Consider the following 52,080-nt stretch of genomic DNA (forward strand, 5'->3'; position numbering starts at 1 on the left):
AGCTCAACCAAATCAGCGATGAAGAAGCCAAAATCACCCAAATCGGCTACGACCAATACGGACGCCAAAACAGCCTCACCGACGGCGCCGCCAACAGCATCACCAGCTATTTCGGCGAAGCCGACAGAAGCAATAAAGGACAGCCATGTTATAGAAATTACCAAAACCGGGGTTAGAGTGACCCCGGTTTCCTTTCTTGGAAAAAGGGATGTTGGTTTTGTCTATAATATTACATTAATATGGGTGTCCTCTAATTTCCTGGGAAGCGGTAAGGCGTCAAGTGCTCGGGTGGGGCGTCATAGTCCTGTTATCCAGTATCGGTTATGCAATGTATGATCATCTTGTTAATGCCGTCGCCATCGTGTCAAAGACCAAATAGTCTATAGTAGGAGTATCAACCCTACTGAGGCGCGGTCATGTTAAAATTCATTTTCGGATTCATACCGGTTCCCGTTTTTATAGTTCACTCCCTCAAACACGATTGGCAAGCCGGAGTAAGCTACGGCCTGTTTGTTCTGATTCGCCAAGGCTACGAGCACGACGAGGGATTGATTGAGCACGAGCTGGTCCACTGCAAACAATTCTATTTTGTGTCGTTCTTTTTCTTGGCGCTCATGGTCGGCTTAGGCGCACCGGTTGAGTCGTTACCGCTGTGTATGTTGGCACATCCGGTATTAACAAGGGTTCCTATTTATCGGTATTGGATTGAGGTTTTTGCATATCGGAAGCAATCAAAATTTACCGAGAATCCGTTTATGTCCAGCATGAAATACGCGGAACGAATCAAAAAGCTTTACGGGCTGCCGGAGAGTGTAACCAAGAATGTTGTTGAGGATATATTGTGAACCTCACTCTTGAACGCTACGGATCACTCCCGGGTATCGGCACCTTTGGCGAATTACATGTTGCCGGCAGACGGTTTAAAACGGCAGAGCGCGAGTGGTGTGACAATATGCCGTTTGTATCATGTATCCCGGTGGGCGGCTATATCCTGCAGCCGTATAACTCGCCTAAGTATGGCCGCACCCTGGCAATGGTCAATCCCGAGCATGATGTTTATATGTTTGAACGAGACCGCAAGGAATCCACGGACCGCTTTGCCTGTTTGATTCACGCGGCAAACTATCCCGATCAGGTGCAGGGGTGTATTGCTATCGGTCGGGAGTTGACTTACATCAACGGTAAGTTAGGGGTGACCAGCTCCAAGGCGTCCATGGAGACGTTTCGGAGCTTGGTTGTCGATGGTGGTGAGCATGTATTGCAGATACGGTGGAGGTGTTAGATGGACTGGAGTGCAGTAGGTAAAACGGTAGCTGGGTTTGCGCCTTTACTGGGTAGCGCGCTTGGTCCTGCAGGCACGGCCTTAGGCGGATTAATAGCCTCTGCTTTCGGTGTCGACAACAACCCGGACGCCATTCAAAAGGCCATCCAGGCAGACCCGCAAGCCGCTCTGAAATTGCGCGAGATCGAAAGCAACAACGCTACCGAGCTGCAGCGTATAGTGCTGGCAAATGAATCCAAGCAGTTGGAAACCGTCAACGCAACAATGCGAGCAGAGGCGGCCAGCGCCGATAAATTCACCCGGCGATGGCGTCCGACGTTTGGCTATGTCATGGCGTTTACGTGGACCATGCAAACCCTGTTAATTGTTGTCGGTGTGCTGTATGCCATCATTGCGCGGCCTGAGAACTCCGGTGACATTATCACGGCCCTGGGCACCATGATCGGTGCGCTGTCAACTCAATGGGCGGTAGGGCTTAGCGTGGTGGGTGTGACGGCTTACAAGCGATCCCACGACAAGCAAGTATTAGCAGGACAAAAGCCGGAATCAGCATTAGGGCAAATCCTTGGGAGCTTTAGGAAATGACCGGCCTACTCCTAGAATCCATAATCCCGTCGTTCGTTTTCGGTGCCATCCTCGGCGCAATAGTCGCGCTGCATTTGAGTAAGTCATGCAACTCATCGGACTCTTAACGATTGCGATAGGGTGCCTTATTCTTTGGTTTCAGATTGAGGTAATTTTGACTGAAAGGGCGGCGGGTGGGATTACGGTTTTGGATAGCCGGTTGTGGTTTGTCATCAAGGTGTGGCGACTCCAACAAACCTACCGGCTCCAGTCCTGGTTCGCCAAATACCATCCTCTGGACGCACTTTTTGAGGGCGTCTTTGATAACCCATTCTTGGTGGTCAGGCGGTAGGGCTTCGATCTTTCTGGCCAGCTCTAGGGATATTGGGATTTTCACAAATGCATCAACTCATCCGCTACCCCGTCCCTATAACGTTTTATCCAGTGCTCAAACTCAATTGACGCCCAAAGTAGCTGAGTTGCATGCTTGCCGGTTATCAATTTCCCGTCATCGAAAAACCAAACCGCCTGTTCTTCCGAATTAAACACAGCCGAATATTTTGGATCGACAGCGTTGATGGTTTGATTGTCGGGGTGGTCGGGGTTGTACGTGCATGGTGGGACTAAGTGCATCACAATCTCCTATTCACTGCACACAGCGGCAAGCTGGGCAGCACTCCTGGTTGTCGACAAATGGCCCGTAATAGTCGCAACGAATACACCGATGAAACTCTTTATCAAGCCTTATGTATTGCTCACTTCGCCCGTTATGCGACTTCACTGCAGCCGCCTCAAGTCCAACGTTGTTAGCTACGAGCTTAAAAAACGCGGCAGATGCTATTTCCGAATCGTCAGTAACCGTTTTGTCACTGACCCGTTGCTCTTGATGTCGTATGTAGATTCTATATGTCATTCTGCTGGCCTATTCTGCCTATTCGGCAGTTAAATAGATTAACAATAGTTAATATTCCTTAACTGCCTTGCGGCAGGTATTTAAAGTAGTTACCGAAAAACTCTTTAGCGTCAAGATCCGTTTTAATTACCAGAGGATCTGTGTTGTAAAACTCTCTGTCTGTTGTCAGTGACAGTATCGTGTTGTAAGTTTCTTTTGATACCTCCCTTGACCCATACGATTCACCCATCATCCGCTGCTCAATCCAGTATCGACTGTCTTGACTTATTAGCCCGTACTCGCAAACACAATCCGGGAAATGAATATCAATTAAAATACGCCCCTCGATTTGATTCGCTATTTGAGTCTCTGTGTGCATGATTCCTCCAAAGCCCCGCGTGTGCGGGGCTGATATAATTTAGTTGAGCAATTGAAAAATTTCGTCGTGAGATAATCCAGAGTTTATCAAGTCTCTATATGCAACCTTGTTTTGTGCGTCTCGCTGCTCTTCCGGAGTGGATGCTCTGCCGGTTAATTCGCTTCGTTCGTGTGAGTAACTGTAAACAACGCCGGGAAAAGCGGCTTTCAAATCGTCGACAGCCCACTCGACAATAGTTCTATACAAATCTTCTGTTTCTTCGCTATCGTCGCCTTGCTCGAGTGATGCCAAGATTAAGTCAACGCTACTAGCCGGCATGTCTGTTGTGTAGTTTTTGCCATTGAATTCAAACTGTAAAGCGTAATCATCATCGTCAAGTACGATCGAAATGGGGTGTTCTGCGGATTTATAAATGATGTTCATGATGTCTCCTTTTGAGCCGGGAATCCCCCCGGAGGGTTACAGTTTATTTACTGTATGTGTTAATATTAGTCGCAATTAGTGCGACTGTCAACCACTTCAATAACTTTCTTTTTAGAAAAAACTCCCCAATTATCAATCACATATTTATTTTTATCTTTGGACCAGGAAATTTTAACAGAAAATTGCTCGTCAGCTTTGCGAATCTGGCGGAATAGTGTGCTGCGGTCCCAGCCCATGGCCTCGGCGATAGAGTCGGGGGAGCCGGTGGTTTTGGTGAGGGTGTGTAGGAGGGTTAGGGTTGGGTGCATGGCTCTATTATCTCTTAGTTTTGGGGGTTGGGCTACTGGGTGGCTGGAATATAGGGCGGAACAATAACCGCCCTATATTTATCTATTATCAATCGGGTAATAGGCATTGGGGCGGATCACGATTCCCCGGACAAAAGGCGGGAGTAAAGGCCACCGGGTACACGTAGCGAAACACGGTGGGGTGATTGATTTCGGGCGGGGGCTTTGCTGGCTTGGCTGGGGTTGCTGGTATATCGACATAAATTCGTCGAAGCGCGTCGAAGGGTGGGGCGGTTGCTGTGCTGGTGACATCCATTCGCTGCTCATAGCAAGTCGTTGAAACTGTCCCGCCGCACTCCCAGATCGCAACCACTACTCACCGGCCTTGGGTGGGGTGGCTCTCATCACTTCGCCCCGGCGAGTAGTCCAGGTCTTTAGTCGCTTATTATATCGTGGTTGACACTCGAACCAATGCCAGGTACCGTCGCCGTCCTGAGCCCTCCAGCGCGCCCAGCTGGGCATATCCTTACGTCTCGGCTTGGTCATATCACACCCGCCCCCGTGTCCATGGTGTGTGATTCACAAATAATTCACACCGTAATGGCCGTGTCCATAATCTGGCCAAAACATAGGGTAAATTGGGGGATATGTGAGGGGTATTCAACCAATTGTAGGACGTAACTGGTTGATTTATATAGGTGAATTGGTGGAGGCGGCGGGAATCGAACCCGCGTCCGCAAATCCTCCGCCGTTGGCTCTACATGCTTATTCAGTCTATTAGTTTAACCGTAAATTACCCGACTGGCAGGGAAAACTTACGACGATTCCGGAAAGAGTTTAACGAATCCACCCCGGACGTGCTTCATCGCGATCTTGTGTAGGTCGACCCCAGTGATCTGAGCGCACAAGCACACATCAGGCTGAGGGCACTAAAGCTGGTTATTAAGCAGCTAGTGCGTAGTTGTCGTCGTTGGCAACTATAAGGTTTGCAGCTGGATTAACGAGGTCCTCTGCGCCTCGGCATGCACCTCAGGTTTCATGACCCACGTCGAAGCCAGGTCGCCCCCAGGTAGTAAAAGCTTGAGTTACGAAGTTGGACAGTCTACGGCAATAAAAAGTTCGATACCAGAGTTAATTGGGGTCAGAGCACAGATTTTCCTAATATTAGAAAAATCTGTGCTCTGACCCCAATATCAATATCGACCCCAAAGCTAGCCAGACTTGAGAATACGTTGCCTTTGGCGTTGCCAGTCACGGTCTTTCTCCGTAGCGCGCTTGTCGTGCATCTGTTTACCCTTGGCCAGGCCGATTTCCAATTTCGCGCGACCGTTTTTCCAATACATGGCGAGGGGCACCAGGGTGTAACCTTTACGTTCCACAGCACCCACTAAGCGATTAATTTCTTGCTTATGTAACAATAACTTACGAATACGATTTTGCTGTGGACTAATGTGCGTGGATGCGGTAGGCAGAGGGGTGATGAGGGTATTGGAGACCCAGGCTTCCCCGTTTTTGATGAAAACATGAGCATCACGCAGCTGCACCCGGCCTTCGCGAGCGCTTTTCACTTCCCAGCCTTCCAGTGCCATTCCGGCTTCCATTTTTTCTTCGATGAAAAAGTCGTGGCGGGCTTTTTTATTCAGGGCGATGGTGTTATCGCTGACTTTGGGTTTTTTCTTGGCCATGGGATTGGATGCTTGTCCTTAAAATATTTTGCAGCACTATTATACAACTGTTGAAAATAGGAATAACAGTTAAGCGCTGTAATTTGCCAAGTCTTTTGCACTATTTAGTGGTCCCATACGGTAAATAAGGTAAATTCAGAGGCTCCACTGACTTGCAAAGAACGTTTGTGTTGCGGCTGAATGTTACCTTATTTACCGAATGGACCACTGGCCAGGTTTAATCCCGGGATCCGGTTGTATGCAAGGTAAATTTGGTTAACAATGCGCACTAAATAATGCGCACTAAATGAAGATTTGAGGGATCTCTATGTCTGAACAAAAAAAATCAATGCATGGCGAATGGTCGAATCGATGGATTTTTATTTTGGCAGCAACGGGTTCGGCGGTTGGACTGGGCAATATTTGGAAGTTCCCCTATATCACCGGTGAGAATGGCGGTGGCGCTTTTGTATTAGTGTATCTTATCTGTATAGCCGCCATCGGCATACCCATTATGATGGCCGAAGTCTTGTTAGGTCGCCGTGGCCGCCAAAGCCCCATTAACACTATGAAAGCGCTGGCGCAGGAGGAAGGGCGCAGTGGGATGTGGTCTTTGCTGGGGTGGAGTGGTGTCGTCGCCGGTTTTCTGATTTTATCTTATTACAGTGTTATTGCCGGTTGGGCTTTGTCCTATGTATTGGAAACCGGCTCAGGTACTTTTAAAGGCCAGTCGGCTGAAGCCGTCGGTAAAATGTTTGGTGGATTGGTCTCCGACCCCTGGCGCTTGTTGTTTTGGCATACCTTGTTTATGTTTATGACTATGGCCGTAGTGGCCCGAGGGGTTCAACGAGGTTTGGAGCAGGCGGTGCGGCTGCTTATGCCTGCCTTATTTGTGTTGCTGATTATCATGGTGGGTTACGCCATGAACACCGGCGAATTCAGTACCGGACTGCAGTTTTTGTTTCAACCGGATTTTGGCAAACTCACCTGGGGGTCAGTGCTTACGGCCATGGGTCATGCGTTCTTTACTCTGAGCCTGGGTATGGGTGCCATAATGATCTACGGGTCTTATATGCCGCATAATGCGTCTATTGCGCAGACTTCCTTTTTTGTGGCGCTGGCAGATACCTTGGTGGCCTTACTGGCGGGTATGGCCATATTTCCCATTGTCTTTGCCAACAACCTGGAACCGGGTGCCGGGCCGGGGCTGATTTTTGCCACCTTACCCATCGCTTTTGGACAAATGCCGGGCGGTACGTTTTTCGGCACCGTGTTTTTTGTGCTGCTGGTTTTCGCGGCTTGGTCTTCGTCCATTTCTCTTATCGAGCCCGCCGTGGCCTGGTTGGTGGAGAATAAGGGCATGAGCCGCCTGAAATCCGCCACTATTGCCGGAGTGGCCACTTGGTCTTTGGGATTGATCACGGTGTTTTCCTTTAACATCTGGGCTTTTGAGTTTAGTTTCGCCGGGGCCAAGAAAACCGAAGGGTTGTTCGATATGCTGGACATACTCACCTCCAGCATCATGTTGCCCTTGGGCGGTTTGTTTATTGCCCTGTTTGCAGCCTGGGTTATGAAACGGGGATCCACCATGAACGAACTGGGCATGGGTGACGGTCCAATGTTTAAGTTGTGGCTGTTTCTGGTACGTTTTGTAACGCCGGTAGCGGTGATCATTGTGTTTTTAAGCACGTTTATTTAGACCTTGTTTATTAACAAAGAGAGCAAGCGGTAGATGCCATCCATCAGTAAAAGTGCGCTGGTGCCGTATACGGCAGAGCAGATGTTTGAGATTGTTGACGATGTTGAGGCTTATGCAGAATTTCTGCCCTGGTGCGGTGGTTCTCAGGTGCTCAGTCGTGACGAGGACGAAGTCAAAGCCAGTGTGGAAATTGCCCACAGCGGCATCCATAAGACCTTTACCACCTTGAATCGACGCCAATGCGGTAAGATGATCGAAATGCAGTTGATCGACGGACCGTTTAAACATTTGCACGGTTACTGGCGCTTCAGTTCGCTGGGGGAGCAGGGCTGTAAGGTCTCATTGGATTTGGAATACGAGTTTTCCAACAAATTGTTGGGCTTGGCCGTGGGCAAAGTATTCAGTCAGATTGCCAATACCCTGGTGGATAGTTTTTGCAAACGTGCCGATGCACTGCATGGAGCTTCTTGATGTCAATTTCCAATACCCCGGATGGTCAAAATAACATTGACGCTGATGTGAAAGTTCAAGACACAGACGATGACGTTGCCTTGATTACGGTGGAAGTGGCCTATGCCAAACCGGAAGTGCAAGTGATCAAGACCCTGGCGGTTAATCAGGGTACCACCGTACAAGAAGCGCTGGAGCTGTCCGGCATTTTAGTGGACTTTCCGGAAATTGACGTTGATTCAGCCAAAGTCGGTATTTTCAGCAAAATTACCAAAAAAGATCAGGTGCTGCGGGACAAGGACCGGGTAGAGATCTACCGGCCCCTGATTGCTGATCCTAAAGAGGTGCGCAAGCAGCGTGCAGCGGCGGGTAAGAAAATGCGCAAAGGCGGCGGTTAAGTTACTTAGACGCTTAAATACATCAAACTCTAATGATTAGAAAACAAAGAACGGGTTCCCAATCCGGGTGTTTTCAGGTCTTTCTCAGCCAGGGGTTCTTGGTGGACTTTGATTTCACTCAGTTTGGCGTCACTAAAAAACAGTGTTACATAGCTGTACTGGACTTCTTGAGTCTCACCGTGTTTCATGCGATAGACGAAGTCCCAACGATTTTTGCGAAAGGGATCCGTAATCAAGGGGGTTCCCAGCAGGGCTTTGATCTGGCGTTCGCTCATACCAATTTTGACCTTGTCCATGGTTTCTTTGGTCAGGACATTGCCTTGTTGGACGTCCACACGGTGGGCGGTACAGGCACTGAAAATGGTAACAATTAGCAAAGATAATACGGTTTTAAACATGCATCTGCCTTGGATCGAGAATTTCTGAAAACAAAATTATAAAAACAAAAGTATGAACAAAAGTTAGAGCGAAACGCTAACAATAACTGTCTTCACAATAACCGGACAAAATTAGCGGTGGTTATGGACGGCAATTTTAACCGATAATAAGTTGCTTTGACATGACTTTCGACATGACTAGAGGGACACATTTTTGGCCAGTAAAGAACTGCGTGATGCGGGTTTAAAGGCAACCACCCCCAGGATCAAGATTCTGGAAATTCTGGAGGCGGCAGAAAACCCTCATATGAGCGCCGAGGATGTCTACAAGCAGTTGTTGGAATCCGGAGACGATGTGGGTGTTGCTACGGTATACCGGGTGTTAACCCAGTTTGAATCAGCAGGCTTGGTGAATCGGCATCATTTTGAGGGTGGAAATTCGGTCTATGAACTGAATCAGGGTAACCACCACGACCATATCCTGTGTGTGAAATGTGGTCGTGTGGACGAATTTGTGGATCAATTAATTGAAGAGCGACAAAAAGTCATCGCCGCGGAAGCGGGATACACCATTACCGATCACACATTGTGTATCTATGGCATTTGTAAGGATTGCCAATAGACGTTTTGCAGTGCGTTTTACTTTTTCTTGCCTTTATCTAAACACTAAAGTGGTTTTTCCAGTCTGGGTGTGGACTGACCGCTTTGAATCATTTCCTGTGCGTGTTTCAGCGTTTGTTGTGTGATTTCCAGGCCGCCCAACATACGGGCGATTTCATTAATCCGCTGCTCGCCTTCCAGATTGGTGACGGTGGAGTTGGTGCTGTTTTTACTGCTGGCTTTACTCACAAACAAATGTTGTTGTCCCAATGCCGCCACTTGCGGTTGATGCGTAATACACAAGACCTGACGAGTTTCGCTCAATCGCCGCAGTAAACGCCCCACTATTTCAGCTATTCCGCCACCGATACCTACATCCACTTCGTCAAATATCAAAGTGGGGATACGCCCTTTGTCCGCAATAATGACCTGTAGTGCCAGGCTGATGCGGGATAATTCTCCTCCGGAGGCGACTTTGGTCATGGGTTTGAAAACCTGTCCGGGGTTGGTATTCACCAGAAATTCGACACGCTCCATACCCCCGGCGCTAAAATCGTCCAAAGCTTGCAGGTCCACCTGAAAACGACCGTGTTTCATGCCCAATAACTGCATATTTTCCGTGACCCGTTTTTGTAATTGGGCGGCAAATTTTGCGCGGTTGGCAGAGAGTTTTTTTGCGTATTCGGCGTAGGTTCGTGCCGATTGGTCGATTTGCGCGTCCAGATTATTGGTTTGCTGCTGCACTTGTTGCAGTTCATCCAATTCATCTTTCATTCGCTCGGTGAAGTCGGGCAGCTCTTCGGGTTTGATTCGGTGTTTGCGCGATAAGTCGTGGATCAGCCCCAGGCGTTCGTCCAATTGCTCCAATCGTTGCGGGTCCAGGGTCAGGCTGTTGGCGTAGTGGCTCAACTCATTGACCGCCTCGGACAGTTGTATGGCGGCATCCGTGAGCATTTTGACGCTCTCTTCCAGCACCGGATCGTAGCTTTGCAAGTGTTCCAGGGAGTTAACACAGCGGTTCAATTCGCTGGATAAAGCTCCCTGGTCGGCATCTTTCAACTCATACAGCGTTTTTTCCACGCCTTCGCGAATCTGGTTGAGATTGGCCAGGCGTGAGTGTTCCAGTTCCAGGTTTTCCAGCTCGCCTTCCTGCAAATTGAGCTGTTCCAGCTCTTCTGTTTGATAGGTGAGTAAATCGATGCGGGCATTGCGTTCTTCCCGACTTTTTTCCAATTCTTCCTGTTGTTGGGTCAGGGAACGCCACTGTTTGTAGAGTCTCTCTACCTCTTGCACCAGCGCATTGTGGCCGGCGAAGTCATCCAGCGTCTGGCGTTGGTTGTCCTTTTTCATTAATGACTGGTGCGCATGCTGACCGTGTATATCCACCAGCATATCGCCCAACTGTTTTAAGGTTTGCATGGGCACGGGGTAACCGTTGATATACCCCTTAGAGCGACCGTCCGAGCTGATGGTGCGGCGGATTACGCAGTCTGTGCCGTCATCCAGTTCGTTTTCCTGCAGCCATGTTTCTAAGTCTTTGAGACTGGCGACTTCGATGCTTAGGAATATTTCCGCGCGTTCGGCGCCGTTGCGTATCATGCCGGTGTCGGCGCGACCACCCAGGGCCAGGTTCAATGCATCCAGTAACAGGGATTTACCGGCGCCCGTTTCTCCGGTTAATACCGTCATGCCATGGCATAGGTCCAGTTCCAACTGATCCACCAGAGTGAAGTTGCGTATAAGGATATGGCTGAGCATAATTTCTATTATTTATATCGTAAGTCTGTCGTATGTCGTGTTGTATCTTTTGAATGTATTGTACGTATTCCAGTTAACTGAATGTTAGTTGGTTTGCTGCTTATAAGCGTTTGGCCCAATGCAACTTGGCACGCAGAATAGAATAATAATCGTAACTTTTGGGATGAATAAGACGGATTAAATGTTTGTGCTTGGAAATCACAATGCGGTCTTCCGCTTGCAAACCCAAATTTATTTGCCCATCACAGGTTACCTGTGCCTCCGCTTGATTGCAATCCTTGACAATGATTTCGATTTCACTATCGGCGTATACCACTATGGGTCGGTAAGTCATGGTGTGGGGGCAAATCGGTACCAATAATATGGCGTGCAAACAAGGGTGTAAAATGGGGCCGCCGCCGGAGAGGGCATAGCCGGTGGATCCGGTGGGCGTGGAGACAATTAAGCCATCGGAACGGGTCGAGTTGATAAACTGGCCGTCGATGAAGGTCTCGTATTCCAGCATGCGGGCGCCATTCCATTTGTGCACCACCACATCGTTAAAAGCGCAACTTTGGTTGATCAGTTCGCCATGACGGTAAATGCAGGTATGCAGCAAACCGCGAGGTTCCTCGATAAATTCTCCGGAAAAGACCGCAGTCATTTCCGCTTGCATATCGTCAGGGGAAATATCGGTTAGAAAACCCAGGCGACCCAAATTGAAGCCCAAGAGGGGGACGTCATAATTCACTAAACTGCGGGCCGCATTGAGCAGAGTGCCGTCACCGCCCACGACAATACACAAATCGACACTTTCGCCCAGTTCCCGCCGTGTCAGTGACTGGTACCGGCTCAGTTCGGCGATATTCTCGGAGGTGATATTGTCCACAACAATCTGGCGGTCCCTGGATTCCAGGAATTCGCACAGACTTTGCAACTCAGCAGATACACGGGGATCACCGTATTTACCGATGATGCCGACTTTTTTAAAAATGTCTTCCATGCAATTGTTCTCTTTATATTTTCTGTTTTCCGGCGTGAGTTGCTTGAAACAGGTGTAAGATGCCCATATGGTCTATATTACCGCCTAAGGATTATGGAAGGTAGTAGCTTTATGGTAATTTCCCTATTATCATATTTGAAAGTAAACAATTTGTATCTTATTTTTGTTCGGTAGACGGTGTGTCAGAAAATATAAGTGACAGAGAACAGCTTTTACTGAAGAAGCTCATCGAACATTACATCCGCCAGGGTCAGCCGGTGGGTTCCACCACATTGGCGCGGGAATCCAATCTGGATCTGAGTGCTGCGACTATTCGCAACGTCATTGCTGACCTGGAAAAGCTGGGGCTGGTGCATTCGCCGCATACGTCGGCAGGGCGGGTACCCACGGCTCGAGGCTATCGGCTGTTTATTGATGAGCTGCTCACAATTCGACCGCCCAGTGAGCAGGATATTCAGCAGCTGCGCGAGCGCTTTTCCGAGCAGGCGGATACCAAAACCTTATTATCCTCAACCTCCCAACTGCTTTCCGGTATTACCAAAATGGCCGGTGTGGTCATGCTGCCCAATCAGGAACGCAGCATTTTGCAGCAAATTGAATTTTTACGCTTGGGTGAAAAGCGAATTTTGGCCATCCTGGTATTTGGCAAAAACGAAGTGGAGAACCGCATCCTCAATACCTCTAAGGACTATAAACCTGAGGAATTGCAGCGAATTGCCAATTGCCTTAACCAAGAGTTCTTAGGTAAAGACATTGCTCGGGTACGCCACGAATTGTTGCTGCAAATGCAAAATGCCAAAGATGATGCAGACCGAATTATGATTCAGGCCATCGAAATCGCCAATCGGGTGTTTCAAAGCGATGCCAAACCCAAGGATTACGTTTTGGCCGGCGAGGCCAATTTGCTGGGTTACGAGGATATGGCCGATGTAGGACGTCTGAAGCAGTTATTTGACATTTTTAATGAAAAACAAGCCATACTGCATTTGTTCGATCTTTCCCTGCACGCCCCTGGAGTGCAAATATTTATCGGGCAGGAATCGGGCCTTGATGCCTTGGAGGGCTGCAGCGTGGTTACTGCAACCTATGCCAACAAAGATCAAGTCCTCGGCGCTTTGGGCGTTATTGGCCCAACCCGCATGGAATACGACCGGGTCATCCCCTTAGTGGATGCCACAGCCAAGTTGCTCGGCAATATGCTCAGCTAGCTGAAGATTTCATCCTAAACAGTTTAAAAAGCTTGAAAGGGATAAAAACGTCCCTATATCAGCCTAGACTTGTTATAATTAGAAGCCTTTTAATTTATAACTTTTTGAATTAAAAAAGAATTGACTTGAGAGCCGGTAGAGTAGACCGGTAATCGGGTTACACATGCACAAACATCGGTGGAGATTGGTATGGCCAATGATGATACTGCAGTAGAAAAACAAGAAAAAGACACTGACAGCCAAGAAGACAAAGTAGAGACCTCGGAAGAATCCAAGGAAAGTGCGGCAGCAGAAGCAAAAGACGAAACCGTTGCTAAACTGGAAGCCGAAATTGAGGAACTGAAGAAAAAAGCCGACGAGAACTGGAATCAGTTCCTGTTGGAAAAAGCCGAGAACGAGAATGTTCGGCGCCGTGCCCAAAACGACATCGAAAAGGCAAAAAACTTTGCTATTGAACGTTTTGTGCAGGAGTTGATACCGGTAAAAGACAGTTTGGAGATGGGGCTGGCCGCAAGCAAGGAAGAAGGTGCAGATGTGGCAAAACTCCGGGAAGGAACGGAATTGACGCTGAAAATGTTTGCCGATGTCACGGCAAAATTCGGAATCGAGACCGTAGACCCCTTAAACGAATCTTTTAACCCTGAATTTCATCAGGCCATGACCCTGCAGGAAAGCGACAAAAAGCCCAATACGGTGCTGGCTGTGATGCAAAAGGGATATTTATTGAATGGGCGCTTGATCCGGCCCGCCATGGTGGTTGTGTCCAAAACTATGTCCAAGGAGTCCAAAAAAGATAAAAAAGACAAGGACAAGGGCAAAGACAAGGATTCTAAAGATCAGGATCCGAAAAATGGTACAAATATTGATGAAAAAGCTTGAATTAGCCTGAACCGGCCTTACTTTAAGCTCAGAACCAAAACCTTTAGTAATATAAGTTTTTAACGGAGACCAGGTGCAATGGGAAAAATTATAGGAATCGACTTGGGTACCACGAATTCCTGCGTAGCGGTGATGGAAGGCGGTAAGCCCCGTGTCATCGAGAATGCGGAAGGTGATCGTACCACCCCGTCGGTTGTTGCGTTCACTAGCGATGAGGAAATCGTAGGTGCATCCGCGAAACGTCAGGCGGTAACTAACCCTCAAAATACCTTATATGCGGTAAAACGCCTTATAGGTCGGCGCTTCAAAGATGCGGAAGTTCAAAAGGATATTGACTTGGTTCCGTACAAAATTGTCGAAGCCGACAACGGCGATGCTTGGGTTGAAGCCAACGGCGTCAAAATGGCTGCCCCCGAAATCTCTGCCCGGGTTCTCATGAAAATGAAAAAAACGGCGGAAGACTACCTGGGTGAGCCGGTGACCGAAGCGGTTATTACCGTTCCTGCGTATTTCAACGACTCGCAACGTCAGGCCACCAAAGACGCAGGTAAAATCGCCGGTTTGGAAGTGAAGCGAATTATCAACGAGCCCACCGCCGCGGCCCTGGCGTTCGGCCTGGATAAAAACGAAGGCGACCGCAAAATTGCCGTTTACGATTTAGGTGGCGGTACTTTTGATATTTCTATCATCGAAATCGCCGACATCGACGGCGAACACCAGATTGAAGTGTTGTCCACCAACGGTGACACTTTCCTGGGTGGTGAAGATTTCGACCAACGTTTGATTGATTATCTGGTTGACGAGTTCAAAAAAGACCAGGGTATGAACCTGCGCAACGACCCACTGGCTTTGCAGCGTTTAAAAGAAGCGGCTGAAAAAGCCAAAATCGAGTTGTCCAGCACTCAGCAAACCGACGTGAATTTACCCTATATTACAGCGGATGCCTCCGGCCCCAAACATTTAAATCTGAAACTGACCCGTGCCAAATTGGAGTCGCTGGTTGACGATTTGATCGCGCGGTCATTGGATCCGTGCAGAACAGCTCTAAACGATGCCGGTTTAAGCGCCTCGGAAATCAGCGACGTCATTCTGGTGGGCGGTCAGACCCGTATGCCCAAAGTACAAGAAGCGGTCAAAGGCTTCTTCGGCAAAGAACCCCGCAAAGACGTAAATCCCGACGAAGCGGTAGCGGTCGGTGCTGCCATCCAAGGCGGTGTGTTGGGCGGTGAAGTGAAAGATGTCTTGTTATTGGATGTTACCCCCTTGTCTCTGGGTATTGAGACCATGGGTGGTGTCATGACCAAATTGATCGACAAGAACACCACGATTCCTACCAAGGCTAACCAGGTGTTTTCCACTGCGGACGACAATCAGACCGCGGTAACCGTACACGTATTACAGGGCGAGCGCGAAATGGCATCGGCGAATAAATCCCTGGGTCGATTTGATCTGGCGGATATTCCACCGGCACCGCGCGGCATTCCTCAAATCGAAGTGACCTTCGACATTGATGCCAACGGTATCTTGCACGTATCCGCGAAGGATAAGGCCACTAACCGTGAGCAATCCATTGTCATCAAAGCGTCCAGCGGCTTGTCGGATGAAGAAATCAACCGCATGGTACAAGATGCCGAAGTTCACGCGGCGGAAGATAAGAAGTTCCACGAACTGGTCACCGCACGCAACCAGGCGGATCAATTGATTCACGCCACCAAGAAATCCATGGAGGATTTGGGCGATGAGGTGAAACCGGATGAGAAAACCGCTATTGAAGCGGCAGTGAAAGATCTGGAAGAAGTGAAAAAAGGCGACGATCTGGCAGCCATTGAAGAGAAAACCAAAGTGCTGGTGGAAGCTTCCGGCAAAGTTGCGGAAAGAGCCTATTCCAAAGCCCAGAAAGGCGGTGAACAACCGAAACAGGGTGCTCCGGGCGGCGATGAAGCCGCTGCTGCAGATGATGTAGTGGATGCGGAATTTGAAGAAGTTAAAGACGACAAATAACGCATAAAGTTATAAAAGTGGGAGGGAGACCGAGAATAACCGGTCTCCCTTCGGTGTGTTTAATTCACAAGAATTTTTAAGCCATGTCTAAACGCGATTATTATGAAATTCTCGGAGTAGCTAAGAACGCCAGCGAAGCGGAAATCAAAAAGGCGTTTAAACGTATGGCTATGAAACTGCATCCGGACCGCAACCCGGACAACAAGGATGCTGAAGAGCAGTTTAAAGAGGGTAAGGAAGCCTATGATGTGTTGTCCGATGCACAAAAACGTGCCGCCTACGATCAGTTTGGACACGCCGGGGTCGACCCCAGCATGGGTGGTGCCGGAGCGCGAGGCGCCAGTTTCAGCGATATTTTTGGTGACGTGTTTGGCGATATATTTGGTGGTGGTGGAGGCGGTGGCGGCCGCGCTCGCCGCGGCTCCGATCTACGCTACAATTTGGAATTGAGCCTGGAAGAAGCCGTTAAAGGCACCAGCGTAAAAATTCGCGTACCCACCGCTGTTCCGTGTAAACCCTGTAGCGGCACCGGCGCGAAGAAAGGCACCAAACCCACCACTTGCACCACTTGTAACGGCATCGGTCAGGTGCGTATGCAGCAGGGCTTTTTCTCCCTGCAGCAAACCTGCCCCAAATGCGGCGGTATGGGTCAGTTTATCAGTGATCCTTGCCCCAGCTGTCACGGTCAAGGCCGAGTCCAGGAAAACAAAACCCTGTCCGTCAAAGTTCCCGCCGGTGTCGATACCGGTGACCGCATTCGTCTTAGCGGGGAGGGTGAAGCGGGGGAGAAAGGCGCGCCTCCAGGCGACTTGTACGTACAAGTGGAAGTCAAAGAACACCCCATATTCACTCGGGAAGAAAACAACCTGTTTTGCGACGTCCCCATCAGTTTTGTTACCGCATCCCTAGGCGGCGAACTGGAGGTCCCCACATTGGAAGGACGCGTTAAACTTAAAATTCCCGCCGAAACCCAAACCGGTAAAATGTTTCGTCTCCGCGGCAAAGGTGTTAAGTCCGTACGCGGCAGCATGGTTGGCGACCTGCTCTGTCGGGTGGTGGTGGAAACACCGGTAAAACTCAGTTCCAAACAAAAAGATCTGTTAAAGGAGTTTGCTAAAACCCTGGAAGGGGATAAGCACCGGCCCAAAGAAAGTTCTTGGCTGGATGGGGTAAAGCGGTTTTTCGATGAGTTGCATCTGTAATATGCTTCGTTGAAAAACTTGGAAATATTCCCGATATTCCCTGCGTTTTTCGCCTCGCACTTACCAATTTATTCCCCATCTCTGCTCATCAAGGAATTAATCAGAGGTTCCCTAGTATCGAAAAAGACGTAAGTTTTTACTCGCGTTTTTTTGTGGGTGGGTTTCCTGCTTCTTACAGGGTTTTCCGATCAATGTGCGACTTTTGGGGGAGGCAAAATACCCATTTTCGTAGTAGATTGTTTTATATAAGAATAGTTAACCACGCCATTCTCTGGCTTACTTATTCCGTTAGAAATAAAAATTTCCCTCTCAAACAAATGAAATAAAATTAGAGATGTTGAATATGTACTTCTACATTCTTAACTTGATCGTCAAATGAATAATTGCAACAATTGCAACGACCTTAGAATACATCATACAAAATTGACCAATATACATGACCCAAGACAATTTTATCCATTTCATAGGAACATGGAGATATAATCCACCGTGGGATGATTCAGATGACTGTCGATCGGAGTATGAAATTAGTGGTACAGCTGAACAACCAATCATTAGAGCAAAAGACTTTTATGACAATGAAGAGTTTTTAATTTCAGGCATTAAATGGGACGGGAACGTATTGGAATTTCAGTCACTCATGAAGTCTACGGGAAGAAAAGGAATAAATAAGTTTACATTAGACAAGGAAGGTATAATCAATAATGAGTTTACCTTCACGGAGTCAGATAAATTAACAAAAATAAGATAAAAAGGCGTCCCAATTCGGACGCCAAAACAGCTGCGTGGTTTTTGTTGCCTTCGGTCTACCTAATTATGCAGCAATAGATTAAGGAGGGAGTAAATGAAATCTTTTAGTACAACAATAAAAATTACCGCACCAACAGAAAAGGTTTGGGGTATTCTTACTAATATTACTGAGTGGAGTCATTGGAATACTACCATCGAAAATATTGAAGGGTCAGTTTCAAACGGAAGTAAAGTGACCGTTCGCGCAAAGGCAATTCCCGAAAGAGCGTTCTCGCTCACGGTTTCCGATTTTATTCCAAATGAATCGATGGTCTGGAGCGGAGGAATACCATTGGGCCTATTCACGGGGAAACGTACATATACGATTGCACGGGACGATAACAATGCCACCATTTTTTCTATGACTGAAACCTTTACTGGTTTATTGGCTCCTTTAATAACTCGTTCCATACCGGATTTGCAGCCAACATTCGATGAGTTTTCTAATTGTCTAAAACAGCGTGCAGAGTCCGCAGATGTGTGATTTGTGCACCATACACGTGACATATAATATGGTAGAAGCGGAGGAGTTTAAGATTTCAATTGTTCCTAATATTAGCGAAAGCTGTGGGAGCTAGGGTGTTTAAAACACGATAGAGCAGGATATGTCGAATTTTCCTGGGAAGAGAAACCATCAGCGGAATGAACCCAAACTGTTCCCGGGTTCTGAATGCGCGGCGGCGCTTAGTCCCCGTCTTCATTCTCCTGCGCCAAAAGATACTTGAGTGTATAGGTATCGTAGTCGAATTCAGTGCTGTCCGAGACGGCGGCTAGAATCTTAGGTGCAATGCTCTCACGCTCCTCTTTGATCTCAAAGCTAGAGAAGTTGACCGCGGCTGCTTCAGCGAACATTTTCTCCATCAGCCTTTTTGCCCGCGCTTGGTGGCTCTCGATATCGGTATTGGCGCCTGGAGGGATGTTTTCCTCAATCCAGGTTTCAGCCCATCTAAGGAAACGCTTACTCATGGCTATCCATCTCCTGCATGGTAATTTGGTAGAGCCACTGTGACCCATTTGATAATTCGTCCCAGGTAAAAAAGATTACTACAGTTCATTTAATGCTTCAATAGTCAAAAAACCGGAACAAAATCAGGGTTAGCACGCAGCTTTTTGATAATATTGGGAGCATTTAAGAGCTAACCCGGATGCTCAAACAACATCACGCCTAATCCACGAGCAGCGAGCCAAATGTAATTTTTATAATTATTTTTTACTACTGGTGATTGTAATGTTGACGTGTAGAACTCCAATAGTCGCTGAAAAGTATACAAGTTGATAACCGCTCTTCCGGATACATTTAAAGTGGTCAGTCAGTGATCCAGTACCGTTATTGACACGTTTTATTAGATGGGTGGCTGCTCTGCGACAGCAAAGCTCACAAAATCTTGCATTTTTATGTCATTGCAAATGACTATGTAAAGTCGACATTTATCTATATAGGTAAGACGATAAGGAATACGGCAAGCTTGTGACGCGATCTAATGACGTACTAGCGCGGCAGAACCAATGTGGCTTCCAATCCGCCTTCGCTGTGATTGCGTAATGTAAGATCACCACCATGGGCCTGTGCGATACCTCTAGCGATTGTCAAACCTAACCCAACCCCGCCTGTCTCCCGGCTGCGAGAGGATTCGAGGCGATGAAAGGGTTTAAATACCTCATTGAGCTGTTGCTCCGCTATACCAGGTCCGTGGTCTATAATGCGGATGGTAAGTTGTTGCTCGGTATCTGTCACTGAGACCTTTGCCCAATCGCCATACTTGATGGCGTTGTCCATAAGGTTCTCCAAACACCGACGCAAAGCCATGGGTTGTGCCGCATAAGGTTTCGATTCTCCGCTTACTTCGACATTTTGCCCCATGGCTTGGCGGTCATCCTGTAAGGTTTCCAGCAAAGCCATGATGTCCATTGCTTGGGGCGTTTCGTGTTGTTGCTCTCCGCGTAGAAATTCCAAAGTCGCGGCTGTCATGATTTCCATATCATTTATGTCATGCAAAATATTTTCGCGCGTGGATTCGTCTTCCAACAGTTCCGCACGCAATCGTAACCGGGTAATAGGCGTTTTCAGATCATGGGAAATTGCGGCAAAGAAACGCTCACGTTCACGGACATAGTTGGTGATTCGCTTTTGCATTGTATTAAAAGCCTTTGCCGCATGTTGAACTTCTTTCGCACCCTGGTCCTCATTCAGCGGTGGCCGGTTGATATCCCGGCCTAATGCTTCTGCAGCCTGTCCCAATGACGCCAATGGTCGCGTAACCCAGCGCACCGCCCACAACGACAAACCCACTACAGAAAGCAGAAGAACCAAAAGTGTCGAGATCAATTTGCCGGGTATAAGAAAATGATCTTCGGGCAGTCCTTGCAACATACCTACCCAGGTCCCATCGCTGAGCTGTGCTTCCATTTTATACACGGTTGCTTCAAAACCCATCATTTGCCGGTGCACAGATTTGTCGTGGTCGTGACGCATACCCATCATGCCCGGCATGGGTGGGAGTTCTTCTGCAGCCACAATGGATACATTGACCGGCCGGGAACCCAGTTGGCGTGTCAATAGTGCCATCATGTGGCCGGTGTGAGCGGACTGTATATCTGCCCGGATTTCGCCAAGGCTCGGTTCCTGAACCAGAAAAACACGCAAGGTTGGTGAGTTCAGGCTTTGAACAATAAGTCGGCGTTGGGTTGACGGCAGGCTATCCATCAATTCAACGATACCGACAAACCGTTGGGTTGTGTACCAGCCACCGGCTTCGTAAAGGCTGGCAGCCCGGTCACGTAACAATATATATGCACCGAGTGATTGTGCCACCAATAGACCGACCAGCAGTACCAACACCAGGCGTCCAAACAAGCTATGCGGGAACCTAGTGTGTTTTGGCGATGTGAGCTTTTGCATAATCACGACTTGGGCAGCTCGGTTTTGCGTTCCACTTTTGTTGACAAGACATAGCCTTCACCGCGTACGGTTTTTATAATGGACGGTTCCGGCCCGGTATCGTTGAGGCGTTTACGAACTCGCCCAACCTGTACGTCGATACTGCGATCAAAGGGTATGGTTTCACGACCTCGAGTTAAATCCAGTAATTGATCCCGGCTTAACACCCGATTGGGATGTTCCAGAAACACCCTTAGTAAGCGGAACTCCCCATCCGTCAAAGCGATGATAACTCTTTGTGGTGAAACAAGTTGTCTGCCAACCACATCCAAACCCCATTCATTGAATACATAAAACTTGGTTTGAGTCGCTTCTGAACTCAACGGAACTCCCTGGGTTCGGCGCAAAACGGATTTGATCCGTGCTAACAATTCTCTCGGATTGAATGGTTTGGGTACATAGTCATCGGCCCCCATTTCCAAGCCTAAAATTCGATCCATGTCTTCGCCCCGGGCAGTGAGCATAATGACGGGTGTGCTGGAAAGGGTGGTATGTGCCCGTAAATTCCTGCATAAGGTCAAACCGTCATCACCGGGCAGCATTAGATCCAGCACGATTAAGTCCACCTGATGTCGATCTAACGCCGCCCACATGCCACGACCGTCTGCTGCCGTTGTTGTTCGGTAACCGTTACGCTCCAGATAGGTTTGCAGTAATTCCCGTAGTTCTGCGTCATCGTCAACTATCAATATATTTTCCATGGTTTCCTTTTACAATAAAACACCCCATCCAATCAAAAAACTTTGTAACTCAATGTAACAGATCGCGGTTCTGACATGTTTTGTTACCAAAGCGGCGGTTCTTGACATCGAATTGTTACCTAAGCCAACTACATTTTAATCAGAGTATGAAATAAGTTTAGTCCACACAAGCAGAGGAGTTAATAAGATGAGCATTATGACGAAAATGGTTGGCGCAACAGCACTGGGTTTGACAATTGCGGTGGCTATTCCCGTGCTGGGCCATGGCGGTGCCGGTATGCGTGGTACGCAAGGTGGCGGCGATTATGATCATGGACCGGGCCATATGGGTATGAACTTTGGGCAAATGCACGGCGGAGCAATGCATCCGGGGCAAATGCACTTTGGAGCAAATACGGACGAGGCTCTTGGCACTCTTAAGGACTCACTGAAACTATCCGAGGAACAACAGCCTGCATGGAATCAGTTTGAACAAGCGGTAAAATCTATGTTCGATAATCACCCTCAATGGGGCAGTGAAAATGGCGAGGTTGAATCACATTTTGCTCAAATGGAACAGCATTTCGCCAACATGAAAACCGTGTTTGAGTCACGCAAAGCGCTGTATGAGACGCTGACCGATCAGCAAAAAGAAACTATCAACAAAACATTGCCCGGCCCGTTCGGACATCACTACGGCAAAAATGGATAACGGTTAGTGCGATACCTGTGGCAATCGCGCAACAACGATCATTGGGCAAAAATAGTGGAAGCAGTATTAACAGCTGCTTCCTTTTTTGTAGGCCGTAACTGTGGGTTTCCCAGAAATGGGGTCATAACCCAATTAGGAATTTTGCCAAATATAGGCTTCAACCGGTGAAATAGTCTTGCTATGGGGTATCTTCAAAACATCTAAGATGGATTGTATTCCTTAAGAGACTCAATAAAAGGTTTGCCGGCACCCTTAATCCACAATAGATCGTCTTTGTGTTTGGCAATGTATGCAAGTCGACTAAATATCGCCATCAGGATTACAACCAGAAAAATCAGCATTGATACCGACAGCGCGATCGGTTCGTCAAAAACGATCCCCAGACCTAATAGTGATAAAGTACCCAGCAGGGCTGACCATTGCACAATAAGAAATTGCTTACGTTTGCGTAGATGCAGTTCGCACAGTGGTAGATCAATAGTAAATTTTTTCTGAAAGATCACTACCAGGATAAGTGTTATCAAAAGGTTGATAAACAGTGACAAATAGATCCAAGGATTAACGTAACTGAGTCGTAACTTTTTTCGCTTAGATGTTTCTTCGTTACACTTGAAACAGCGATTTGGCAAAATCACATCTTTGGGCATAACTACATACTTTTTTTTGCGCTTGATGGCGTCAGCGTCTAAACGGGTATCGATCAGGCTGCTTTTCGGAGAGGCATATATGTTATCCATGGTCACTCGCCAGTTTGATATTGGTATTGGATCTTACAAACATATCGGAAAAGTGCCTGAATTCTTTAGTGGCATTAATAAAACCCGAAAGTGCACCAATTTCCTTTTGGTTCAGAAAATGTGAGTCGCGTGTTCAGCATTGAAAAGGTTGGGATAGTTGATGATCTGATCTGAAATTAGAAAACACGGTAGTCGTCTTGGTTTATTGCCACCGATTGACGATGGCAATACCCTTGGCAGCGGGCGCCGCAGGTGTGGTAGCTGTGGCTAGGGGGCTCAGAGTGCCATCGGCTCGAACCTCATACTGCAGAATGGTATCGAGATTTTGTACCGAGACATATACGAATCGACCACTATCATCAATGCTGATGTGAGTAACGCTGATGTTGTTGCCTCCGGCGTCTACGCCGGCGGGGTTCATTACCGTAAGCGAGCCGTTATCGTTGACATGATACTGAGAAATGGTGCCGCTTAGATTATTAGCTACATACACATGATTACCGTTTGGGTGGATTGCGATGGAGTAAGGCGTTAACCCTGTTGCTGTGGATGTCATCCCGGTTGCCTGCAAAATCCCATCAATAACATTGAACTGATAGATTGTGTTTGCAGCTATCACATAGGCATAGTTTCCCGATGGATGAATTTTTATGTCCTGTTGTCCGCTACCTATGGACACGGGGTTGGCTGCCGAAGCCAAGGTGCCGTTAACGAAAACTTCGTACTGGTAGACATTGGGGTCCGTAGTGTGGGTGATATAGACATGACTGCCGGACGGGTGAACGGTAATATTATTGGCTCCAACACCTGTGGTGACCGGTGCATTCAGGTTGGTGAGAGAGCCTGTAACGTTTACTTTGTAGGGTGTAATGGTGCCGCCGCCGGCGTCACCCATACTGAGCGCGTAAACATACCGACCAAGAGGACCGATGGCGATACCCAGGGTGTTGGTGCCCTCAGGGATGACCGTAGCCGGGAGCATAGGAGAGAGCAGGCCCGTATCTTCCAGGGTAAACTGGGCTATGTTGTTTGTCATCCAGTTAGCAGCATAAAGAAACCTGCCAGCTGGATCCGCAACAATGTCCCAGGGCGTGTTGGCAGAGGTGACGGTCGCGGGGGTTTTCGTCGTCAGTTCGCCGGTAGCCGCAATATTAAACTGATGCAGGTAATTGCTGCTGGATTCCGCTGCGTAGAGGTATTGGGGTACAGATTTTGGAGCAGTGCCGCCATACACTAATGCCAGGGCTAACGCTGAGCTAAATGCCGGTATTGGCTGTACATCCAGGGAAGACAGACTGCCGTCGGTACTGACATTCAGCATACCGATGTCTTTACTGTCGAAATACGCCTGAAAAGCGTGTTGTCTATCTCGGGAAATTGCGAGGGCGGTCGGTGAGCGTCCTGCATGGGAAAAGTCACCACCAGGGTGTGCAGTTAAACTGCCGTCGGTACCAACACTGTACAAGGCGGTGTACCCATCACCCAGGTCCAGGACATAAAGCACACTGTCATCGTGGCTGAGTTCTAGGTCGGAAGCACTATTGTTTACTTGAAAGGTGCCGATCTCGGTGAAGCTATAATCTGTGTTGATCCTAAAACGATGGATCAGGCTCGTGGTGGAATCCAAAGAGAAGGCGTAGTTCCCGGATGACGTTATGACCAGAGCAACAGGTGCTGTACCGCTGTCGACAGGCAGTCCGGTGGCCGTCAGTGTACCGTCGGCAGCGCGATCAAAATAGGCGATACCGCCACTACTTTGATGCAGGGTATAAACCCGCTTGCCACTTGGGTGTATCAAGATGTCGTCCGGACAGCTTCCACCGCTTGAAATAATGGGTGTATCACCCAGCGGCGCCAAGGTACCATCGCTGCTGATGCTGAACTGATAAATTTCACCGGCCACACTGCAGTTTGTGGCATAGAGGTTTTTACCGAGGGTATCAATGACGGCGGACTGGGCTTCAATTACGTCAACAGGTGAAGGTGCGAGCATAGTCAACTTACCTTCACCGCTGATCGAAAACTGGGAAATGGAATCGCCGGCGCCATCCACAGAATAAACAAATCTCTGGTTGGGGTGTACCACCACATCAACGGGCCATGTGCCTGTCTCTGTCCGGTCTACATAATACAGTCGGCCGGTATCTTCAGATACTGCGTAGGAGGAAATGCTGCTGTCTGCAGAATTAACGGCGATCAGATAGCGCAGTGCATTACCTGTCGTTATTTCACCGCTGGTATTATCAGAGGAATTTCCGCCGCCGCAGGCAGAGACAAGAAAAACAATAACTAACAGGAGGGTAAACCGCGAAAACAGCATGGGCTAAATTCCTTACAATACATTCAGGAAAAAATATCAGCTTTTATAAGGCAACGGTACTCGACATTTGTCGATACTTATTCCTCGGAAAAAGTTCGAGGAAAAAGGCTTTTTTAATCTCATTTGGAATTAGCGCTAGTCTTAAACTTCGCCCGGATTCTCCATGTCATCGATAATTCGTTGTTTTATTTAACTAATAATAGTGAAAGCTAGAAATCATCTCAGCTTTGGGTAGTCATTCAAGTGCTTGACATTAAAACCTCTTAATGTGACCATAAGGTCACATATGGGAGACTCTAGCCAAGCCGTCTGGAGAGCGCTAAACGACTCGACACGGCGTCAGATTTTGGATTTATTGCGAGATAAACCGCGCACCACCGGTGAACTTAGTGAGATTTTGGAAGCTGAGATGAGTCGGTTTGCGGTCATGAAGCACTTAAAAGTGTTGCAAGAATCGCGATTAATTTCTATTCGTCGACAAGGGCGGCAGCGCTGGAATTATCTCAACGCCATACCTTTACAGCAGATCTATGATCGTTGGATGAAGCCTTATGAGGCATTGTGGGCCGAAAATTTACTTCGAGTTAAACATCTAGTGGAGCGAAAGCAAGAAATGTCGGATTCATCAAACAAAAAAGTAGACTCAATTCGTATCGCACAGGATGTGCTTATCCATGCTAAAGCAGAGAAAGTATTCAAAGCATTGGTAAATGATATGGGGGCTTGGTGGGGACTGCCTTATCTGAGGAACCCTCACGCCACTAATATAGTTTTAGAGCCTCGCGTCGGCGGTGTTATGAAAGAAGTGTGGGGTGATGAAAATGGCGTAGAAGGGGCTGAATGTGCACGTGTTATCAGCTTTCAACGGAATACCTTGCTCGAGCTTAGTGGTCGTTTTGGACTGGATGGAGCGGTTATGAGTGTTGCTCGGTTTGAATTGGAGGAAGCGGACGGTGCCACAACAATTAAATTTTCTCACCACATCATTGGCGACGTTGATCAACAAGTTCGAGAGATGTACCAATTTGGCTGGAAGGATCTTTTAGCCACCCGGTTGCGCCGCTATGTAGAGCAAGGTGAGCGTTATGGGGTGGGCCATCCTTTACCGCCGGGGTTGAGTTTTCCGAATTTACCATAATGATACCGAGTAACAATAAAAGTATGCAAACACAATAAATAACGACTGGGAGGATGCATGAATAGACCAACACATTTTGAACTTACTGCTGAAGATCCGGAAAAACTAGCCGGTTTTTATAGCCAGGTATTTGGATGGCAAATCAGCAAATGGGAGGGGCCGGTAGATTATTGGCTCGTATCCACCGGAAATGATGCTGACAAAGGCATTAATGGCGCTATTATGGGCCGTAACAATGTTCAGCAACCGGTTGTAAACACGATTGAAGTAAGTTCTCTTGACGAGACATTTGCCACAGTGACCAGCAACGGCGGTAACAAAGTAACTGAACCGATGGAAATACCGGGCGTTGGTACCTTTGCCTATTGTGTTGATCCTGGCGGTACTTTGTTCGGAATATTACAACCGGCCTAAATTAAATCGGACACTTTTTTAACCTAGCGTTTCGACACAGGGGTCAAATACCATTTGATGGCGTCCCGAACCGATCTAGGAAAGAATGTTCCGATACGAGGGTCCATGATGCCGATGCCCAGGTGGGTCTCTTTCTCAGGGGCCTTAGGTTCGTATTCACGGAGCCTGGCGGTGGCGCGGTCCGTCTTCTGTGTCGCCAGCATCATGACGGCCATTACCCGGGCCATGCCATCGCCTTGTCCTGACTCGATAATGTCGCACAACTTCAGGTCACGATTCTGCGTTTTGCTAACAGACAACGCTCTGACTGCACTAACCTGGGTATGAAATGCCTTTGCCGATAAGAACGGCTCCAATACCTTCATGGATAGGGAATATCGCAAAATATACGCGGACTCCAGAGCTATATGCTGGCGAAAAAACATTCTGAATTGCTCCGGGGTGTTGCTTTGTCCCAGCGGTGCAGGCGCGTGGGTCAGTGGTTCCAGAATCAGGGATTTGATCTCCCCATCCGGACATACCCCTTCATGCAGCGCCTTGAATAAGCAGATTTGGGCGCGCTCATATGTGCGGGCCTTCAGGCTGGTCTGATGCATGCTGATTCGGAAAGTACCGGCGACTTCGCCGTTGTCCCGGAGAAAATCGCTTCCCGCAGTGGGGCTGGATAGAAAAAATTGTCCCTTATCCTGGCGCAGATACATATAATATTGACGGCCCTGGATATGCGGAAATTTTGCATGGGCATGATCACCGCTGATGCTGCTATAACCCGTATCGTACCCGCTGATTTCAATGGTTTCCTGAGTTTTAGTACCAATCAGATGTTTTATCAGGCGAAGCTGCAACTGTTCACCGCTTTTTTGTACCTTATACAGGGCCAGTGTCTGTGAGCGGGCAATGACCTCTTCTTGCCAGGGTTCATCCCAACTCGTCGCATTGACGCTGGTACAGAAAAAAAGAAAGAAAAACAGTGGAATGTGTCTCATTTGCAAAGTCCGATGTTTGTGTTGATATCTGTATCGGCTCATCGCGGCACATACTTTTGCAAGGCGAAGGAATTCGTTAGAAACTGTGCACTGTTCCCAGTTTCTTGGTAAACCCATGTCTGCATCGGAAGCCGGGGGAAAGGCCTATTCCTGTTAACAATGGTTAAGTGAATCCAGTGAAAAAGTATAAATCTGAATTACTCATTTTCACTGAAAGAATAAACGCGTTTTCCGGCCCAATCAAGCGCTCAACTATTTTCAAGTTACCGAGCGTGTCAACAATTGACTCGAATTCCGAAACTATTGGAAAATAACTAAGACTTAAGTACTAGAATAGTAGTTTTACTAAACAAAAAAGGGGCAGGAAACCATCGCATTTACTCAGTGGCTAACTATCCCCTTCTCACGCCGGCGACGGTATCTGCACAGTCCGGTGACTGGAATGTACGTACCTCACCCTTGAGCGATTTATTTGGTATTTATAACGTGGAACTGGATTATGCCGTCAATCAGAATTGGGCGTTGGGACCCATGTATAACCGTTTTGATTTTGAGTATTCGGATACAACCATAGACAGTAGCATGTGGGGTGTTCGCGTTAACTATTATTTGAAAAATGCATTGGAAGGCGGATGGGTAGGCAGTTTGTCGGCCGGTTACGGCACTGTGGATATTACCAGGCCGGGTACGGTTAGCGGAGTGCCGGTGGAATTTTCCACCAGTACTAGTGTGCGTGTGTATACGGCTCTATTTTCTTATCAGGCTATGTGGGATTCTTTTAATATGATGTTCGGTTTGGGGGCGTCGTATTTTTCCATGCCGGAAACGGTGGTGGGCACCTATGGCGTTGATGCGTTAACCATCGATACGGGTTTTATCAGCGGTATAGTACCCAACGCTGAGTTTAGCATGGGATGGCGTTTCTAGTTTTTACTTTGAATCGGATCATGCCCGCTAGACGATGCGCTGTTATTGTTATTGGTAGGTGACGAAGCTATTAAAATACACCGGTTGTGTGCCTGTCCTCACGCTGGGAGTGCTCATGGGATTAAGGCCGCCATCGATCCCTACGGTGTATTGCGATACCGTGTTGCTGGTTTTGTTGGTAACATAAATATAATTCCCGGAAGCTTCCGCATGTATGTGGGTGGGATTTATTCCCGTGGGCACTGTGGCGGTTGTCATGGGTGTAAGGCTACCGTCTGCTTGTACATTGTATTGCGATACTGTATTGCTGGTTTCGTTGACGACGTAAGCGTAATGGCCTGTTGGGTGAACTGCTATCGCATTTGGGTCCAATTCGGTAGTTACAGTAGCAATCGACATAGGTACCAGTGAACCGGTAGGGGTAACATTAAATTGCGACACATTATCACTGCGCCGGTTGCTGACATATGCGTAATTCCCGGAAGGATGGATGGCAATGGATAAGGGGTATGACCCTGTCGCTACCGTTGCAGGTCTCATAGGCTCCAGGACAGGAATGACAAAATTGTGAGTTCGGTCGACTGTGTACTGATTTAAGTTGGCGCTAAATTGATTAGTCACGTAATAATATTGGCCGGTAGGATGCATAACCGAGTCATATGGCCCACTACCGGTGTTGGTGATGGCGATAGGAATGCGTACTAAACCATCTACGGGGTCTTCATTAAAGGTGACTACATAACCATTTTGCATATTGGCAGCAAAAAGATAGTCACCGGCATTATTTGTGGCGATGGCTCTGGGACCGCCCCCAACCGAAATGGCACCTTGATTTCTGAGAATTAAATTACCCGTAAGGTCTATATCGAAAAGCTCAACGGAACCGGAATGCCGGTTGATGTAGGCGCGTTTACCGGTATGATTCAGGGCAATTATTTTCGGACTGGGATTATTTGGTCCCAATGATACAGTTGCCGGAGTATTGGGTTGCAGCATTCCATCGGCACCGAAAATGAACTGTGAGATATCACCGGAGCCTTGATTGGCGACAAATGCAATACCGCCAACGGGTGCGGCCGGAACATTACCAATTCCCATGTCCATATCACTACTCCAACCGGACGCGCCTGAGGATTCATCGTAACGTATAACATGGGGAGCGTTTTGCGACAGGCTGCCATCCGCATTTACCAGCATTTGGTGTACCATGACACTGAATCCATACATGTAGCTGCCCAACGGGTCGACTACAATACCACTGCTTCCAAAAGCCTCGATGGACATAAGCTTTCTTATATTACCTTCTTCGTCGATGCTGTATTGTCCGGTTGTGGTATCTGCGACTTCCGGTTCAGACAAGGCAATATAGACATATTTACCTGATGGACCCTTATTAACACCATAGAAACGACCCGGTAGAGGTTGAGGCGCAGGTTCCAGGGAGCCATCCGGGCCGATCGAATAATATTCAGAAGAATATTGAATAAACAACCATCGCCCCGATGGGTCTACCGTCGGTTTTCCTGTAGCAATAGCCGGTACTACACCGGGAACCATGGGTGTTAATGCTCCCGTGGTTTGGTCAATAGAAAATTGAGAAATGGTAGGAAGACGAGTATCAATTTCACGATTGATGGAGTACAGATATTTTCCGGATGGGTGCATGGCGGCATGACGGGCAAAGTTGCCTACCGTTACTGAATTGATTCCTGAGGTGCTACCGCTGACCGGATCGATGGAGGCCCCGCTTACGACGTTATTGCTGGAACCTCTACTGCTTACGGAATAAATAAAACGGCCGGAGGGGTGCATGGCTATTCCGGTTGTGGGGTTAAACGAAAATCCACGATAAACTTCGTCCAGACGCCCATTGCTCAGATCATATCGGAATTTACCACCTTCGCTAATGGCAACATAGGCATACTGTCCGTTAGGGTGTATGGCCAATCCGATAGGGGTATTGTCCATCTGAAACTGGTCTATTAACTTCAAACGCCCGGAATCGTTATCCAGCCAATAACTGGAAAGAATTTTAGTTCCGGGATTGGAGGTAACTACATAGCGGCCATATGTGATGGGAATACTGGCTGACAATTCCACCTGATTGGTGTCTACGTTTCTCGCTTCGTCACGAGCCCTGACTGTTACATAGTATGTACGTCCTCCTGCCATATTGTATAGGGTGTAATGAGTAACGCCCGGATGGGTAATATAGTGCGGTGGTTCGTTAAAGTTCTGGGTTCCGGCGGTCTCCGAGACATAAATATGATAACGAATATTACCCGAGAGACTGCTGTTATCGTTGGCCGCGGGCCAACTTAACTGAATTTGTGTGCCGCTGCTGCTGATTGTGCTCAAACCGCTAAAACTCGGTGGTGTAATCTCAGGAATACCACGTAATTCTACTGTATTTGTGTCTTGGTTGCCTTCCAGGTCACGTGCGCGTACTACATAAAAGTATCGACCACTTTCCTGTAAACCTCCTATGATATAACTGGTGGCGCCCGTCACGCTGTAGTTGGGGGTGGTAAAGTCCTGTCCACCGGAGGTTGTGGACGCATAGATGTCATATACCATGTTTGCCGCATTGGTGCCGTTGTCGATGGCATCGCTCCAGTTTAATCTCAATTCACTGTTGGAGACAGTGTAAACTGAATTTAAACCGCTGAACTGAGGTGAGGTTCCGTCTATGGTGGTGGCACCCATGCTAATACTATTACCATCATTCAACCCATGCTCGTCTCGGGCACGAACGACGAAATAATAAGTTCTAAAGTCAGAAAGACCACTAACCAGAAAACTAGTCGCTCCTCTGGGGCTTGTGTAGTCGGGGATGCTCAAATGGATTGAAGAATGGTAGATTTCATAAATTATGTTTTCGGAAGTAGTGACATTGTCACTGGCAGGTTCCCAGCTAAGGAGTATTTCACTGGCGCTAACTGCGGTGGCGGACGCCAGTCCTGCAAAAGTAGGGGCGGTGCCGTCTGGGGTTCTTGTGCTTCTTTCGTTGAGATTACCGTCTAAATTACCGGCTTGGTCTTTTGCACGTACTACAAAATAGTAATTTGTATAGTCGTCTAACCCGGTTATAAGTTTATCGAGTGTGGTAACGGAATAGTTTGGAGTACTGAAATCCTGACCTCCGGAAACGGTAGACATATAAATATTGTATACTATGGTATTGCCGGCGGATACGTTGTCGCTTGCCGCGGACCAGGTCAGGTATATTTCTCTTGAGCTTCTTGCAATAACTCTGCTTACGCCGGAAAAAATCGGCGAGGTTTCATCGGGTGTGGTGACGCTGAGCTCAACGGTATTGAGATCGCGATTTCCTGCCTCATCCCTGGCCCGGACTACGAAAAAGTATGTTCTGCTGTCATTCAAGCCAGTGGCTTGAAACGTTGTCACACCGGGGGCAGTGGTGAAGTCCGGCGTTGAGAAATCCTGTTCACCAGAGGTAGCGGCAAGGAAAATGTCATAAACCAGATTTACCGACTCACTGAGGTTATCAACAGCAGCAATCCAATTCAATTCCACCGTGCTGCCATTTATAACAGTTGTACCTTGCAGTCCGGTGAAAACAGGTGGTGTAGCATCAAGTGTGGTGGCACTGAGTTGTATTGTATTGGAATCCAAATTACCGGCGTCATCGCGCGCTCGCACGCTAAAATTATATTGCGTGTTTTGTATCAATCCATTTACAGAAAAAGTTTGCATGCCCGGAGAAGTGGCTGTGCTCTGACTATTATAATTTATGGGTTCCGATCCCACCGACATATAAATTTCATAAATGATCTGGCCGGCGGATGAAACATTATCGCTTGCCGGGTTCCACGAAAGATCTATTTGTGACGAGGATACGACTGTTGCTCGGGCTAATCCTGAAAACAACGGGGCAGTACCGTCTTCGGTGGTAACGGAATGCTCTACGGTATTGTTTTCCCGGTTACCGGAGTTGTCTCGAGCCCGAACAACAAAATAGTAAGTCGTAGAATGGTTTAACCCGGTAACAAAAAAGAATGTAATGCCCACCTCAGTAGTGTAAGAAGGTGTAGTAAAGTCCTGCCCGCCGCTGTTGGTAGACATGTAAATATCATAGAGGACCTGTTGTCCATCGTTGTTATCCAACGCCGGTCGCCAACTCAATTCAATACTATTTCTACCTATGGAGAAGGCGTCAGTTATTCCTTGAAAAACCGGAGGAGTTGCATCAAGGGTGGTGGTAGTAACTTCCACTGTATTGCTATCCCGGTTTCCGCTTTCGTCTCGGGCTCGGACCACAAAATAGTAGCGGGTAGCTTCATTTAAGCCATCAATACGTAAACTCGTAGCACCGGGTGTACTTGTGTAGGAAGCGGTGCTGAAATTTTGTGTCCGCGAAGTCGTCGCAATGTATACATCGTAAACCAAGTCAGCACCGGCACTAACATTATCACTGGCAGTCCGCCACTCTAAATCGATGCTATGGATTCCCGTTGGTGTTGCGGATTGGAGTCCGGCAAATTGTGGTGCAGTTACATCGGGTATTTTGGCCGAACGTTCAACCGAATTGTTGTCTCTATTACCCGTGCCATCACGGGCGCGGACGACAAAATAGAAGATTTGACCAACCGGTAAGTCTGTCACCTGATAGCTGGTAGAGCCTGCCACACTGGAATAATTGGGGTTGGAGTAGTTCTGAGCCCCGGATGATGTGGATACATAAATATCATATGCAATGCTGACAGATGGGGATTCATTGTCGGAGGCGGCGTTCCAGCGCAATAAAATTCCGTCAACCGAACCGGAGGCGGAAACAATACCTGCAAAAACGGGAGGCCGGGTGTCGGGTGCCTGTGGAATGTTGACTTGCGCTTCAACAGTATTGGTATCCAGGTTGCCTGCTTCGTCCATCGCTCTGACAACGAAATAGTATGTATTGCCGGGTGCTAAACCTGTAAGCGTGTAAGAAACAGAACCCGCCAGAGCGGTAACATCCGGGTTTGAGAAATCGTGTGTACCGGATGCCTGTGCGATGTAAATTGCATAGCGTATAGCCTGCGAAGCTGATTGATTGTCGTTGGCAGCGGCCCAACGTAGCTCGATGCCGGCCAAAGTGCTGTTTGCGGAACTAATCCCGCTGAAAGTGGGGGGGACAGTATCGGCAGGCGGTGACAGGGTGGTGGCGGAAGCCTCAACGGTATTGGCGTCTGTATTTCCTGCTGTATCGCGTGCTCTTACTACGAAGTAATAGGTTCTATCGGCTTCCAGCCCATCCACTGTGTAAGTTAAAGCGCCTGCCAGGCTTTGATGACTGGCGCGGGAGAAATCCTGACTGGAAGCTGTTTCGGCGACATAGATTAAGTAAACCAGATTGGCAGAATCGGTTCTGTCATCCTGGGCGGCTGACCATTCCAGCTTAATGCTTGATGCGTTTTGGGTTGTGGCGATGCTTATACCATTGAAAACGGGTGCTTGTTCATCCTGGGGAGTTTGTTGTTGCGCGGAATTCTCAGATCCACCGCAAGCGCTTAGGGTGAGCAACAAAAACAACAGCAGCAGGTTTTTCATACGCTAAACCTTGTTTAGATTGGGTAGAAGTTGTCCGGTGGTCATTCCACGGTAACATCAGGACCTGTGCAAACATACATTGTGTGGTGCGAAAATACTCTTGTACAGTCGACATTTGTCTATTTTTTTCAGTGGGATGTGGAAAGTCCAAACCGATTATCGGTCAGTTATGAATAAATGAGAAAATGACGCGTGCTATAATTTGTTTGGCTGTTGTTCAAAACTCACTTCGGATGGTTCAAGTGATTCTGGTTTTATGTTGAGCGAAAAATGAGCAAGTTACTATTTGTGGTGTTACTATCTGTCATTTTGTCGGGGTGTGGATTTGACAAGAAAACTTACGATCCTGCAATCGCTCGATCAATAATGGAGGAAAACAAGGCTAAATGGAATGGACAGAGAATACGTAATTACCACATAGCCGAAAATGTTGGTTGTTTCTGTCCCATTACTCACAACGTTATTATAATGGTATCCGATTCTGTACTAATCCATGTAGAGCCCAATACTAACCTGGGTGAAGACCCCACGCAGATAGCTCTTTCGCTTTATTCTTTCTATAAAACCATAGATGAGTTATTTTCAGAGATTGATTCTGCGATTACCAATGGCGTCGACAATTTAACAGTCGAATATGACTCCGACTTGGGGTATCCGACTTTTATTGATGTAGATCCCATATCGAGCGGAGTCGATGATGAATACTCTTATAAAATTTCATTACTGGAAATCTATTAATGTTTCGCTATTTTGTTGGCTTCCGCTTTAGGATGTGGGGTCACTTAGGATTGGGATAAGCGCAGCGGCAGGCGACACTGAATTTTGATCGAGATCAATTGTTTATATCTATAAGTGGACTAAATATAATATAGTGGATAAAAAAATATTGTCGTTGTCAGAAGATGATCAAGGTAACGAAATCCATATTCAAGGTGTATCCGTATTGGAGTTTAGTTTCGTTGAAACTTCTTCTACAGGTTATGTTTGGGGGCTTATATCTATATTGCCCAAACAAATCCAATTTATCGGAAAAGAATACCATGCTGCCACAGACGATACAGGAGGCTCTGGAACAAGAAAATTCCGATACAAACTTATTAGCTTGGTTGATACAAACATGAGCTTTGCTCTAAAACGGAAATGGGAACCAATATCCGCTGCTACCAAAATAGTGACATATCGCTTGGTTCCATAATCAAACAAGGAGAATGATATGCCAACTAAAGCGCAAATTCTTCAAAAACGAATCCGGCTCGCGAAAAACATTGGTTGGGTTGCCAAAAAGACTCCTTTTACAGATTTCACCAAAGACAAGAAAATCGCCATGTTGGGGTGTATTGCTTCTCCAAAGGAAACCAGTTTTAAGGAGAGGGCCGTTAAAGCTAAATCAGCATTAGCGGCACACCTTAAATTGATGAGCGACAATCCGGCGGTATACAAACAAAAGACATCAGGCGCTCCTCAAACGTTCGATTGGAGAAACGTTCACGGACGAAATTTTATTGATCCTATTAGAGATCAAGGACAGTGTGGATCATGTGTGTCACATGCAACAGCAGCAGGTTTGGAAGCAAATGCACGTATACATAATGATTTGGCGGTTAACGATACGACGTCTATTCCGTTGGATTTGTCAGAGGCATATTTACATTTTTGTGCCGCTGGGAGAAAGTGTGATCAAGGATGGTACGTGGATAATGCATTGGACGTGGCCAAGAAAAACGGAGTACCTTCAGAAGAGTGTTATTCCTATCAAGCAAAGGACCAGTCATGTTCTGTGTGTAACAACTGGCGTGATCAGGTAACGCAAATATTCAAGTATCAGTCTATTAACTCAGTATATCTAATGAAGGCGTGGCTTTCTGAAAGAGGGCCACTAGTTACTCGATTTGATGTTTACGATGATTTTTTCGATTATTCAAGTGGTGTGTATCGTTATGTGGATGGCGATCGTGCAGGTGGTCATGCAGTTTTGTGTATTGGCTACTGCGACACAAGGAAGGCCTGGTTATGTAAAAATAGTTGGGGTACCGGATTCGGAGAAAGCGGCTACTTCTGGATTGGTTACGGTGAGTGTGGGATAGATGAATCAATGTATGCAATTGATGGTTTCAAAAAAATATCCGGCTTGCCAGTACGGCCGTTTTTAGAATGGTGGGAGGAAAAAGATTACAAAGGCGCCAGACATGTTAAATATTTATCCAACTTTGCCTTGGATGTATGCCATAGGCTTGTTCATAACGATAGAATGAAGAGTCTTAAGTTTCACGCTTCCCCCGGGTGGAGATTAAAAATATTTGATGATTCCGGTTGTAAAACCAGTGATGATTGGGCAGAAGTCACTTTTCCCAATGACCAAAATGTTAAAGTGGTATGTGTTCCTAAAATTGGAAAACTTGGTGTTACGCAAGTAACTCCGGCCGGTTGTTATAAATTACATCGGAAAAACGGACTGTTAGGAAAAGTATCTGCTATAAGAATTTATAAAGATGAAAAACGCGGTACATTAGTATGGTGGGAGGGTAAAAATTATACGGGTAGGAAACACACTCGTTACCTTAATCCCAGTGAGCACGGTAAATGTCTCGTATTAGTTAACCAAGACAAAATGAAAAGTCTGAAATTGTATGCATTTCCGGGATGGAAGTTGGAGCTTTATGACAAGTCAAGCTGTGACAGAGGCGATGATTGGGGTGAGGTGATGTTTCCAAATAATTCCAGTGTTTCGGTAGTAGAGCTGCCGAAAATAGGAAAAAATGGAGAATCTCAAGTTAAACCGGCTGGTTGCTATAAACTTCACAAAAAACAGGGTCTCCCAGGTCAGGTATCGTCTATTAAACATTTCGGACCATAATGTACTGAATAATAATTAAACCGGGGTCGAAGCAGTTCTGACCCTGGTTTAAGATTTGACTTAAGATTCAGGTTTTGTCCCGGTTTTACTCTGGTTTGACGTGTTAGTCGTCGAAGTCCTCCCCAATATATACTCTATTTGCGAGATCGCTGACAGTGACTACATTATAGCCGGCTCTACCCAAATCGTGGGTATGTCTATGGAAATTTTGGGATATTACTTCCAATGCGGGATGGGGGCTGTGAGATTTTTGTTTAATAAAATTGCCAAACTCGTGCGCTACTTTCAAACCGTTGCCTTTTATATCGGCCCACACCATATGATACAGTGTGTTTAGATATTTGATTCGTCCTACACTGATTCCGTTGGACAAATCGAATACATCCATAATCAAGTCTGTGCTAAATGACTTGGTTGCCATCTTAAATGCTGTATGTCCAATTTTAGTACAGGCTATGTTTTGCCGGGTCAAGTATTCGTCCGGTGTTAGACTGTCCAGAAGATATACCGCGCCATCGTTTTTTAAGGTAATAACCGCAGACAAAACCATTGCTCCCTCCAGAGACTCTCTTTGTTGTAAGCTAATGTGTACGATTGTTAATAACTACCGTTTAAGGTTAATGGTCAATAGGGGATGTAAAAAATGTGAAAATTCACATTCGGATTTATGATCCGCTTTTGGCCTGTCAACACATAAGGCCTAAAGGCCTCAGCATTAAAGGATGATATCGGGTTCGGGGATTTTTGTTTAGCCGATAAAGCTCGGTTTTGGTTCTAATTCGATTTTACAGTCACGATGGGGGTGGCGATGGGATTAATCGTTTACTAACCCAAGTTGTCGTGCGATGTATACAGCTTCGGTGCGGTTGGAGACTTTCATTTGTCGAAAAATGATGGTCAGATACGAGCGTATGGTAGCGGCAGATAAATGTAACAGAGCAGCGATTTCTTTGTTGGTTTTACCTTGAGCCAGTAGACCCACGATTTCCAGTTGACGCGAAGTGAGGTTCTCTACCAGTTGCTCGGCTTGAAGATTGTATTGTATTGCTGATTTCGCAGCATCCGGGACAAACACACCGCCTTTTAGGACGACCGAAATAGCGTTACAGAGTTGTTCATGCGAAAAGGATTTTGGGACATAACCGCTTGCACCGCGACTGATGGCTCCATAAATCAAGGTTGTGCTTTCTTCCGCGCTCAATACAATTATGGGGGAGTTCTCCAGGAGATTGTTTAATTGACCAAGCAAATCAAAGCCGTTGGCCCCCGGTACTTTTAGGTCTAAGATGACCAGATTGATATCCGGATTTTCCTCTGCCAGGCGGCGGGCATTAACGGCATTATTTGCTTCCAGGTAAATATAATCCTCAAATGTATCCGCAAATATATGCTTCAAACCATCACGAACCAACTGATGGTCTTCTACTACAAGTATTTTCATTGTTGATTTTTCAAGAGAATGTGTAGACAACCGCTTATTCATGTTTTGATTATTTAACGCATTAACCAATTGAAATATGTGCGACTAATCTATTGGTCGCGACCATGTTATATTAATTTTGTATTTCGTAAAATTATATACTATTTGATTTAATATTGATCCGCCTGTATAAGTCAATCGTAATTTTCCTTGGTGCAGCGAGTATTCCCGGTTTTGGCAATATTCACCTTTTCTTGTTGAGGGTAAAATAATTGTTATATTACCAAAGCTTACAATTGAATTGGAATTCCGCTGTTTTAGCAAATACGCGTTAGGACGATACCTGAATTAAGCACCAAAATCTGTAGAACGCCGAGCATTAAATTCAATGGCAATTGATAAAAACATAAAAGACCAAGTATTTAGGGCGCAAATTTCGCAGTTGTTTGTCCAGTTCAAAGGCCTGCCGTTGGTGGGAGTCATAGCGGGTTCCATGCTGACCTTTTTAATGTGGGATGTTGTCGAGCATACTAAAGCGTTAATTTGGTTCAGTTTAAACTTGATTTACTATGGGGTTTGTATCCCTGCAGTCGTTTTTATTGAGAAGCATTATAACAGCGGCCGGGTGCATAGTACGGCATCATTGGTGATTTGTGCGGCGGGAGGCGTAATCTGGGGTTCGACAGCATATTTCCTTGATTCACCCGGAGCGGTATTTCACGAAATGGCTTTGCTGACTTTTGCGGTTGGCGTCGCTTCGATAGGAGCTATTATTTATGTTTCTTACCGCCCGGCTTTTTATGCGCAGGTCATACCGGAGCTGGTTCCTTTTATTATCAAGTTTGCCATTGCTGAACAACCGCAGTACCTGGAAGTTTCCGCCTGTGTAGCATTCTATTTGATTATATTATTATGGTTTAATCGATTTCTGTATGACGCATTTATAGAGGCTTTGTATCTGCGTTTTCAACTAGCCGAACAAAAAGAACTGGCTGAGAATGCCAAACAAGCCCAAACTCAGTTTTTCGCGGCAGCAAGCCATGATTTGCGCCAACCTCTGCACGCTTATGGATTGCTGGCGACTTCGCTTCGAAAACATGCTCCTTCCCCCCAGGGCCAACAGATTTTGGACACCATGTCGTCTTCAATGGATGCCATGCGTGGTCTGCTTGACACTGTGTTGGATATCTCCAGGTTGGACGCCGGGGCAATGGTGCCGCAAGTGACACGGTTTGATATCCAACCTTTAATGGAGCAGTTATTTTTAGAACAAGAGTCCGCAGCAGCCGAACGTGGTAATAGGTTGGTGTTGAGGACCGTATCGGCAGAAGTAACGACCGATCGGGCATTTTTAGAGCGAATTCTACGTAACCTTATAGCGAATTCCATACAATACACCAAAAATGGGACTGTGCTTCTGGCTAGCCGGCGAAGAATTGGTAGTGTTCGTATTGAGGTGAGGGACTCGGGTCGCGGAATTGCAAAAGATTATCACGATAAAATATTTCGCCCTTATGAACGGATAGCCGGTTCCGACAGCGATAATCCTACCGGTATGGGATTGGGGCTGGCGATTGTACAGCGCCTGGTTAAACTATTGGATGTCAAGTTGGGTTTCCGGTCCCAGGCCTCTATGGGCTCCATTTTCTATATTGATTTTCCCTTGGCCGGGGGTAACGAACCTTTGGTTGTGGATCAGGAAAACGATAATTTCATGGATCTCGGCGGCAAGAAGGTTATGGTCATTGATGACAACAAGACGGTTTTGTTTGCACTGCAATATTTACTTCAAGGATGGGGCGCCACAGTCGTCAGCTTTGACAGTGGGGCGAAGGCGGTTGAGTATCTTGAGTCCGCAGAATATACATCACCGGATTTGATGTTAGTTGATTACCAATTGCCCGGGGAAAACGGCTTGGAGATTTTAGGTAGAGTGCATCAAATTTGCCAAAGAAAAATCCCAGCCGTAATGATGACTGGAGATACCGCAGTATCGAAGATAATTGCTTTTTCCCGCTATGATGTCAATGTGTTATACAAGCCGGTAGCACCGGAGACTTTAAAACGCGAAATCGTTAATGTATTGGGTGACAGCTCGTTCTAATTTCGCACAACACAAGATAGAGGCTTGTGGTTTTAGGCCTGTTCCTGCAGCTCCCTGTATGTCAAGGAAAATGCCTCAATAGCCCGGTCCAGGTCCTCCCGGGTATGGGCTGCGGAAATCTGGGTTCGTATCCGTGCCTTGCCCTGAGGCACCACCGGGTAGAAAAAGCCAATGGCATAAACTCCTCGCTCCAGCAGCTTCTGCGACATCGTTTGCGCCAGCTTCGCATCTCCCAGCATCACCGGCACGATCGGATGTTCCCCCTTGGGAATATCAAATCCCGCCATGCGCATGCCCTGGCGAAAATAGCGCGTATTATCCGCCAGTCGATCCCGCAATTCCGTGGAGGAGGACAGCATCTCCAGTACCTTTAGGGAAGCGGCGCAGATGGACGGCGCTACGGTATTGGAAAACAGATAAGGCCGGGAGCGCTGGCGCAGCAGGTCAACAATTTCATTGCGTGCGGCGGTATAACCACCGGAACCGCCACCGAGGGCCTTGCCGAAGGTGCCGCTAATGATATCCACCCGATCCATCACCCCGTAATGTTCATGTACACCGCGACCGGTTTTACCCATGAAACCCACTGCGTGACAGTCGTCGTGGTGTACCATGGCATCATACTTGTCTGCGAGATCACAGATGTGGTCCAGTTGAGCAACGGTGCCGTCCATGGAAAAAACACCATCGGTTGTGATGAGTATGCGTCGGGCACCGCTTTGCTTGGCCTGACGCAGCTTGTCTTCAAGGTCGGCCATGTCGTTATTACGATAGCGAAACCTTTCCGCTTTGCATAGGCGCACACCGTCTATAATGGAGGCGTGATTCAGCTCATCGGAAATGACCGCGTCTTCCTTGCCGAGAATGGTCTCGAACAGTCCGGCATTGGCATCGAAACAGGCGGCATAGAGTATGGTGGCTTCCATACCGAGAAATTCGCTCATCTTCTGTTCCAGAGTCTTGTGGATGGACTGGGTGCCGCAGATAAATCGCACCGATGCCAGCCCGAAACCCCATTGTTCATAACTGTCGCGGGCGGCCTGAATCACCTGTGGGTGGTTGGCTAACCCCAGGTAGTTATTGGCGCACATGTTAATCACTTCGCTGCCGTCGGCGAGCGTGATGTCGTTCTGTTGCTGCGAGGCAATAATACGCTCAGTTTTCCATAGCCCGGCAGCGCGGATTTGATCAAGTTCTTCGACAAGACCGGCTTTCACACTTTTATAGCTCATTATTCCTCCCAGTTGAGAATGACCTTGCCGGACTGACCGGAGCGCATGACGTCAAAGCCCTGCTGGAAATCCTTATAGTTAAACCGGTGGGTGATGATTTTTTCCAAGGGCAGGCCGGTTTGAACCATCATCAGTCCCTTATACCAGGTCTCGAAAATCTCACGGCCGTAAATGCCTTTAATGAACAGACCTTTGAATACTACCTTGGTCCAGTCAATGCCGGTACCATCAGGCATGATGCCCAGCATGGCAATATGACCGCCGTTGATCATTTTGTCCAGGGCGTCGCGAAAGGCCGTTGACGATCCGGACATCTCCAGACATACATCAAAACCCTCGAAGATACCCAGGCTGTGCATGAACTCATCGCTGATGGTATCCCGGTTGACATTGATGGGAATGACTCTGGGTACGATGTCTTTTGCCAGCTTGAGCCGGTAGTCGTTAAGATCGGTAATGACAATATTGCGGGCGCCACAGTGGTGCGCCACCATGGCGGACATAATGCCAATGGGACCCGCACCGGTGATCAGCACATCCTCACCTACCATATTGAACGAAAGCGCAGTGTGCACAGCGTTGCCATAGGGGTCAAAACAAGCCAGCACTTCCGTGGAAACGGGGCGACTGGGTCGAAATACGTTGCGCGAGGGAATGGACAGATACTCGGCGAAACAGCCGGTGCGGTTAACGCCAATACCGACAGTGTGGGGGCACAGGTGGCGTCGCCCTGCCAGGCAGTTGCGACAACGTTCGCAGACGATATGGCCTTCACCGGAAACAATATCACCCACGTTGAGACCGGTGACATTAGAGCCCAGTTCGGTAATGACTCCGGCAAACTCGTGACCAATGGTCATGGGAACCCGTATGGTCTTTTGCGCCCAAGCGTCCCAATTGTAAATGTGGATATCGGTGCCGCAGATGGCGGTTTTCCGGACTTTGATCAGAACATCATTATTGCCTACATCGGGGAGAGGGACGTCTTCCAGCCACAACCCCTCGCGGGCATGTCTTTTTACCAGTGCTTTCATGGGGCCTGCCTCCGGAACATACTGACTACTATATGCAAAATTCCCGGTTTTAAAAAGAGCAGAGCAGGTGCAGGAAAAATACCTTTATTATTCAAAAATATATGGTGAGATAAAGCAAAAAAAAGCCGGGGTAGCTTTGCTACCCCGGCTGATGGTTACGCTTACACGCCTCCGGCGGGGTCGTTGGCGTACATCATGTTTTCCACCCAACGGACCTTGCTGTTTTCACGGGCACCGTCAATAACCCGCATGCGCGTGTTGATCGCTGAGTTGTAATCCGTGACGCCGTCCAAGTCTACCAAACGCACCCCGTAGTCGATGTTCCTGCGTAAGTTCCAGTTGAACAGGTTGGTATAATCGAACCAGTTAGCAGCCAACGGTGGCAGCTCCATCAACGGCAACTGTGTATAGGAGGTCGGTGCCGTAATGGTCCACGAGTCTTTCTCCCAAGTGGTTGCGATCAGGCCGTTGTATTCATAATCGGAAATCACGAATTCAACATAATCCGCATTGACGGCCCCGGTGCCCTGGTAGGAAAGGACGCTGCTTCCCTCGTTATAGCTTACTGAACTGATAGCCCCAGGAAACCTATCTATGGCGATATCGGCCCCGGGAAAGGCATCGTAGCCATAGCGGGTATACTCGGTTACCATATTATCACCGGTATTCACCAGCTGATCGCTTACTTCCACAATGTAACGGTCGGCGAGAGTGCTAAGATCCTGCCCCATCACCAGCGCGCCGGACGTTCCGTAGCCATTGATGAAATGATGAAGGTCCGGGGTGTAAAACTCCAATTCCACCTTCAAACTTGCAGGTGTGGAAAGCAGGCTGCTGATATTGGTGTAGTTGACCAGCGCACTGAAATCTGCGTTGATTGTGGGCGCGGCGGCAGTAAGGTCCACGGTCATAGTCAGGAATTCATCCGGCGTATAAAAGCCGTTTTCATTGCTGGTGGTGTGAAAGACAACCAGGGTCTGGTCAAGGTTGTTGGTGTCCAGGCAGAAATTGCGAGTCTTGCTGAAAGTCTGGCCGGTGCCGGGTGTGAATGTATTCAAGGAGTCGCCAAATTGGTTGCCAAAGGTTACGGAAACATTCTTACCCACTTCCACATCAGTCACATTAACGTTGGTCAGGTTGATCGTAATGTTCTTGTTGGAGCAGGGCATGCGGCTATCATCCAGGTAGAAGGTATAATCCCCTGAGTCAATGTCCAGCAGGGTACGTACCACATTCTGGCCGCTTTGTTTGACATAGGCTAAGGTGACGCTGACTTGGTTGCCGGGTTGAAGCCCGAAATCTGCAACACCATCTGCACCGGTGGTGACGGTGGACTTTATGGTCCTGTTATCAGTGTTGTAGATCGACACAGCCACATCAGCCACCGCATCCGGTCGGTATAGTGACTGGAGCACGGTAAAACGAACGTTGCTCTCGCCGACATTAGGAGCCGTCGTGTCACCACCACAGCCTCCAAGGCTGAACATGGCCATGAACAGAAGCAGGGTTTTGGAAATCTGAAAATTACATTTATACATATATTTCTACTCGTTTTTAAAACAGTCCGGAACGCGATGATTTCGGGCTCATACCTCATTCCGATAAAGCTCGGATGCATTAACTAAAAATTGTTCCAAATTTACCAGGAAACATGATGTATAAAAAGTAGACAAAGTTCGGTTTGTCGGGGGCTGACTGCCGCTGATCTATTTTTATTGCTTAATGCCCAATATTCTCCAACCGGCACCAGACCACCGTGGCCGAATAGCTGTATTCCTACTTCTCTTGAATTAGCGCGGTGTTATGGGTTCCACAATGAAAAAAACTTCAGGTTACCTTTATAACTAAAAACAACTAAGATCCAGGGTTAGATATTGGTACATTATATAGAGTGGAATAACGGTAATTTTCACGCTTGTGAATGCAAACTATTACCCGGATAATCGTTCACGGGTTTAAAGTAAGTAATCCTAGAGTAGCTATAAGTCGCAGACGTGGTGAACAAATACTGTTGTTACCCGTCGCTGAGAAGGATGTTGTATCAAAAAATAGTCTGGCTGTGGATTGGTGGTTTGTTGTTGGTTCTATCCTCACGTGCTTAACGCATTTCCACACGGTGGTAGTTGTACACCTCAGAACCAGGGTTTCAATTTGTCTGTTTATGGCAACTGGTATAACAATCCGTTCTTAGTACGTTCCCGGAAGGGAGCGAGTAGTGGCGTTCTGGTTGATGCAAATAAAACCCAATTTAAATATTTTTAGATTAACCTGGCTTGGTTAAAGCCAGGTTAGGATTTACTGGAACTCCCCTGAGGATGTGCCGGATTTTTATAATTGAATAGTACCCTGGCGAATAAATATCCTATGGTTGTCGGCGATCGTTGGGAATTTTAAAGCTGCGATTTCAAAGATTCAAAAGAAGGTCATAAGAAGCAATGAAAAGACAAAAGCCTGTTCCACTTGCTACTAAACTCCTGGTGTGGAGTTTTTCCTTACTAGCTTTAGTTTCCTGTTCCGAAGACCAATCCTTACCCGAGCAAAGAAATGTACCCCAATTACTCCAAGCCGGCGCTGGAGACGGTCAGATAGCTTTGAACTGGTTGGAAGTTACAGGGGCCCACACATACACGGTTTACTGGAGTACGGAGCAAGCCCAGCACCTTAATAAATATACCGGTCAGGCAATACGAGTGAATCAGAACAGCTATGTACACTTGGGTCTGAATAATGGGGTTACATACCGATATGTGGTCACCGCTACCACCGATGAAGGGGAGAGTAAGGAATCCAACCTGGCCGAAGCAACTCCACAGCGCACACCTCCGGCTAAACCCAGTTCGATTTTGAGTAAAGGCGAAGACCAAAGGGTTACGATTCGCTGGAGCGCAGTCAATAGGGCGCAACGATACGATTTGGTATGGGATACCAACAGTTCTTTATCGACACCTAAAAGAATTCAGAACATACAAGCTCCCTATGTGCTTACGGGATTAAGCAATGGTCGGACCGTGTATTTTCAGTTAGTAGCGGTTAATTCCGGTGGTGAGGCTTATAGCGACACATCGAGTGTTACACCGGCTCCGCAGGTGCCTACCGCACCGATTGGACTGGGATTAACGGTGCAAGACAATGGTATTGAGTTGTCCTGGCGACAAGTGAGCAATGCAGTCGGCTATGATTTACTCTGGAGTCTCAGTTCCGGAGTAGATACTCAAAGCAACCGAATTGCCGGAGTGACTCCCCCTTATGTTCACGCACCGGTCGCGAATGGACAGACTTACTACTACCGTTTGCGAGCCGCTAATGCAGCCGGTTACAGTGTTTTGAGTGGCGAGATGAGTGCTACTGCCGGCCTTCCAGGCAGTGAGGCTGTGCCGTCGGAAGGTGCAGTCCCGGCCGAACCGGCCGGTTTGCTAATGACAGTCGGTAGCGGGCAGTTGGATCTAACCTGGCAATTACGACAGGGAGCACGTGGATATAATTTGTACTGGGCCACGGAAAGTACTCCAGGTATACCACCAACTATAGATACCCAATCCAATCGTATCGCGAACATTCTTCCGCCATACACTCACATTGGATTGATCAATGGTGAGCGTTACTATTATAGAGTCAGCGCTATCAATGATAGCGGTGAAAGCCCTTTGAGCCCTATGGTCAGTCAAATCCCTGAAGTGTTGGAACCGGGAGTGCCGTCTAATGTTACAGCCCTGGGTGGGGATGCTAACATTGCTATTAGGTGGAACCGAGTGCGGGATGCGCAAAGCTACACGCTTTATTATCAACCGGATGGTGGTACGGTTGTGGCAGTCGCAAATTTGACCGAACCGTTGTATATGATTAATGGTTTGGCGAATGGTACTCTGTACCATTTGCAAGTCAGCTCTACACACGCTCAAAGTGGAGAAAGTCCGCGATCCGAGCAATTGACCGTCACCCCACAAGTGGATCCGGTCAGTGCCCCGGTACAAGTGCAGGCTATCCCGGGAGAGTCACAGGTGCTGGTGCGTTTTGACACCAGTGCATATTCGTCATTGGGCGCAGGGAAAGCGGTACAAAGTTACCGCTTGTATTACAGTACCTCTCCAGGCGCTCAATCCGGCACGGATTATATTAGTATTGATGCCGTTACAATCACAACTGACACTGCAAGTTACTTGCATAGCGGGTTGACCAATGGGCGTCGTTATTATTATACCATTAGTGCTGTGAATGCCGGTGGCGAGAGCGCCTTAAGTCGGGAGGTATGGGCTCAACCTCAGGTGGCAGTACCAGGTGCACCGAGAAATGTTGAAGTGCAGGAAAATGACAGCGAATTAACCCTGTTCTGGCAGGTGCCGGAAGGAGCTGTGCCAACGAATTACAATGTATACTGGTCACAAACCTTATCTAATGGTCAAAGAACCCAGCCAGTAGTAATTCCTAATGTTGGTGTTGAAGTCAGCGCGGGGCAATATCAGTTTACAATTACCGGACTTGTCAATAACACTCAATACTATGTGCAGGTCAAAGCTTTTAATGATGGTGGGGAAGGGCTTAGTTCCACCGAGTTGGGTGCCATACCTCATATTGTTGCACCATCCGGTGTTCCCACATCACTCAGTGCCCAAGCTCAAGCTAATCAGGTTAGTCTGAGCTGGGATTGGGACAATGCCACACAGGGCAGTGCACCACCGCACTATCGTTTGTATTGGAGTACACAATCATCAACCTCTTTGCAAAACAGTGCCTGGATCGACGGTGTTCAACCTGGTTATGTACATCAGGGGCTTACCAATGGTCAGGCGTACTATTATCGTGTTGCCGCGCTTAATGATGGCGGAGAGGGACCCGTCAGTACAGCTATTCAGGCAGTACCTTTGCCTGATCCTCCGGGCCAGGTGAATGGGTTTCAGGTACAAGGTAGTGACGCTGCGGTAGTGCTTACATGGAATCCAGTCTCAGGAGCGGATGCCTATAATATTTATTGGAGCACTAATCCCGGGTTGGCTCTTGGGAGTTGGAACAAACTAACGGGATTAAATCCCGGCGATCAGCATCTGTCTCTGGAAAATGGTTTAACCTATTACTATGTCGTGACCGCTGTTAATTTAGGCGGGGAAAGTGATTCCAGTGTAATGCTCAGCGCATCACCACAAATACCGGCACCATCGGCACCGCAGGGCTTGGCTGCTACATCAGATAATACGCAGGTTATTGTGGCGTGGGAAACAGAGTTAGGTTTAAGCTACAATTTGTACTGGGTAAACAATGCGGTCGATGATCCTTATACTCAAGGGCAGGTGATAAGCAATATTAGGCCCGCGTATTTACACAGCGGACTGGTAAATAACACTGTTTATCGCTACGTTGTAACCGCTGTAAATGCCGGTGGTGAAAGTGCACCCAGTCAAGTTGTAAGAGCAACGCCACAAGCATTACAGACAGGTGCTCCCGCAGCACTCGTGGCAGTAGCCGCAGACACACAGGTGACTTTGAGCTGGCAAGCTGCGCCATCAGCTACGGTAAATACTCGCTATACCCTTTATGTAAGCGACAGCCCCGGCACCGGCACTGCTGGAACTGCTATCCCAAATGTAATTAGTCCTTATATTCATACAGGTTTAAACAACGGTACACAGTACTACTATGTCGTCACTGCCATTGAAGATGTAGAAAGTGCAGCTTCAAACGAAGCTACTGCTATGCCTATGCCGCCGGAACCGTCAGTACCGGTAGGATTGGCGGCCATCGGGGGGGATACGGTTGTTACTTTGAGCTGGAGTGCTTCCGAAAACGCGAACGCATACACTTTGTTCTGGGATACTGTAGCTGATTTTAGCAGTGCCGCATCTATCCCACTCGGTAATGTGTTGGCGTATCGACACAGTGGACTCAGTAACGGGGTTACTTATTACTACCGGTTACGGGCTCACAATGGTCCTTCGAGCAGCGCATTTGGTTATACCGTCAGTACCGTTACTGTCGCACCGGTCGTAAACACTGCACCGTTGGTGCAAATTGACAATCCGGCCGCAGATATCAGTATTATTGTCGGTCAAAGTGTTAATTTTCAGTCTACTGCGAGTGATGCGGAAGATGATGCGGATGGTCGGGCTTTGGCATATCAATGGGATTTCGGCAGCAACAGCGGCTTGACCTCCAGTCAGGTAGCGGATCCAGGGCCACGTCGGTTTCAAACGCCAGGTGGGTATACGGTCAGTCTTACCGTTACCGACAGTGGTGGACTAAGCACCACAGTGACTCGGGTCGTTAATGTGTTGTTGAATAGTGAACCTAACGGGACCATCCTGTTGCCGACGCAAAATGTTCTAATTAACACAGGCGAGAGTGTTAATTTTAGTGGGCAGGGTTTGGATCCCGACAACCATAATCCCCTGAGTTATAGTTGGCGATTTGGGAATAACAGTGGGATAGCAGACAGTAACTTAGCGGATCCAGGGCTCAAAACATTTAATTACCCCGGAATTCATATAGTACGATTTACAGTTTCGGATGCTTTGGGGTTGAGCGATTCCACGCCTGCCGTCATTACGGTTCAGGTAAATGCGCCCCCGCTGGTACAAATAGACAGTCCGGCACAGGATTTAGCTATCTCCCAAGGCCAAAGCGTGGATTTCCAAGCCACAGCAAGCGATCCGGAAGACGGTCGTAACGGGCTTAGCTTTTTGTGGAATTTTGGCACCGGCAGTGGATTGAGCCCAAGTACCCAGGAAGATCCCGGAGCCTTGGTATTCAATAACATTGGCACGCATCAAGTAACTTTAATAGTAACCGATCAATACGGTGCACAAAGCCGGGTCAGTCGCAGTGTTAGTGTAGATGGAGTAAACCAGAATCCCACTATAAACAGTCCCACAATGGTAGAAGGTGTATATGCGGTCAGCATGGACGAGGATGGAAGTCCTGTGGCATTTACACCGATCAATATCAATGCGACCGACCCTGAGGCACAAAATCTAAGCTGGCGAATAGCGCCATTACCCAGTCCGCAACCTCAACTGGGTACACCCAGCTTCAGCAATACTACAGCCAATGGCAGTTCCACTACATTGAATTATGCAGTCAACACCGATGCCAATGGCGTGGATCAATTTGATGTAGAAGTACAGGACGGTTTTGGCGGCAGGGCCTTACTTCGAATTGAAGTCAATATTTCCGCTCAAAATGACCAGCCCAGTATCACTACTAACCAGCTAACTATTAACGAAGGCCAAACATTGGTACTAAACAGTGTCGCATCGGCTCTCAATCTGGAAGCCGACGATGTGGATAATACGGCTGCCCAATTGATTTATAATATCGTTTCTGTCGGTTCGGGCCAGTTCGAGACGGTGAGTGCTCCAGGTACGGCCGTAACCAGTTTTACTCACCAGCAAGTTTTGGATCAACAGGTTCAGTTTGTACATAACGATGGTGATCCGGCTCCAAGTTACAGCCTAACCATAGAAGACAGCAGTGGAATTGCGTCTTCAGAAAGTGTTGCCCAAATCAATTTTACTGCCTTACCGGATACCACACCGGACCCGTTTAGTTTCATCGACCAAGCCGGCGCTACTGTAAATACTTTCTATACCTCAAGTATCACGGTTACAGGCATCAATCGATCGGTGCCAATCAGTATAAGCGGGGGGGAGTATGCAATCGACGGAGGCGCGTTTACTTCACTCGCTGGAAATATAAGTAATGGGCAGACTGTGGCAGTTCGCTTGTTATCTCCGGCTACTCTGTCAGCTACCACGAATGCCGTGTTGAGTATTGGTGGCGTGTCCGATACGTTTAGTGTGTCCACTCTGGCAGCCGACACAACACCGGATGTGTTCACTTTTACATCGCAAACTAACGCACCCCTGGACAGTGCGGTTGTGTCCAATGCTATCACTGTTAACGGGATTAATACTGCTACCAGTATCAGCATTACCGGAGGCGAATATTCTATTGGAGGTGCTGCTTATACCTCAGCAATGGGTACTGTGAATAATGGACAGAGCGTGACTGTCCGGTTGACTTCTTCTGCTGCACCTTCCACTACTACAACAGCGACCCTATCAATCGGTGGTGTGGACGGTATATTTAGTGTCACCACCAGCGTCAGCGATTCTATACCGGACGCGTTCGGCTTTACCTCGCAAACCGGGGTGGAGTTAAACACTCAGGTGGTTTCAAATGCCATAACAGTGTCCGGGATCAATGTTGCAGTCCCTATATCAATAGCCGGTGGCCAGTATTCCGTTGATGGTGGAGCCTTTACCACGGTGGCCGGAACTATAACTAACGGTCAAACCGTTGCAGTGCGTTTGACATCCGCAGCGGTCACTCTAACCGATACCACTGCCACCATAACTATTGGTGGGGTGGGCGCTACTTTTACCGCCACTACGGGAGATAACACTCCAAATGCTTTTGGCTTTCCCACTCAAACAGGTATTGAACTGAACACCCAGGTCGTGTCCAATGCCATTACGGTGACCGGAATTGACATCACTGCTCCCATTTCCATAGCCGGTGGACAGTACGCCATAGATGGCGGTGCCTTTACCACAGTGGTCGGTACTATAACTAGCGGTCAAACTGTTACGGTGCGCTTAACCTCCGCTTCTGTGCCACTGACCGATACCACCACAACTCTGACCATTGGCGGAGTCAGTGGTACTTTCACCGCCACCACCGGTAACAATACCCCGAATGCCTTTGGTTTCATCACTCAAACAGGTATAGAACTGAACACCCAGGTCGTGTCCAATGCCATTACGGTGACCGGAATTGACATCACTGCTCCCATTTCCATAGCCGGGGGACAGTACGCCATCGATGGCGGTGCTTTTACCACGGTGGCAGGCACCATAACCAGTGGTCAAACCGTTGTGGTACGCTTAACCTCCGCTTCTGTGCCACTGACCGATACCACCACAACTCTGACCATTGGCGGAGTCAGTGGTACTTTTACCGCCACCACCGGTAACAACACCCCGAATGCCTTTGGGTTCACCACACAAACGGGCATCGAGCTGAACACCCAAGTAGTGTCCAATGCCACTGCCGTCACGGGAATAAATATCGCGGCTCCCATTTCCATAGCCGGGGGGCAGTACGCCATCAATGGTGCTGCCTTTACCACAGTGGCCGGTACCATTACCAACGGTCAAACTGTTACGGTACGCATAACCTCGGCCTCTGTGCCAATGACCGACACTTTCGCC

General features: G+C 47.7%; 43 protein-coding genes, 1 other RNA gene and 1 pseudogene. 22 read left to right on the plus strand and 23 right to left on the minus strand.

Annotated elements, in window-relative coordinates:
• Nucleotides 1–416 precede the first annotated feature (416 nt).
• From OEY58_20115 to OEY58_20125, 3 genes are read left to right on the plus strand one after another with little or no spacing between them, the layout of a single operon-like run.
• The gene (locus OEY58_20115; protein MDH5327768.1) at nucleotides 417–845 is read left to right on the plus strand and encodes a hypothetical protein; all 429 of its coding nucleotides are present in this window, start codon (nucleotides 417–419) and stop codon (nucleotides 843–845) included.
• Nucleotides 842–1,282: a DUF5675 family protein gene (locus tag OEY58_20120; protein ID MDH5327769.1), complete on the plus strand. Its 441-nt coding sequence runs from the start codon at nucleotides 842–844 to the stop codon at nucleotides 1,280–1,282. The genes OEY58_20115 and OEY58_20120 overlap by 4 nt, the downstream gene beginning before the upstream one ends.
• The gene (locus OEY58_20125) at nucleotides 1,283–1,867 is read left to right on the plus strand and encodes a holin family protein (protein ID MDH5327770.1); all 585 of its coding nucleotides are present in this window, start codon (nucleotides 1,283–1,285) and stop codon (nucleotides 1,865–1,867) included.
• A gap of 103 nt (nucleotides 1,868–1,970) precedes the next feature.
• Here OEY58_20125 and OEY58_20130 read toward each other — a convergent pair whose 3' ends face one another.
• On the minus strand, nucleotides 1,971–2,243 hold the full coding sequence (locus tag OEY58_20130; protein MDH5327771.1) for a hypothetical protein: 273 nt from the start codon (nucleotides 2,241–2,243) through the stop codon (nucleotides 1,971–1,973).
• The gene (locus OEY58_20135; protein MDH5327772.1) at nucleotides 2,240–2,479 is read right to left on the minus strand and encodes a hypothetical protein; all 240 of its coding nucleotides are present in this window, start codon (nucleotides 2,477–2,479) and stop codon (nucleotides 2,240–2,242) included. Before OEY58_20135 ends, OEY58_20130 begins: the two co-directional genes overlap by 4 nt.
• On the opposite strand from OEY58_20135, the gene OEY58_20140 reads away from it, so the two are divergent.
• Complete coding sequence (locus OEY58_20140) at nucleotides 2,474–2,656, plus strand: hypothetical protein (protein MDH5327773.1); 183 nt, start codon at nucleotides 2,474–2,476, stop codon at nucleotides 2,654–2,656. The genes OEY58_20135 and OEY58_20140 overlap by 6 nt on opposite strands.
• A gap of 161 nt (nucleotides 2,657–2,817) precedes the next feature.
• Here OEY58_20140 and OEY58_20145 read toward each other — a convergent pair whose 3' ends face one another.
• From OEY58_20145 to smpB, 6 genes are all read right to left on the minus strand, one after another.
• Entirely contained in the window at nucleotides 2,818–3,117 is a 300-nt protein-coding gene (locus OEY58_20145) for a hypothetical protein (GenBank protein MDH5327774.1), read from the minus strand.
• Between the two features lie 39 nt (nucleotides 3,118–3,156).
• Nucleotides 3,157–3,540, minus strand: a complete 384-nt coding sequence (locus tag OEY58_20150; GenBank protein ID MDH5327775.1) for a hypothetical protein — start codon at nucleotides 3,538–3,540, stop codon at nucleotides 3,157–3,159.
• Nucleotides 3,541–3,605: 65 nt separating this feature from the next.
• Nucleotides 3,606–3,848, minus strand: coding sequence for a hypothetical protein (locus OEY58_20155; protein ID MDH5327776.1), 243 nt, complete (start codon nucleotides 3,846–3,848; stop codon nucleotides 3,606–3,608).
• Nucleotides 3,849–4,199: 351 nt separating this feature from the next.
• Nucleotides 4,200–4,373: a hypothetical protein gene (locus tag OEY58_20160; GenBank protein MDH5327777.1), complete on the minus strand. Its 174-nt coding sequence runs from the start codon at nucleotides 4,371–4,373 to the stop codon at nucleotides 4,200–4,202.
• Nucleotides 4,374–4,531: 158 nt separating this feature from the next.
• Nucleotides 4,532–4,894, minus strand: a transfer-messenger RNA (tmRNA) gene (gene ssrA / locus OEY58_20165).
• Between the two features lie 144 nt (nucleotides 4,895–5,038).
• Nucleotides 5,039–5,512: an SsrA-binding protein SmpB gene (gene smpB / locus OEY58_20170; GenBank protein MDH5327778.1), complete on the minus strand. Its 474-nt coding sequence runs from the start codon at nucleotides 5,510–5,512 to the stop codon at nucleotides 5,039–5,041.
• Nucleotides 5,513–5,819: 307 nt separating this feature from the next.
• Here smpB and OEY58_20175 point away from each other — a divergent pair, with 307 nt between their 5' ends.
• From OEY58_20175 to OEY58_20185, 3 genes are all read left to right on the plus strand, one after another.
• Nucleotides 5,820–7,190 carry a sodium-dependent transporter gene (locus tag OEY58_20175; protein ID MDH5327779.1) on the plus strand — a complete coding sequence of 457 codons (1,371 nt, stop codon included), beginning with the start codon at nucleotides 5,820–5,822 and terminating at the stop codon, nucleotides 7,188–7,190.
• Nucleotides 7,191–7,223: 33 nt separating this feature from the next.
• Nucleotides 7,224–7,661, plus strand: coding sequence for a type II toxin-antitoxin system RatA family toxin (locus OEY58_20180; protein ID MDH5327780.1), 438 nt, complete (start codon nucleotides 7,224–7,226; stop codon nucleotides 7,659–7,661).
• 80 nt (nucleotides 7,662–7,741) lie between these two features.
• Nucleotides 7,742–8,038, plus strand: a complete 297-nt coding sequence (locus tag OEY58_20185) for an RnfH family protein (protein ID MDH5327781.1) — start codon at nucleotides 7,742–7,744, stop codon at nucleotides 8,036–8,038.
• A 29-nt stretch (nucleotides 8,039–8,067) separates the two neighbouring features.
• Here OEY58_20185 and OEY58_20190 read toward each other — a convergent pair whose 3' ends face one another.
• Nucleotides 8,068–8,436 carry an outer membrane protein assembly factor BamE gene (locus OEY58_20190; GenBank protein MDH5327782.1) on the minus strand — a complete coding sequence of 123 codons (369 nt, stop codon included), beginning with the start codon at nucleotides 8,434–8,436 and terminating at the stop codon, nucleotides 8,068–8,070.
• 193 nt (nucleotides 8,437–8,629) lie between these two features.
• Here OEY58_20190 and fur point away from each other — a divergent pair, with 193 nt between their 5' ends.
• Nucleotides 8,630–9,037 (plus strand): ferric iron uptake transcriptional regulator, encoded by a 408-nt coding sequence (gene fur / locus OEY58_20195; GenBank protein MDH5327783.1) that lies wholly within the window; start codon nucleotides 8,630–8,632, stop codon nucleotides 9,035–9,037.
• A gap of 44 nt (nucleotides 9,038–9,081) precedes the next feature.
• Here the strand turns inward: fur and recN are convergent, their stop codons facing one another.
• Together recN and OEY58_20205 are read right to left on the minus strand one after the other, a co-directional pair.
• Nucleotides 9,082–10,773 carry a DNA repair protein RecN gene (gene recN / locus OEY58_20200; protein ID MDH5327784.1) on the minus strand — a complete coding sequence of 564 codons (1,692 nt, stop codon included), beginning with the start codon at nucleotides 10,771–10,773 and terminating at the stop codon, nucleotides 9,082–9,084.
• Nucleotides 10,774–10,873: 100 nt separating this feature from the next.
• Nucleotides 10,874–11,755 (minus strand): NAD(+) kinase, encoded by an 882-nt coding sequence (locus OEY58_20205; protein ID MDH5327785.1) that lies wholly within the window; start codon nucleotides 11,753–11,755, stop codon nucleotides 10,874–10,876.
• Between the two features lie 179 nt (nucleotides 11,756–11,934).
• Between OEY58_20205 and hrcA the strand changes: the two genes are divergently transcribed.
• The 5 genes and pseudogenes from hrcA to OEY58_20230 all read left to right on the plus strand — a co-directional run bounded on the left by hrcA (nucleotide 11,935) and on the right by OEY58_20230 (nucleotide 18,318).
• Nucleotides 11,935–12,963, plus strand: coding sequence for a heat-inducible transcriptional repressor HrcA (gene hrcA, locus OEY58_20210; GenBank protein MDH5327786.1), 1,029 nt, complete (start codon nucleotides 11,935–11,937; stop codon nucleotides 12,961–12,963).
• Between the two features lie 189 nt (nucleotides 12,964–13,152).
• A pseudogene (gene grpE, locus OEY58_20215) lies at nucleotides 13,153–13,731 on the plus strand (nucleotide exchange factor GrpE).
• Nucleotides 13,732–13,920: 189 nt separating this feature from the next.
• Nucleotides 13,921–15,843, plus strand: a complete 1,923-nt coding sequence (gene dnaK / locus OEY58_20220) for a molecular chaperone DnaK (protein MDH5327787.1) — start codon at nucleotides 13,921–13,923, stop codon at nucleotides 15,841–15,843.
• Nucleotides 15,844–15,926: 83 nt separating this feature from the next.
• On the plus strand, nucleotides 15,927–17,045 hold the full coding sequence (gene dnaJ / locus OEY58_20225; GenBank protein MDH5327788.1) for a molecular chaperone DnaJ: 1,119 nt from the start codon (nucleotides 15,927–15,929) through the stop codon (nucleotides 17,043–17,045).
• Nucleotides 17,046–17,889: 844 nt separating this feature from the next.
• Nucleotides 17,890–18,318 carry an SRPBCC domain-containing protein gene (locus tag OEY58_20230; protein ID MDH5327789.1) on the plus strand — a complete coding sequence of 143 codons (429 nt, stop codon included), beginning with the start codon at nucleotides 17,890–17,892 and terminating at the stop codon, nucleotides 18,316–18,318.
• 200 nt (nucleotides 18,319–18,518) lie between these two features.
• Here OEY58_20230 and OEY58_20235 read toward each other — a convergent pair whose 3' ends face one another.
• From OEY58_20235 to OEY58_20245, 3 genes are all read right to left on the minus strand, one after another.
• A complete protein-coding gene (locus OEY58_20235) occupies nucleotides 18,519–18,800 on the minus strand; it encodes a DUF768 domain-containing protein (GenBank protein MDH5327790.1) in 282 nt (93 codons plus the stop codon).
• Nucleotides 18,801–19,323: 523 nt separating this feature from the next.
• Complete coding sequence (locus OEY58_20240) at nucleotides 19,324–20,733, minus strand: ATP-binding protein (protein MDH5327791.1); 1,410 nt, start codon at nucleotides 20,731–20,733, stop codon at nucleotides 19,324–19,326.
• Between the two features lie 2 nt (nucleotides 20,734–20,735).
• Entirely contained in the window at nucleotides 20,736–21,473 is a 738-nt protein-coding gene (locus tag OEY58_20245; GenBank protein ID MDH5327792.1) for a response regulator, read from the minus strand.
• 187 nt (nucleotides 21,474–21,660) lie between these two features.
• Between OEY58_20245 and OEY58_20250 the strand changes: the two genes are divergently transcribed.
• Nucleotides 21,661–22,164 carry a Spy/CpxP family protein refolding chaperone gene (locus OEY58_20250; protein ID MDH5327793.1) on the plus strand — a complete coding sequence of 168 codons (504 nt, stop codon included), beginning with the start codon at nucleotides 21,661–21,663 and terminating at the stop codon, nucleotides 22,162–22,164.
• Nucleotides 22,165–22,364: 200 nt separating this feature from the next.
• Here the strand turns inward: OEY58_20250 and OEY58_20255 are convergent, their stop codons facing one another.
• Entirely contained in the window at nucleotides 22,365–22,901 is a 537-nt protein-coding gene (locus tag OEY58_20255) for a hypothetical protein (GenBank protein MDH5327794.1), read from the minus strand.
• Between the two features lie 202 nt (nucleotides 22,902–23,103).
• Nucleotides 23,104–25,221, minus strand: coding sequence for a beta-propeller fold lactonase family protein (locus OEY58_20260; GenBank protein ID MDH5327795.1), 2,118 nt, complete (start codon nucleotides 25,219–25,221; stop codon nucleotides 23,104–23,106).
• Nucleotides 25,222–25,507: 286 nt separating this feature from the next.
• On the opposite strand from OEY58_20260, the gene OEY58_20265 reads away from it, so the two are divergent.
• Both OEY58_20265 and OEY58_20270 read left to right on the plus strand, forming a co-directional pair.
• Entirely contained in the window at nucleotides 25,508–26,359 is an 852-nt protein-coding gene (locus OEY58_20265; protein ID MDH5327796.1) for a helix-turn-helix domain-containing protein, read from the plus strand.
• A 57-nt stretch (nucleotides 26,360–26,416) separates the two neighbouring features.
• Nucleotides 26,417–26,773: a VOC family protein gene (locus OEY58_20270; GenBank protein MDH5327797.1), complete on the plus strand. Its 357-nt coding sequence runs from the start codon at nucleotides 26,417–26,419 to the stop codon at nucleotides 26,771–26,773.
• A 23-nt stretch (nucleotides 26,774–26,796) separates the two neighbouring features.
• Here OEY58_20270 and OEY58_20275 read toward each other — a convergent pair whose 3' ends face one another.
• Nucleotides 26,797–27,759: a hypothetical protein gene (locus OEY58_20275; protein ID MDH5327798.1), complete on the minus strand. Its 963-nt coding sequence runs from the start codon at nucleotides 27,757–27,759 to the stop codon at nucleotides 26,797–26,799.
• Nucleotides 27,760–28,143: 384 nt separating this feature from the next.
• Here OEY58_20275 and OEY58_20280 point away from each other — a divergent pair, with 384 nt between their 5' ends.
• Nucleotides 28,144–28,686 carry a DUF3575 domain-containing protein gene (locus OEY58_20280; protein ID MDH5327799.1) on the plus strand — a complete coding sequence of 181 codons (543 nt, stop codon included), beginning with the start codon at nucleotides 28,144–28,146 and terminating at the stop codon, nucleotides 28,684–28,686.
• A 48-nt stretch (nucleotides 28,687–28,734) separates the two neighbouring features.
• On the opposite strand, the gene OEY58_20285 is transcribed toward OEY58_20280, so the two are convergent.
• Nucleotides 28,735–34,236 (minus strand): fibronectin type III domain-containing protein, encoded by a 5,502-nt coding sequence (locus tag OEY58_20285; GenBank protein ID MDH5327800.1) that lies wholly within the window; start codon nucleotides 34,234–34,236, stop codon nucleotides 28,735–28,737.
• 366 nt (nucleotides 34,237–34,602) lie between these two features.
• Between OEY58_20285 and OEY58_20290 the strand changes: the two genes are divergently transcribed.
• The 3 genes from OEY58_20290 (at nucleotide 34,603) to OEY58_20300 (ending at nucleotide 37,090) form a co-directional block, all read left to right on the plus strand.
• Nucleotides 34,603–34,974, plus strand: a complete 372-nt coding sequence (locus tag OEY58_20290; GenBank protein MDH5327801.1) for a DUF6174 domain-containing protein — start codon at nucleotides 34,603–34,605, stop codon at nucleotides 34,972–34,974.
• A gap of 133 nt (nucleotides 34,975–35,107) precedes the next feature.
• Nucleotides 35,108–35,431 carry a protease inhibitor I42 family protein gene (locus OEY58_20295; GenBank protein ID MDH5327802.1) on the plus strand — a complete coding sequence of 108 codons (324 nt, stop codon included), beginning with the start codon at nucleotides 35,108–35,110 and terminating at the stop codon, nucleotides 35,429–35,431.
• A gap of 18 nt (nucleotides 35,432–35,449) precedes the next feature.
• Nucleotides 35,450–37,090, plus strand: a complete 1,641-nt coding sequence (locus tag OEY58_20300; GenBank protein MDH5327803.1) for a C1 family peptidase — start codon at nucleotides 35,450–35,452, stop codon at nucleotides 37,088–37,090.
• A gap of 103 nt (nucleotides 37,091–37,193) precedes the next feature.
• Here OEY58_20300 and OEY58_20305 read toward each other — a convergent pair whose 3' ends face one another.
• Together OEY58_20305 and OEY58_20310 are read right to left on the minus strand one after the other, a co-directional pair.
• Nucleotides 37,194–37,640 (minus strand): hypothetical protein, encoded by a 447-nt coding sequence (locus tag OEY58_20305; GenBank protein MDH5327804.1) that lies wholly within the window; start codon nucleotides 37,638–37,640, stop codon nucleotides 37,194–37,196.
• Nucleotides 37,641–37,904: 264 nt separating this feature from the next.
• On the minus strand, nucleotides 37,905–38,531 hold the full coding sequence (locus tag OEY58_20310) for a response regulator transcription factor (protein MDH5327805.1): 627 nt from the start codon (nucleotides 38,529–38,531) through the stop codon (nucleotides 37,905–37,907).
• Between the two features lie 367 nt (nucleotides 38,532–38,898).
• On the opposite strand from OEY58_20310, the gene OEY58_20315 reads away from it, so the two are divergent.
• Nucleotides 38,899–40,614, plus strand: a complete 1,716-nt coding sequence (locus OEY58_20315; GenBank protein ID MDH5327806.1) for a hybrid sensor histidine kinase/response regulator — start codon at nucleotides 38,899–38,901, stop codon at nucleotides 40,612–40,614.
• Nucleotides 40,615–40,646: 32 nt separating this feature from the next.
• Here the strand turns inward: OEY58_20315 and kbl are convergent, their stop codons facing one another.
• The 3 genes from kbl to OEY58_20330 form a co-directional block, all read right to left on the minus strand.
• Entirely contained in the window at nucleotides 40,647–41,846 is a 1,200-nt protein-coding gene (kbl, locus tag OEY58_20320; GenBank protein MDH5327807.1) for a glycine C-acetyltransferase, read from the minus strand.
• Nucleotides 41,846–42,880 carry an L-threonine 3-dehydrogenase gene (gene tdh / locus OEY58_20325; protein MDH5327808.1) on the minus strand — a complete coding sequence of 345 codons (1,035 nt, stop codon included), beginning with the start codon at nucleotides 42,878–42,880 and terminating at the stop codon, nucleotides 41,846–41,848. Before tdh ends, kbl begins: the two co-directional genes overlap by 1 nt.
• A gap of 161 nt (nucleotides 42,881–43,041) precedes the next feature.
• Complete coding sequence (locus OEY58_20330) at nucleotides 43,042–44,418, minus strand: hypothetical protein (protein MDH5327809.1); 1,377 nt, start codon at nucleotides 44,416–44,418, stop codon at nucleotides 43,042–43,044.
• 897 nt (nucleotides 44,419–45,315) lie between these two features.
• Here OEY58_20330 and OEY58_20335 point away from each other — a divergent pair.
• The coding region (locus OEY58_20335) for a fibronectin type III domain-containing protein (protein ID MDH5327810.1) at nucleotides 45,316–52,080 on the plus strand (6,765 nt) is incomplete at its 3' end.

This window comes from Gammaproteobacteria bacterium (assembly GCA_029882975.1).
Taxonomy (GTDB): domain Bacteria; phylum Pseudomonadota; class Gammaproteobacteria; order SZUA-152; family SZUA-152; genus JAJDNG01.

Excerpts from the sequence above, each read along its gene's own strand:
- OEY58_20115 (MDH5327768.1), top strand. The coding sequence starts at position 417 with ATGTTAAAATTCATTTTCGGATTCATACCGGTTCCCGTTTTTATAGTT.
- OEY58_20125 (MDH5327770.1), top strand. The coding sequence starts at position 1,283 with ATGGACTGGAGTGCAGTAGGTAAAACGGTAGCTGGGTTTGCGCCTTTA.
- OEY58_20135 (MDH5327772.1), bottom strand. The coding sequence starts at position 2,479 with ATGCACTTAGTCCCACCATGCACGTACAACCCCGACCACCCCGACAAT.
- OEY58_20145 (MDH5327774.1), bottom strand. The coding sequence starts at position 3,117 with ATGCACACAGAGACTCAAATAGCGAATCAAATCGAGGGGCGTATTTTA.
- OEY58_20150 (MDH5327775.1), bottom strand. The coding sequence starts at position 3,540 with ATGAACATCATTTATAAATCCGCAGAACACCCCATTTCGATCGTACTT.
- OEY58_20155 (MDH5327776.1), bottom strand. The coding sequence starts at position 3,848 with ATGCACCCAACCCTAACCCTCCTACACACCCTCACCAAAACCACCGGC.
- OEY58_20160 (MDH5327777.1), bottom strand. The coding sequence starts at position 4,373 with ATGACCAAGCCGAGACGTAAGGATATGCCCAGCTGGGCGCGCTGGAGG.
- smpB (MDH5327778.1), bottom strand. The coding sequence starts at position 5,512 with ATGGCCAAGAAAAAACCCAAAGTCAGCGATAACACCATCGCCCTGAAT.
- OEY58_20175 (MDH5327779.1), top strand. The coding sequence starts at position 5,820 with ATGTCTGAACAAAAAAAATCAATGCATGGCGAATGGTCGAATCGATGG.
- OEY58_20180 (MDH5327780.1), top strand. The coding sequence starts at position 7,224 with ATGCCATCCATCAGTAAAAGTGCGCTGGTGCCGTATACGGCAGAGCAG.
- OEY58_20190 (MDH5327782.1), bottom strand. The coding sequence starts at position 8,436 with ATGTTTAAAACCGTATTATCTTTGCTAATTGTTACCATTTTCAGTGCC.
- recN (MDH5327784.1), bottom strand. The coding sequence starts at position 10,773 with ATGCTCAGCCATATCCTTATACGCAACTTCACTCTGGTGGATCAGTTG.
- OEY58_20205 (MDH5327785.1), bottom strand. The coding sequence starts at position 11,755 with ATGGAAGACATTTTTAAAAAAGTCGGCATCATCGGTAAATACGGTGAT.
- dnaK (MDH5327787.1), top strand. The coding sequence starts at position 13,921 with ATGGGAAAAATTATAGGAATCGACTTGGGTACCACGAATTCCTGCGTA.
- dnaJ (MDH5327788.1), top strand. The coding sequence starts at position 15,927 with ATGTCTAAACGCGATTATTATGAAATTCTCGGAGTAGCTAAGAACGCC.
- OEY58_20230 (MDH5327789.1), top strand. The coding sequence starts at position 17,890 with ATGAAATCTTTTAGTACAACAATAAAAATTACCGCACCAACAGAAAAG.
- OEY58_20235 (MDH5327790.1), bottom strand. The coding sequence starts at position 18,800 with ATGAGTAAGCGTTTCCTTAGATGGGCTGAAACCTGGATTGAGGAAAAC.
- OEY58_20240 (MDH5327791.1), bottom strand. The coding sequence starts at position 20,733 with ATGCAAAAGCTCACATCGCCAAAACACACTAGGTTCCCGCATAGCTTG.
- OEY58_20245 (MDH5327792.1), bottom strand. The coding sequence starts at position 21,473 with ATGGAAAATATATTGATAGTTGACGATGACGCAGAACTACGGGAATTA.
- OEY58_20250 (MDH5327793.1), top strand. The coding sequence starts at position 21,661 with ATGAGCATTATGACGAAAATGGTTGGCGCAACAGCACTGGGTTTGACA.
- OEY58_20255 (MDH5327794.1), bottom strand. The coding sequence starts at position 22,901 with ATGGATAACATATATGCCTCTCCGAAAAGCAGCCTGATCGATACCCGT.
- OEY58_20260 (MDH5327795.1), bottom strand. The coding sequence starts at position 25,221 with ATGCTGTTTTCGCGGTTTACCCTCCTGTTAGTTATTGTTTTTCTTGTC.
- OEY58_20265 (MDH5327796.1), top strand. The coding sequence starts at position 25,508 with ATGGGAGACTCTAGCCAAGCCGTCTGGAGAGCGCTAAACGACTCGACA.
- OEY58_20270 (MDH5327797.1), top strand. The coding sequence starts at position 26,417 with ATGAATAGACCAACACATTTTGAACTTACTGCTGAAGATCCGGAAAAA.
- OEY58_20275 (MDH5327798.1), bottom strand. The coding sequence starts at position 27,759 with ATGAGACACATTCCACTGTTTTTCTTTCTTTTTTTCTGTACCAGCGTC.
- OEY58_20285 (MDH5327800.1), bottom strand. The coding sequence starts at position 34,236 with ATGAAAAACCTGCTGCTGTTGTTTTTGTTGCTCACCCTAAGCGCTTGC.
- OEY58_20290 (MDH5327801.1), top strand. The coding sequence starts at position 34,603 with ATGGAGGAAAACAAGGCTAAATGGAATGGACAGAGAATACGTAATTAC.
- OEY58_20300 (MDH5327803.1), top strand. The coding sequence starts at position 35,450 with ATGCCAACTAAAGCGCAAATTCTTCAAAAACGAATCCGGCTCGCGAAA.
- OEY58_20305 (MDH5327804.1), bottom strand. The coding sequence starts at position 37,640 with ATGGTTTTGTCTGCGGTTATTACCTTAAAAAACGATGGCGCGGTATAT.
- OEY58_20310 (MDH5327805.1), bottom strand. The coding sequence starts at position 38,531 with ATGAAAATACTTGTAGTAGAAGACCATCAGTTGGTTCGTGATGGTTTG.
- OEY58_20315 (MDH5327806.1), top strand. The coding sequence starts at position 38,899 with ATGGCAATTGATAAAAACATAAAAGACCAAGTATTTAGGGCGCAAATT.
- kbl (MDH5327807.1), bottom strand. The coding sequence starts at position 41,846 with ATGAGCTATAAAAGTGTGAAAGCCGGTCTTGTCGAAGAACTTGATCAA.
- tdh (MDH5327808.1), bottom strand. The coding sequence starts at position 42,880 with ATGAAAGCACTGGTAAAAAGACATGCCCGCGAGGGGTTGTGGCTGGAA.
- OEY58_20330 (MDH5327809.1), bottom strand. The coding sequence starts at position 44,418 with ATGTATAAATGTAATTTTCAGATTTCCAAAACCCTGCTTCTGTTCATG.